We start from the raw sequence: 42,883 nt of genomic DNA, 5'->3' as shown, positions 1-42,883 counted from the left end.
AAGAGTGAACACGAACTGCTGGCGTTGACTCAATATTCCGTCTCGGGTGCACGCAAAGTCCTGCATCGGTATCACACCCTGGGGTTGGACGGTCTGGGGGATGGCCGCGCCGACAATCCAGGCGCACCCTCGGTCTTGACCGAGGCGGAGCAGCAACAGTTCGCCGCCCGTCTGCGCGAGGATTTTGACCAGGGCATCGTCTGGAGCGGCAAAATGGTTCAGGACTGGATTCAGGAGCACTTTGGCAAAACGGTGTACCTGGGCCGCACCTATGAGTTCATGCGACTGGCCGGGTTCTCGCCCCAGCGTTCACGCCCCCGACATGTCGGGGGCAACGAGGCCGACCAGGAAGCGTTCAAATCAAAATCCTAGTGGAACGGCTCCACCCTCACGTCTCGTTGTGCACCATGAGCGCTGTCCGCATCAGCCGAGAGGGGACCGTTGATTTTCCTGTGACTGGGAGCGTACTTCTGCCACTCCCTCATTCGAGCGATTGCAAGGCACCCAGGATGCCCGCTTGACGTCCAAGCTGGGCCACCCGAATTTCTGGCAGATGCCACTGTCCCAGGGTGCTGGCCAGGGCGCGGCGGAGCGTCTCCAGATACAGTTCCCCGTACCCCAGCACCACGCCGCCGCCCATCACGATGACCTGGGGATCAAACAGGACGCAGGCGTTGCCCAGATAAGGAGCCAGGTCTTCAGCCGCCTGCCGGACGATCTGGCCGATGCCCGCATGTCCCTGGGCCGCCATCTGAGACAGCGTATCGACCGGGACAGTTGGGTCTCCCAGTAAAGCGCGGGCGGCTTTCGTGATGGCCGTGCCCGACGCACTGACGTCAATGCAGCCGGTCCGGCCACAGGGGCAGGGCTGCTGACCTGGACCTCCGGCGTGACCCAGTTCGACGGCCTGCCCCCGGTATCCCTGGTATAAGCGTTGCTGGCTGACCAGCCCCGCCCCGATCCCCGTGCTGACGGTCACGTACAGACTGGTGTGGGTGCCGCGCGCCGCTCCGAACTGGTGCTCGGCCAGGGCAGCCGCGTCAGCATCGTTGAGCAGGGTGATTCGCCGTCCTGGCCGGCTGAGCTGCTTGACCAGTGGCACGCCGTGCAACTGTGGCAACTGGGCAGCGAAGGTAGAGCCGCTCTGCAGGTCCACGCGTCCAGCCACGCAAAGTCCGATCCCCCGGGCCTCTCCTGCGAGCGTGTCGATGGCCGCGATGATGTCGTCACTGGTGGCAGGGGTCGAGATGATCTGAACCGACTCGGCCGTGCCCACCGCCAGTTTCGTCCCGCCCAGATCCACGCCGACATTCATTTGATCCCTTCAGTCTGAAGAGATGACGGGACGCATGCCGCAGTGGTGACTGGCACGCGTGACCAGTCGTCAGGGCCTGTCTTCAGCGCACTACCCTTCATGTGTCGTCCCGGAGCCTGCGACCAACCAGGTTCGCTGGCCGCCAGCCCCAGCACGGAACAGCGCGTCCAGTACCTGGGCCTGAGCCAGCGAGTGCGCCAGACTGAGTTTGAGCGGGACCTCGCCCCGCGCAGCGGCGGCAAAATGAACCACCATCCGCTGGTACGGATTGACCGGCGCAAAGTGTTCGTGGTGTTCGCCTACCGTCACAGTTGCCGAGCTGTCGATGCTGGAGAACGGATGGGGCATGACCAGATGTGCCGCGCTTCCAGTCATGCTGAGCTGTTGAACCGTGGCGGCCTGCAAACTGCAAGCGAGGGTGGCGGCCCGGCCCCCCGGCAAGCCCAGCAGGCCGGTCGTCGTGACGTCCACCTCGCCCAGAAACTCCTGCTGCGCGTCGGCCCAGACCACAGGCTGCTCCAGCAGCAGCAGCAATGCGCTGACGCAATAACATCCCAGGTCAAAGAGGGCCCCCCCGCCGTGTTCACGGTTCCAGCGGAAATTGTCGGCGGCTTCAAATCGGGAGAGAAAGACCGCATTGGCGGCTCTCAACTCACCCAGCCTGCCAGACGCCACAACCTCACGGACAAAATCAAATTGAGGATGGAACGGGTGGATGAACGCCTCCATGACCTGGAGTCCAGTGCGTTGTTGGACGGCCATTAGCTGGCCCACCTCACCGGCATTCATGGCCAATGGTTTCTCGCACAGGACATGTTTGCCTGCTCCCAGTGCCCGGATGCTCCAGGGCACGTGGGCGTCGGTGGTCAGACCGATGTACACGGCGTCAATGTCGGGGGCGTCCAGCAGGGACTGATAATCGGGCTCAGTGCGTTCAAAACCCTCCACTGCGGCGTAGGCGGCAGCCCGCTGCCCAGAGCGGGCCGCCACCGCAGTCAGCGTTTGCCCGCTGGCCCGCATCGCCGGGGCCAGGGTCCGGCCAATCTGTGAGGCCCCAAGAAAGCCCCACCTCACGCGGCAAGTCTCAGGGTCACAGGCGGCCCCGGAAGCGTGGATCCAGGCGGTCCCGCAGGCCGTCGCCCAGCAGGTTGAGGCCCAGCACCGTGAAGGTGATGGCCAGCCCCGGAAACAGCGACAGATGCGTGGCGACGCCCAGATAGTTGCGGCCCTCGCTCATCATGGCCCCCCACTCGGCGGCGGGCGGCTGGACGCCCAGGCCCAGAAAGCTCAGGCCAGCGGCGGACAGAATCACCTCGCCTGCGGTCAGCGTGGCCTGGACCAGGATCGGGGCCAGGGCATTGCGAAGAATATGCACGAACATGATCCGGGGCACGCTGGCCCCCAGGGACAGGGCAGCCTCGGTGTACTGCAACTCTTTGAGGGCCAGCGTCAGGCTGCGGGTCAGCCGGATATAGCCGGGGATGGCGAACACCGAGATGGCGATCAGCATGTTGATCAGGTTGGTGCCGAGAATGCTGACGATCAAAATGGCCAGCACGATTCCTGGGAAGGCGTACAGGATATCGGCGCACCAGGTAATGATCTGGTCCACGACTCCGCCGAAATAGCCCGCCATGACCCCCAGCGGCAGCCCGACGGCCAGCGCCAGACTGACGCTCAGGGTGACTTCCAGCAGCGAGATCCGCGCGCCATACAGCACCCGGGTCAGCAGATCGCGGCCAAACTCGTCGGTGCCGAACAGGTGGGCGGCGGAGGGCAGTTGCAATGAACTGCCCAGATCTTGCAAATAGGGATCATAACTGGTCAGCAGCGGCGCGGCCAGGCCCAGCAGCACCACGGCCACGGTCATCACGGCCCCGATCACCAGATTGGGGTAGCGCAGCAGTCTCAGGCGGCGGGGCGGCGAAGCTGGCTTGGTCTCGGCGCGGGTCATAGGTGTGTTCCCCTCTGTTCACTGTCCAGAACAAATGCGTTATTCAAACCGGATCCTCGGATCAATCGCGCTCAGCAGCACGTCCACCAGCAAGTTGATGCTGACCACGATGATCACCGTCAGCAGCGTCACGCCCTGAATCACGGCGTAATCGCGGAAACGCACCGCGTCCACCAGCAGTCTTCCCAGACCAGGCCAGTTGAACACGGTTTCGGTGATGACGGCCCCGCCCAGCAAGCCGCCGAAGTTTAGCCCCACGATGGTCACGATGGGGATCAGCGCGTTGCGCAGGGTGTGGCGCAGGTACACCGCCCGGCTGCCCAGGCCCTTGGCGCGCGCCGTCCGCACGTAATCCTGGTGGATATTTTCCAGCATGCTGGCGCGGGTCATGCGGGCAATCAGCGCCGCAGGCAGCACGCCCAGCGTGACACTGGGCAGGATATAGCTCTTCCAGCTTTCAGCCCCCAGCAGCGGGAGCCAGCCCAGTTGGACCGAAAACAGGGTCAGGGCCATCAGGGCCAGCCAGAAGTTGGCGATCGAGGCACCAAGAATGGCGATGATCATGGCGAGGTGGTCAAACCAGGTGCCCCGGTAGATGGCCGCGAAGATGCCAGTGGACAGGCCTACTAGGATGGCGAAGAGGTAACTGGTCAGCGCCAGCGCCGCCGTGTAGGGCAACCTCTCGGCGATGTCCTGGGTCACGGGCAATTTTGAATGCAGCGATTCGCCCAGGTCACCGCGCAGCGCGCCGCTCAGAAACACCTGGTATTGCACCAGGAATGGGCGGCCCAGTCCCAGGCGTTCGTGCATATCATCGACGGCTTCCTGGGTGGCCTGCGGCCCAGCCATGACGCGGGCCGGATCGCCTGGAAGCAGCCGCACCGCGCTGAAGATCAGCAGCGAGACGGCCAGAAGCATGATGGGCAGCATCGCCACCTTGCGGAACAGATAGGTGAACATCGGCGCGGCACCTCGTGACTTGGGCTGAACTGGCTCAGGCGGGTTGGCTCAGCCCCGTCCTTCCGGGCTGAGCCGTGACTCTCGTTGCTCTTTACTTGCCCATGGTGGTGTCTTCCAGCCGGATGCCGCCGCCGGGGAAGATCCAGACGCCCTTGACCGTTGACCGCACGGCGGCGATGTCACTGGGGTAGTACAGCAGCACATGGGCCGCGTCCTGCGAGATGATGCGCTGGGCCTGCGCGTAAATGGTCTTGCGCTTGGCGGTGTCGGTTTCAGCGCTGCCCTGAGTCAGGAGCGCGTCCAGTTTGGGATTGCTGTAAAAGCCCAGGTTGGCCCCTGCGGGCGAGGCGCTGCTGGTGGCGTACAGCGGCGAGAGTTGCCCGTCGGCGTCCAGCGTGCCCGCAGACCAGGACGCGAACGAGCTGTTGATGCCCGCCTTTGCTTTCTGTTCGGGCGTGCCGAAGGCCGCCTCGCTCCAGACGCCGCTTTCCATCTGCATGATCTTGAGGGTGATGCCCGCCTTGGCCCACATGCCCTGCAAAGCCTGCACGATGCTGGAATCGGGTTCCTGGGAGGCCACCGAGACGGTCACGCCGTTGGGATAGCCCGCGTCACTCAGCAGCTTCTTGGCCTTGGCCACGTCATAGGGGTAGCCGGGCGCGGCGGGATCGTAACCGAAATCGGCGGGAGCCAGCGGCGAGTTGGCCGGTTCACCGTAACCGCGCAGCAACGTGGCAACCAACGCCTTCTGATCGGTGGCGTAGTTGAGCGCCTGGCGCACCCGCACGTCGTTCAGCGGCTTGAGCTTGACATTGAGCGACAGCCAGAACACCGAGGCCCCCTTGCCCTGAAGCAGCGTGACCTTGGGATTGTTCTTGAGTACCTGGGTGAAGATCGGCGGCAGCGGGTTGACCAGATCGGCCTGCCCAGACTGAATGGCCAGGTTCATGACGGATGGCTCGCTCGTCCAGGTCCATTTCAAGGATGGAATGCCCGGCTGCTTGCCCCAGTACTTGGGATTGGCCTTTTCCAGCACGTACTCGCCTGATTTCCATTCCACGAAACTGTACGGCCCGGTGCCCACCGGCTGACGGCCCAGCGTGCCTTTCTTGTCTGCCGCCGGGCTGACGATAAACGCGGCGTTGCCCGACATCAGGCTGGGAAAGGCCGGGTAGGGTTTCTTGAGCGTGAAACGCACGGTGGTGGGGTTGATGGCCGTCACCTTGTCGATCACGGTGCGGAAGCGTCCGCTGGCGGCCAGACCGCGCTTCTCATCCAGTTGGCGTCCAAACGAGGCCACCACTGCCGCCGCGTTGAATGGCGTGCCGTCCTGAAACTGAACGCCGGAGCGGAGGGTAAACGTCCACTCGGTGCCGGCCTTATTGACGCTCCACTTGGTGGCCAGCAGCGGTTCGATTTCCAGCGCTTTATTGAAGCGGGTCAGGCCCTCGTAGACCGGGGCCAGGACGTTGCCGGTAAAGGTCGCCGTCTGATCGGCGGGGTCCATACTGCGGGGCGGCTCCGACTGCATGATGCTGAGCTGACCCTCTTTGCCCTGGGCGTGGGCAACGGTCAGCAGGCTCAGGCTGAGCAGGGCGGTGAGGACAGCAGGCGAACGGCGAAGCTGGGTCATAATCTCTCCTTGGGCTGAGCAAATTGTGCAGAAAGGTGAACTATGTAAACCTAGCCTGGATACACCTGAACAGGCACACCGGGACGAACTTGACGTGCTGAGTTAACTTAGTGAATTATGTTAGGTATAAGGAGTCACAATGTCAACCCGTCTGAACGCTCCCCCTTCTGGCCCGGAGGTGTGGGCACCTGAAGCTTCATTCACTGGACTGCCCGTCAGACCACTCACCACCACGCAGGAACTGCTCAAGCTGCTGATCTCTCAGGGACCGCTGAGCCGCTCGGCCTTGGCCGGAGCGCTGCACGTCAGCCGCGCGCGCATCACTGACCTCAGCCGTGAACTCCTTGACGCGGGACTTGTGGTCGAAATTCAGGACGCGCCGCAGCGCCGTCAGGGCAAAGGGCGCCCGTTCGTTCATCTGGCGATCGACACCAGTTACGGCTCGTGTCTGGGGGCCAGCGTGACGGACAGCCGCATTCACCTGATGTTGACCGATCTGAGCGGCGTGGTCCAGGCTGAGCAGACCGTGCCCAGTTCGGTAGAACCGCAGGAACTGGTTGAACTCGTGCAGCGCACCCTGACCCTCCTGCTGGACAGAGGAGACATTTCTCGCAAACGCCTGCTGGGCATCGGCCTGGCGATCTCCGGTTTTGTTGACCGGGAGCGCGGAATCTGCCTGCACTCGGCCAACCTGGGCTGGCACGACGTGCCCATTGCCGATCTGATCATCCGCGCCACGGGCCTGCCCACCGTTCTGGAAAACGACGCCAATGCGGCGGCCACCAGCGAGAAACTCTTCGGGCTGGCCCGGGAGACGCAGAACTTCACCCTGATCACGCTGGGGTCCAGCATCGGCTGCGCCCATTACATTGGCGGCCAGCTCTACCGGGGCAGCCACGGTGGGGCCGGCGAGATCGCGCACAGCACTGTGGAACTGGGCGGGCAGCCCTGCCTGTGCGGCAAGCGCGGCTGCCTGGACACGGTGGCGTCCAGGGCCGCGCTGCTGGGCGCCGCAGGCCAGGCGGGACTGACGGCCACCTCTGTTGGAGCGCTGGAACGGGCGGCCAGCACTGGTGACGCGCAGGCTCAGGGCATCCTGCGGCGCGGCAGTCAGGCCCTTGGCCTGGTCATCGCCAACATCGTTCAGAGCAACGAGCCGGAACTGGTGTTGATCGCCGATCCGTCCGGCTTTGGACAGGGTCTTTTTCTGACCAGCCTGCGCCAGACCATTGAGAACAACATTTTACCGCGCTTCCTGCGGACCACCCGGATCGAGGTTCACGCGGTACAGGACGAGTTTTGGGCCAGGGGCGCGGCCAGTATTGCCACCCATCAGTTTCTCAGCACCTACATGCCTGAAAGCGGGTCACCTCTCAGGGAGGGCGAATAGACATGCGCATTGCCGTTGGCGGTATTCACACCGAGTGCAGCACCTACAATCCTGTGCTGGCCGGCGCAGATCAGTTCATCGTCTCCCGGGGAAGCGCGCTGCTCGAGCAGCCGAATTTCCAGTTTCTCCAGACTTATTCCGGTGAGGTGCTGCCCACCTTGCACGCCCGCGCCATTCCCGGAGGCCCGGTGGCTCAAGCCACCTATCAGGCCTTGAAGGCCGAATATCTCGGTCGGCTCCGCGCCGCCTTGCCGCTTGACGGCGTTTACCTTGCGATGCACGGGGCCATGTTCGTGGAGGGAATGCATGACGCCGAGGGAGACTGGATCGCGGCCACGCGGGCGGTGGTGGGCGAGGCGTGCCTGATCTCGGCGAGTTACGACCTGCACGGCAACGTCAGTCAACGGGTGGTCGATCACCTTGACCTGTTCACGGCCTACCGCACCGCGCCGCACATCGACGTCGTGCAGACGCAGCGCCGTGCATTTGATCTGCTGGCGCGCAGCCTGGAACAGGGAACGCGCCCCGGCCTGATGTGGGTGCCGGTGCCGGTGCTGCTGCCCGGCGAGCGTACCAGCACCGAGGATCAGCCCGCCGCCGGACTCTACGCCGATCTGGCCGAGCTGAGTGACCGGCCTGGCGTGCTGGACGTCTCGCTGCTGGTTGGCTACGTCTGGGCCGACGAGCCGCGCGCGACCGCCAGCGTCGTGGTGACCGGCGTGGACCGCCGCGAGATGGAGCGGCTGGCCAGTAGCCTGGCGCAGCGCTACTGGGAAGCGAGAACGGCGTTCGGCTTCGGATCCCAGACCGGCAGCATTTCAGAGTGTGTCCGCAGGGCTGCTCAGAGCCAGACTGGACCGGTGGTCCTCGCCGATTCTGGTGACAACCCGACCGGCGGCGGCGTGGGTGACCGGGCTGATGTTCTGCGCGAGGTGCTGGCCCAGCAACTCCAGGGGGTCATTCTCGCGGCCATCACGGACGAGGCGGCGGTGCGGCGCTGCTTTGCAGCGGGACTGGGCGCAACTGTCACCTTGGAGGTGGGGGGATCACTGGATGCCAGCAGCCTGCCGGTGGAAATTCAAGGCACGGTCACACACCTGTCTGTAGGGGAAAACGAGGCCGACCGGGAGGTTGTCGTGACCACTGAGGGTGCCCAAGTGGTCCTGGCGGCCCGCCGCCGCCCCTACCACCACCTGAGTGATTTTCAGCGGCTTCGGCTCCGCCCCCAGGACGCCCGGGTGATCGTGGTGAAGTCGGGCTACCTGTCGCCTGAGCTTGCGCCGCTGGCAAACCCCAGCCTGATGGCGCTTTCCCCCGGTGTGGTGGATCAGGACATTCCCCGCCTGGTCAGAACCCAGACCCGGCGGCCGATGTTTCCGTTTGACGCCGAGTTCGGCTGGACACCGGTGGTTCACGCGGCGGCGCGGCTGGAGCGGCAAGCATGAGCCTGGCAGCCGGATTGGTGACTGAAGTCTGCGTTGAGGGTATTGACGCGGTGCAGGCCGCTCAGGACGGTGGGGCGGACCGGGTGGAACTTTGCGCCGGGCTGGCTGAGGGGGGATTGACGCCCAGTCTGGGCACTGTCTGCGGCGCGCTCGCCGTGGCCCGCGTGCCCGTTCATGTCATCGTCAGACCCCGGGGGGGCGACTTCGTCTACAGCGACTCGGAATTCACCTCCATGCTCGACGATGTTCAGGTCCTGAAAGAAGCGGGTGTTCAGGGCGTGGTGTTCGGCTGCCTGACGCCGGAGGCTACCGTAGACGTGCCGCGTACCCAGGCGCTCGTTGCTCAGGCTGGCCCGATGAGCGTGACCTTTCACCGCGCCTTTGATGTGGCCGCCGATCCTGTGCAGGCGCTTGAACACCTGATCAGTTGTGGAATAGACCGGGTACTGACCAGTGGGCAGCAGGTCACGGCGCTGGACGGCGTGTCTCTCTTGCAGTCTCTGCTGGGGCAGGCGCGTGGCCGAATCGTCGTTCTCGGTTGTGGGCGCATCCGTCCAGACTCGGTGGCGGAGCTTTTGGCGCAGGTTCCACTGTCGGAAATTCATTTCTCGGCGCAGCGGCGGGTGGACGCCAGTGCGGCGGCCCAGCCCAGCCGGATTCGCTTCGGCAATGATGAAAACGGTGGCCAACTGAGGACCAGCGCCGAGCAGGTGGCCGCGACCATCACGGCGGCGCGGTCCGGCGGTTACGGCGCAAGCCTGAGTTGAGGTACGGGTTTTGCCGGGTGGGTCTGCCACGCTGTTGTAATGCTGTCGCCTGAGATGCTGTATTTCCCAGCGTGGGGCATAGGGCAAGTACATCTGGAGAAGCAGGGCATGGTCAGTGTCTTGGAGTGAACCCATAACTCAGGCTCACCGTCACCTTTGATGATTGTCCCAGGAACTAAGCCTCCAATGTGGTATGAAAAACGAAGCACTTTCTGCCCTCTTCCTGGCACAGATTCCTGGGTTTCGCCTCCCCGCATGACGCAGACCAGACGGTCCTATTCTCCCAGAAGCGCTGGGGGACGCTGCCGTTCTCGGCGGCAGCCATCGCGGCAGATCCCGCCCTGACCACCCTGAAGCTCTCGGAACAGGGCGTCACCGGCTTCGGAAAATCGTTCGTTTCCGCTGCCCAGCACGCCTGGAGCGTCTGTTAGCGTGGGGCATGTCCAGCACCACTCCTTTGTCTCGCCGTCGCCTGCGTGATCTGGGCCTCGTCCCCGGCATCCTGCCGCCTGGCCCACTCAACGCTCTTACCGACGTCTCCGGCGTGCTGGTGGGTCACGAAACCCTGCTCACCGAGCCGGGCATCCGAACTGGCGTGACGGCCATCCTGCCCCATGCCGGCAACCTGTTCGAGGACCGCGTTCCCGCCGGCGTGGCCATCGGCAACGGTTTCGGCAAGTTCGCCGGTCTGAGCCAGGTCCAGGAACTCGGCGAACTTGAAACACCGATTCTGCTGACCAATACCCTGAGCGTCGCGCCCGTGATGCAGGCGGCAGTGGAGTGGACGCTGACCCACAACCCACAAGCCCGCAGCGTAAACGCTGTGGTGGGCGAGACGAACGACGGTGTGGTCAACGACATCCGGGCGCGGGCCGTGACCCCCGCGCACGCACTGCGCGCGCTGGATGCGGCGCGTGGCGGCCCCGTGCAGGAAGGCTGCGTCGGCGCGGGGACGGGAACCGTGGCTTTCGGCTGGAAAGGCGGCATTGGAACAAGTTCGCGCGCGCTGCCCGCTTCCCTGGGCGGATTCACGGTGGGCGTACTGGCACAGGTGAATTTCGGCGGCGTGTTGCAGGTGGCTGGCCTACCCATTGGACAGCGGGCAGGCCAGCACTACCTGCACGGCGAGCTGGACCGGGGCGACGCAGACGGTTCGGTGGTGTTCATCGTGGCGACGGACGCGCCGCTTTCGGACCGTAACCTGCGCCGTCTGGCAAACCGGTGCTTTCTGGGGCTGGGCCGCACCGGCTCGTCCATGAGCAACGGCAGCGGAGACTACGCCCTGGCCTTCTCGACGGCGTCTTCGGCGCGGCGCACTCCTGAGCGGAGAGCGGCAGCCTGGACGCCGCTGGAGCTGCCGAACGAACTGGTCTCGCCGCTGTTTCAGGCCGTGATCGAGGGGGCAGAAGAGGCCGTCCTGAACGCGCTGTGCATGGCCGTGCCGATGACCACCTATGACGGGGGGCGCATCGAGGCGCTGCCGCTGGAACTCCTGGCGGATGTGGGGACAGAGAACGAAAGACAGCCCTGAGCCAGGCAAACATCTGAACCCACCGACCATGCCCCACAACTACATTTGGTCAGACGGCTGTACATCATTCCATCTGTGCAAAATTCCGTACTCCTAAGTTTTCAGCCAAGCGTCCAGCAATTCATTGATCAGTTCGCTGACCTCTTTGCGCTCGTCCAGCAGGCGTTTACGCGCTTCCAGGTAGGTCTGGCCATGGAGCAGGACCGTGACCTGCTGGTAATCAGGGTTCGAACGTTTGCCGGGCGGGCGGCCCACCGGGCGGCGCGGCTCTTCGGGCGCAGCTGGAGTTCCTGCCTGATCCGCCGTCTCCTCCACTTCCTGCGCGCGGCGTTCCCGCATGGCCTTGAGGCCCGCGAACTTGCTGCCGGTCACGTTCTCTCTCCTGCGGCGGCAACAATCTCCTTGGCGGCCTTCTCGTAGTCCATCCATGCCAGTTTCGCCGCGCGCTGCCCCTTGAGCGCGTAGACCGGCACGCCCTGTGCACTCGCGTGCCGGAACGCCACCGTCTGACGGATAGACGAGCGCATCACCGGCAGGGTCTCAGCCTCCAGCAGTGCCCGCGCCTCTTCCCCTTCCCGTGAGGGGGAAGGGGGCACGAGAGTCAGCAGGATGCGGTAGGTTCCGCCGATGGGGCGCAGGGCCTCGGTGGTCTGTAAAAGCGCGTCAAGGCTCATCGCCTCGGGGTTGGTGGGCAACACCAGCAGGTCGCAGCCGCCGACGAGATCACGCAGTTCGTCCGCGCTGGGCCGCGCCCCAGTGTCGATGACGATGTTCTCGAACTTCCGCGCGTGTTTCATCGCCTGTGCTTCGGGCACCACCGTGAAAGGCAGTCCCCCGTGTGAAGCCCACAGGGACGCGCTGCGGTTGGCGTCCCCGTCGACCAGCAGCGTCGGAGCAAGCGTTTGCAGGTAAGCCGCCAGATGAACAGCGGTGGTCGTCTTCGCGATTCCGCCTTTGTAGCCTGCCACAGTCACGATCATGGGACGACTGTACAACAATTCGCATGGACGTATGACCGAAAGTCCGAAATTTCATCTGTGCAAAATTTTAAATAATCATACTTGCGTCCGATCAGACAGGCGTCTTTGACGTAGACCGAACAGCTTCCGGGAATGACCTCATTCATACCAGGACGGTCTTCAACGAGTACAGCGACACTCGCACGCCGTGGTTACGCAGCAGGGGCGGGAAGGTCCAGACCACCGGCGCGGGCGTGATTGCGTTGCCGAACGAGACGTCAATCTAGAGCTCAGCACGCGACGATCCCAGCCGGGCCGTGAGCCATGCGCTGAAGCTCGGGGACTTGGAGGTCTGGTTGATAGGGGAGACCTTCACCGCCGCGTCGAAGAACAGCTCGCCGCCATTAGGCTCTGGCATCCAGCCGACCGGGCAGACCCTGCTGCGTGGACCGCAGCATGTTGCCCGCTGGCAGTCCCGGATACCGAGTGCGCCCCAGATGACGCAGGCCAGCACGTACATCTGCTCAGGGTCAGTGGTCCTGTGGCTGCCGCTCGGGGAACTGGCGGCTCTACAGGCCGAAGGTGCCTCGGGCGTCTCTGCGCCTGCTGTGTGGGCGGCGGCGGGTGAGGCCACGCTGCTGATCAGGAATCTCGCGAATCAGGCGCACGTTGATGGACAGGCCAGCCGACTGACCGCCTCCCAGAATTTCGCCTTGCTGCGCCAGACCGCCCCGGGAGTGCTGGAGCCCGGTGCTGGACAGGCTGATGGTCCAGGCCGACCCGCCGCTGCGCCGTCTATGCATTTTTAACTGCACTCGGGCCTCTCTCCCACATCCATCGAGACGTCTATCCGTGCAGGGAACACTTTCACGTCTACGGTCAGTCTGGCCTGCACCGATCCATCTCACCCGTCCGGCTCGCAGAGGGAAGCCCTGATGAGCCTGATCCCACAATGTCGCTGATTCGGTCTGAAGCTGGGCGAACGCGGCATGACTCACCTCCACCAACCACTCGAAGGACCGTGCCTGCGACTTCAGCCTGTTCAGTCGCGACATTCCTGAACCTACCCATCCCAGCCCTCACTGCAAGAAAAGGTTTTGTGGATTCCACGGTTTCAGCCGTGGGAGAGCTAGAGAAAAGCGGCGGGATTCACCTCAAAGTATGTCCCCACACGGCGGGCGTGTTCGGCACTGAACGCCCGCTTGCCCGATGCCAGTTTGCTGATCTGTGCCTGGTCAATCCCAGTGGCCGCCGCAAGGGCCTGCTGGGTCAGGCCCCTTTCCTTCATCAACAGCCGCAGTTCCATCTCGGGGGCCGCTGGAGGAATATGCTCCGCCGCATCCTGATAGGCCGTGACGCGCCCCACCAGCCCCTCCACCAGATCGCTTAGCGGATGTGCCGGGTCTTCTCCAACCTGCTCCAGAAGATCGCTCAGGACGACCAGGGCGCGGTCGTAACTGTCCTGATCAGTAATGGGGTTGATGGCGTCAGGGGCCAGGCGGTGCAGGCGCTGCCAGGTCTGGGTCAGTTCGGTGATGTTGAGGGTCATGGTCACGCCTCCTTAGGGAGTCCAACTGTCGTATTGACGGTGCGTCAGGACAGCCCGGATGAAAAAAGTGCGGTAGCGCGCGCCAAAATTGGGCGAGACGGTCTATCAGCACCTGAAGCCTGTCCTAGACGCATAAACGTCAGCACAGGCGATTTAAGCCGCTGTCACTGGCCTTCAATCCAGTCCACCTGGAGCGCGAACCGTTCGGCGCGGCTGTTGCCGATCATGAATCCGAAAAAAATGACATCGCTGGCTTCCAGCGTGGGTCCTGTCAGCCGTTGGCCGAAGCGGGTAGGACGCAGGGAACCCAGTGGAATGGTCACGGTGGTCCATTGCCCGGCCACCGTGTCGAATTCGGCGCGGTAGGTCACGCCGTTGCGCGCGCTGGTCCCGAGCTGGAACATGTACCGCTTACCGTCACCCTTGACCCGCAGTTTCAGGTCCGAGAATCCACTGAGGTCATAACGGCCCGGACTGGAGCGGACACCTGCGAATCCACCATTGTTTTCCAGGCGCACCTGACCTGTGAACTCCAGGACTCCGTCGTTGATCCGCACCTGGCTGCTGGAAACCCCGCCCATCACGGTGTCGTTCAGGACGGACCAGGACGGGGTGTTGGCGTTAAATTCCAGGATGGGAGCCGAGAGGGACATGCCCGAACATAGCGCGGCAGCCAGGGCAAGACCTTTCATGGGGCAAGCCTAGCGGAGCCTCCCCTGTTCAATCATAGGGAGACGGACATTCAGTTCCATTAGGGTCAATCAGCACTGCCCAGCCTCAAGTGACCTGTGGCGGCAGGCTTCATGTGTGCCTGAGCAGGTCCAGCACGTCCAGATCAGGCGGACTGTGGTCCAGGGAATGGGCGAGCAACATCAGATCAAAGCAGTTCAAGGACCTGGAGTCGGTCCTGTCCAGTGGGCAGGAGCAGGGGGTGAACGGTCATCGGTGTTCCCCTCGACACCCTCTACCGCATTCAAACGAAATAAACGAAAAGCACTTGGGAGAAGTGGAAAAGAGGAACGACGCCTCGCCTGACTGAGGTTTCTGGAAGTGTCCGGGGGCGTCGTCCCGTTCAGCGCGAAAAAAGGAATGGGCTTTTTGCCCTCCGCCAGGCGCGGCCCGAACAAATTCCACCGGTTCGCGCGCCGCCGTCACACCAACTATAGTTGGCACATGACTCCTGTGACCAGGCCACTGTCCAGACGCCAACTGCTCAAACGCGGCTCCGCAGCGGCGCTTGTCTTCACCGCCGGCCCGGTGTTCCGTCTGGCCCAGGCCCAGACCCCTGGCACCCCGGATCTGGTCCTCCTCAACCTCGCGGACCTGCACTCGGCCTACGACCGGCTGCCGCAGCTCCTGACCCGCATCCGCGAGGTCAAGGCGCGGCACCCCGGTGTGCCACACGTCCTGCTGTTCAACGGCGACTTATTTGAGCTGGGCAACGTCGTCGCGGTTCGGTCGGGGGGCACCCTGGACTGGGCCTTCATGCGCGCGGTTCAGCGGGAGATGCCGGTGATCTTCAATATCGGCAACCACGAGGCCGATCTGATGGACCAGCAGGACTTCGTGCGGCAGGCGCGCGCCCTGGGCCTGACCGTCATCACCAACCTGTATGACCGCCGCACGGGTCTCCCCTACGCCCGGACCTTTACCACCATCACGGTGGGCGAGCGCCAGATCCCAGTGCTGGGTCTGGGCGTCAATGCCCTGAGCACCTATCCCCAGGCAGTCCGCGACACCATCCTGCCACCGGATCCGGTGGAGTTCTTCCAGTCGGCGTACACGCCGCTGGTGACGGGATCCGATTTCAACGTCGTCCTGACCCACGCAGGCGTCGTGCCGGACAAGGCCATGCTGACAGGGCTGAAGGGCACCAACCTGGTGGTGGGCGGCCACGATCATCTGCACCTGCGCCACGACGTCGGTGGCAGCGTCTACCTGCACAACGGCTTCAAGGGCGAGCTGCTCAACGTCGTGAACGTCCAGTTCGGGGCGCAGGGGACCACCCTGACCAGCGAGGACCTGCCCATCAGCGAGAGTGCGGTGGGGGACCGTCTGCTGACGGTTCTGGTGAACCGCCAGCGGGAATTGCACCTGACCGCCGAGGACCGGGCCGTCATCGGGCAGATCGACAACACTTCCACAGTTCAGGAGGCTGCACGCTGGGCGGTGGAGCAGGTGAAAAAGGCTACCGGGGCGGACGTCGTGGCGATCAATCACACCTCGTTCGGGCGCGGCTTCAAGCAGGGGGACGTGACGCAGGTGCAGTTCGCCGAGTTCCTGCGCTTCGACAACAAGTTGATGCGGGCGACGGTGGACGCCGCCACCCTGACCGGGGTCATGAAACTCGCCAACCAGGACCGCGCGACGCGTTTCGAGGACCTGACGGGCGATTTCGTGTACACCAACGAGGTCAAGCCGGAAGTTGGGCGGACCTACACGCTGGTGACGGTGGACTTCCTGACGCTGGCGCAGAACCAGGCGCGGTTCTTTGGACGGGATGGCCTGAGCTTCGAGCAGGTGGGGACGCTGACGTCCAAGGGTGTGCTGGCAGCGGCCCTGCGCAAGTGAGAGGCCGGGGTGCCTGTCGCCATTCGAGTAGAAAGGAGAATCCTGTCGTGACGAAGTCGGAATGTGAACGGCTTGCTGCTCTCAGGAGAGCTGCGCCGACAGCATGGAATGCGGCGCACTGGAACGGGGATGGTGTCGATGGCCAGTCGGCCCTCACAGCCCAGAACGCTGAACCGTAACGAATTGTCTACGACACACCTGAGGGATTGGCAGCTCGCGGTCTATCTCAAGCCGGGACAGTGGAGACAAGATCTGCTGAAGAAAGCGAGAGGTCCCTGATGGACCTGGTCCCTCCGACGCTGAAGCAGCAAGCTCATCAAAAACACTCTCCCCACAGCACGTCCACGCTCAGGGGAGAGGCGGCGCACCCTTGGTGAGGCTGGCTTCTGCCGACATCGCCTTTGGCTCTTTTTCGCAGCGCAGCAGATCCTTGAGATCGTCGATGAATCCCTGGGCGTCCAGTGCGGTCAGCCGATGATGGGCATCTTCGATGACCTGGGCGGGATCAAGTTGCCCACGCAACACCAGCTCGCGCAAGGTGTCGAGTTCGGACAGGGCGAATTTGCGGGCGTACAGCAGCGCGACGCGTTTGGCCGTGAACGCCGCCGCCTCATCAGGAGACATGCGGCCGAGTTCCTCCGCCCAGCCAGGCAGCGCAGGTTCCTCACTCTGCGCGGCTTGAACACGCGGTGTTCCCGGGCGAAGCGTGACGACTTTTCCTGCCGCCGAATCGGGATACTGATCGGCATTCTTGATCAGGTGGACCAGCGCGTGGGCTGGCGTTTTACGAACCGTCAACTGACCAGATTTCACCAACCGCTCGAATAGTTCGATACGGCCCGTCAGAACCGAGGTGGTGTACTGACGGGCGAGTTGGCGCGACACGCCGTCGGTGACACCATGCATGCGCAGGCGGTGCAAGACCGCCGGATTGACAGGCGTGAAATCCGGGGAAAACTCGTAGTGGAGGCGTTGTTCACGGCCCCGGCCTTCGGCCACCACCTGACGCAGATAGCCCCGGCGCAGCAGCTCCTCATGCGGTCCTGCCAGGGCGCGGCGCACAGCATCAGGCCGAATATTGGGCAACTTGCATTGTTCAGCCAGCTCAATCAGCCCGATATCGTAGGCGTCGATGAGTTCGTCGGGCGTCTCCGGGTGGTAGCGCATGGCGTCCAGCAGACGAAAAATAATGCGGGTGCGTGGTCTGGACAGGGACTGCATGAATTCGATGTTGAGCGGCTTCGTGTAACCGCTCCTCAACGAGGCCACCAAAGGCTCAGCCAGACGCAGGCGCAACATGCTCCGTTCATCGAACTTGCCCGATTCACCCTGATGGGTATATTCGAGAAGTTTGATGAAGTGGAATTTGGCGGTGGTCCAGCGCCGGTTGGGATGGTCGCGCCAGCCGCCGGCGATTTCATACGATGTGGTATGCAAGCGGTCCAGACTGCTTGACAGCATTTCCCGGTATTTACCGTTGCGGTGGAAGCTAGCGACGCGCATACGGGGAGCCTTTGACGGCTGCCGATCTGCTGCTGCTGGGCCGCCTGCGGGCTGCCACCAGCGCGCCGTTGGTCCTTCCGACCCAGAAACGCGTGACCGCAGGTGACCTGCGCCTGCTCCAGCGCCTGGGAGTCGACGCGTTGATGTACGGCGTCGTCGTCACCAGTGACGATGCCGAGGGGTTCGAGCGGTTGGCCCGGGCCTTCCGGAGCGTGTTCACTGGGCCGTCCTGACGCCCTATGAAGGATCTGGAACGCGCCTCTTCCAAAGAGGTGGACACACCGAAGGGGCTTTGACAGCGCCGGAGGAAAACCGATTTCGTGCAGTGGCGGCCTTCCGGGAAGGCGCGCTCGTTCTGAAGTGAGGGTGGACAGATTAAACCCACCTGCTGCTGAACTGCGGAAATCACCTGTTCGGCACGCTCGCAACATTCCGTCTCCAACCTATTCGAACGTCGTCTGAAGCGTGACGTCCACCACCGGCACCAGGTACTGCTTGCCTTCGTCGTTTTCGAAGTGTATGGATTCGAGCAGGCGGACGCTCGCTCCCTGCCTCTGATCTGTCTTCGTCTGTAGCTGCGCCCATATATTTGCCCAGGCATCAAGAAAAGAGTCTCCACCGGGTGGACGAAAGAGACCTGCAGAACACGGAATCCCAGGTCCTGGAAGGTCCACTACTTTCAACCCCACGCAGCGAACTGGAAAATCATTCGCATCCTGCAGGCTGCCAGTCTCGGCGTCCTGCCCCCCTGCTGTCCGGTCCGCCCTTCGCGCTGCGGCCCTGTCAGCCGAACAGTTTCCCCGTTGCGTGGCTCGCTGGCAACTCTGGCTGATCGCCCCAGTACGCGTGCGGGGCAGCCCCCGCACGCTGGAGACCGTCCATTTTGGCTCCGGACCCCGGCAAGGTCGCAGTCCCATGCCTGTCTGGGTTCGCGTGCTGGAGTCGGCATCTTCAGGGCCATCTGCAACAGACGGATCGGAACACACCCGAAGTCGGTGAGAGCCGCGCCAGCCAGACGCCGAACAGCTTCCAACGGACGCACATGTTCAGATTTTTCATACAGCGGTGCCATGGTTTCTGTACGGGTGTTTTCAACACTCTCTAATCGGAGTCAGTATCAATTGGCCAACCCTCCCGCCCCCGCTGTTTGGTGGATTCCTGACGGCGCTCCACATTGCCGGGCCAGAGACGCGACAGGCGTTCACACGTCTGCGTTGTCTGCTACCGCCGAATCTGAAGCGCCGTTGCCCCAAAAAGCTGCTGCCGGAGCGATTGCCGGGCCGTGTGCAGCGAGGCATCCAGGCGTAGGCCCTGAGCGGCGGCGGCCCGCAACCACACCGCTCCACCCGCGCTTCTGCCACTGGCCAGTTGGCCGGGTTCGGCAGGCCAGTCTTGCACGGTTCCTGGCCCCACGAAGACCCCCGAAGCGGCGTAATCCAGGTCATGCCAGATGCCCGGCGTGCGGGTGTGCGGCCCGGGGGTCAGGCGCAGATGATCCAGATACACGTGCCGCGAACCTTGCCAGACCTCGGTTCGGCTGCGGTATTCGGCAAAGGCCAGCCGCTCTCCCGAATGAACCCGCCCGGAGGCCAGCGTTTCGGTCAGGCCCAGTTCTGCGCCGGGTTCCAGCGTGGCGTGCAGGGTTTGAACCAGTCGGCTGCCCGCGAAGGGAATGGTGCGTTCCGGGTAATACTCCAGCCTTCCCCCCTGCGCCACCGACAACTGCACTGTCTGGGTCGCGGCTGCGCCGGTGGGCGAGGGGTGAACGCGCGTCGCCGACTGCGTCAGGATCAGCGCCCGCGCTCCCGGTCCCACCCGAATCTGAATGTCGTTGTGGTCGCCGCCGAGCAGCCCGCCGGTGGGGTTGACCACGAACACGCTCAGGGTGCCGCACGGCAGCGCGAAGGGTCGAACGATCATCAGCGGCGCTTTCTGAAACTCGCGCATGAGGACCGTGCGTCCGTCCACCTGTTCAAAGGTCAGATGCAGCGTTCCCGTGCGGGTCTGCTGGCCCAGTGGGGAAACGGGTGTCTGACCTGCCTGCGTGGCGGTCATGCCAGACCGATACGCGGCGGCGTGACTGCCTTGAACAGGAGATCATGTTCAATCCACGCGATTACGTCCTGCACGCCAGTACCGCGCTTGAGGTCGGTGAAGATGTATGGCCTGACCTCACCTTGGACACTGCGCTGCGCCCTGGCATCGGCGTCCATCACGCGCAGGTCGGCCCCCACATGCGGCGCGAGGTCGGTCTTGTTAATAATCAGCAGGTCCGAATGTTTCACCCCTGGCCCGCCCTTGCGCGGCACCTTTTCGCCGCCCGATACATCCAGCACGAACAGCCACGCGTCTACCAGTTCCGGCGAGAAGGAGGACGCCAGATTGTCGCCCCCTGACTCAATAAAAATGATGTCCAGACTGGGAAAATCGGTTTGCAGCGCCTCCACCGCCTCCTGATTGAGGGAGCTGTCCTCGCGGATGGCGGTGTGGGGGCAGCCGCCGGTCTGCACACCACGGATGCGGTCGGGGCTGAGGGCGGCGGCGGCGGTCAGAATGCGCTGGTCTTCAAAGGTGTAAATGTCGTTGGTAATCACGGCCAGCTCATAGCGGCCCCGCAACTCGCGGCACAGCACCTCCAGCAGGGCCGTCTTGCCCGAGCCAACCGGCCCGCCGACACCGATCTTGAGCGCAACGGAGCCGGGTGTATCAAGAGACATGGCCCCAGTGTGGCGTATCTGGCCAGCCTGATCCGAAGTCACGTCTGAAACAGCCGACTTTCCAGCCCCGCCTGCTCCTGTGCCGCAATGTCCAGCAGCGGCGAGAAGCCGCCCAGATCATCCGAAGTCGCACTCAAAGCATCCTGAATACACCGCTGCGCCGCGTCCTCGGCCAGCCGCGCCGCCCGTTGCGCGTCCAGTCCGCCCAGCCGCATCAGCTTGGTGGCGGAGGCCACGCGCCCCAGCAGCCACGCGCTGACGTATGCGCTGACCGCATCGGCCTGGGTTGCGCCCAGCGCGGCGGCAATCGCGCCGAACGAAACGGCGTGGTGGCGGGTGGGCGGCAAAGTCGCTAATTCATCCGGCCACAAATGCAGGGCGGCGCGGCGCAGGTTGGCCCCGACGCGCAGGCTCGCCTCACGCGGCCCCTGAATTAATTTGAGATCGCTGAGCAGCGCGTCCAGCTCGCTCAATTCATCTCCTGCTGCCCGCCACGCCAGCGCACAGGCGGGCGCGTCCTGCTGGCCCCAGCCGTGCGCCAGTTGACCACACAGAAAAGCACTTAAATCGGCAGCCGTTTTCACCTCGCCGCGCACCGTCAGCGTTTCCAGGCCGTCGCTGAAGGCATACGCGCCACTGGGAAAGGCAGAATCGGCAAGTTGCAGCAGGCGCAAGTTCATCCCTCATGCTCCCAACTGCTGCGCCCGTAAAAGGGCCGCGTTTCTCTGGCAAATGGCACGCCTATACGCGTCAATAACAATTCCATCGGAGCGTCCCAGAGAACTAAAAAAACATCCTGATCTGCCACAAAATCACGGTGCAAGTTGCCCACCGCGTGCGCGACGGCGGCGGCCTCCGCCATTCTGCGCGGCGAGATGGCGGCGACGTCTTCGGGGGCAGCGTCTACCAGATATGTCACGCCGTCCAGCTCAGTCAGCACGCTTCCAGGCGTCAGCACCGTGCCGGTGGGGAGGGCCAGTTTAAGTTCCGTGCCGTCGGGGGCGGTCAAGCGGCGGCGCACCCGGCGGCGGTCCACGGCGGTCATGGGAACGTGGACGGTGGGGCCAGTTATAGCGGTGGTGGCTGTGCTGGTAGACAGGATGGGGCGGCGCAGGTGGGTGAGGCGGGTCATGTCACGCCTTCCACACTTCCCAATCTGACCTGAATCAATTTATGGGTGGGCAGCAAGCTTTGTATGTCCGGCCAAGCACCAGTAAGCAGTGCTAAAAGTGCTTGTTTTCGCAAATTGCCGCACAGCAACTGCACCACCCAAGGCGGCGGCGAACTGAGCAGTATCCGGTCATAGAAATCCGTGTCCTTGGTCAAGATGACTAACTTTTGGTCTTTGGCTATTTGCCACAGCAGCGTATCTGTACAAGCATGCCCCAATTCACGGGCATGAAGAACCCGCCCCGAAAGCACAAACCTGAGCGGCGCAGGCAGATTTTCGTCCAAAAGGTAGCCTTCTGGCTCCATATTAAGCTGACTTTACCAATGTAAAGCGGTGGGCAGCCAGTTTGGAGGCGTACTGCAAGCAAGCCAGCACATCTTCGCGGCTTAGCGTTGGATAGCCGTCCAGCACATCTTCCACGCTGTCACCTGCCGCCAAAAACTCTAGAACGGTTTGCGCTGTGATGCGTGTGCCGCGAATGGTGGGGCGGCCATTACAGACATCAGGCACCATCACAATTCGCTCGTTTGGTTGTTCGCCTTGCTCGGTCATGGCTTTAGTTTACCTGCCGCGTACAAAGTCGTACCACGCTTCCATCCCACTGCCCTTTTTGCTGCTCAATTCAATTACCTTGACATTGGGCCGCGCCCGGTCAATGTTCTCGCGGCACAAGGCAAGGTCAAATTCCACCGCCGCAGCAATATCCATTTTGGTGATGACCACCACGTCGGCAGTGTTGAACATCGTGGGGTATTTCAGCGGTTTGTCCTCGCCCTCGGTGGTGGAAATCAGCACGGCGCGGGCCGCCTCGCCCAGATCGTAGCTGCTGGGGCAGACCAGATTGCCCACATTTTCCAGAAACAGCACGTCCAGCGCCGAAAGCTCAAAGCGCGGCAGCACGTTCTGAACCATGCTGGCGTCCAGATGACAGATGGTGCCGGTGACAATCTGCTCGGCCTGTACACCCCACTGACGCAGGCGGGCGGCGTCGTTCTCGGTGGCCAGGTCACCTACCGCCACCGCCATGCCCAGTTGCCCCTGCAAATCCCGCAGGGTGCGCTCCAGCAGCGCCGTTTTGCCCGCGCCGGGACTGGACACCAGATTGATGGCCCGCACGCCCGCCGCCTCAAAGGCCCGGCGGTTCTCGGCGGCGGTGTGGTCATTGGCCTTGAGGATGTTCTGGCGGACGGTGACGATGCGGGCAGCGGGTTCTTTCAGGGTCATGGGTTCTCCTCTTCTAAATCGTCTTCAGAGCTATCAAAACGAAACTCTCTTTCCTGGGCTATTTCTCTGGATTCTGCCATCACCGCTTCCCGTGCCGCAAATTCCTCCTCGGTAAATTTGGGCATATGTCTGAACAGCTCGGAAGCAGGCACAAACGGCGCTAATTCCAGCTCATCCAATTCCAGCTCATCCCCCGCCAGCAGCGTCGGCGTGGGCGCGTCACAAAGTGGGCAACGCAGCCCCCGCGTCAGCTCCAAGGTGACTGGCCCGTGCTGCGGACACTGACCCACGCCTGCCACGCGCACGATGCTCAGGCGAGCGCCTTCCAGCGGCGTGCCTTGGGCGCTGGCGGGAAACGCGGCTTGCAGGGCTTCCGGCACCACGCTGGACCACTGGCCGATGCGGACGGTCAGGGCAGTGACGCGCCCACCACCGTTTTCGCGCACCACTTCGCGGGCAACTTCTATGAGGGACAGGGCAATGGAGGCTTCGTGCATCTGGTTCCTTGGGGATGCTAGGGCCATGAGCGAGCGCATCGTGCTGGACCCCGACATCTGTAATGGCCGTCCGGTGATCGCCGGAACCCGCGTGACGGTGCAGACGGTGCTGGAATTTCTGGCGGCGGGCGACAGTCCCGAGGATATTCTGGCCGAGTATCCCTACTTGACCCGTGAAGACATTCTGACCTGCCTGGGCTATTCACTGCGCCTCCTGCGGCACGAGCCGTTCTACCAGCGTATTGCGTGACATGGCCCGCCTTTCTGATAGACGAGAACCTGTCACCGCATCAGGACTTACGCGATACCACTCGGCAGACCGATAAACACGATCTTTTCTCCCTCCCTCTTTATGGGGGAGGGTTGGGGAGGGGGTCAGACGAAGCGGCGTCCCAGGGCCAATTTTCGGCCAACATAGCCCCAATCTTTTCCGCATTTCGCGTAAGTTCCACGCATATCAAACATGCCCTGACTCCATACGATGCGGTGCATACCCGTGATCTGGGCGAGAGCCTGAGCGATTCGCAACTCCTGAGCAATACGCCGCCGAACACCACCTGGTCATCCTGACCTAAGACGCCGATTTCGTGGATCGGATGCTGCTGCCGCGCCACTGGCCGTCATTCGCCTGCACTGCGGCAACTCACGGGCGGTACCGATGCGGCTCTTTCTGGAAAAACACCTTTCGGACGCGCTGAAATTGATCGGATCGTATCGCCTGATTCACCTCTACCCGGAACATATTGAGGCGTCCTGACCTCAAAACAGGAAATACTTCTGCCCCAACGGCACTTCATCCAACGGTTCACACGTCACCACCTGACCGTCCACCCGCACTTCATACGTTTCGGGATTCACGTCTATCTGCGGCGCGGCGTCATTCAGGATCATGTCTTTTTTACCGATCTCACGGGTGTTTTTGACGGCGGCGTAACGGCGGCCCACCTCTGGCAAATTCCCTTCTTGCAAGCTAATTCCAGACACGAAATGCAAGCAAGTTGCGTCCATACCGCCCCCGAATGCGGCGAACATCGGGCGCGGATAGACCGGCTGCGGCGTGGGAATACTGGCGTTAGCGTCGCCCATCTGCGCGGCCACCACCAGACCGCCCTTGAGAATCATGGCGGTTTTCGCGCCAAAAAAAGCCGGTTTCCACAGCACCAGATCGGCCAGCTTGCCCACTTCCACGCTGCCCACCTCGTGGCTGATGCCGTGGGCAACCGCCGGATTGATGGTGTATTTGGCGACATAACGGCGGGCGCGGAAGTTGTCTGCCCGCGTGTCCGGCGCGAGTGCGCCGCGTTGAACCTTCATCTTGTGGGCGGTTTGCCAGGTGCGCGTAATGACCTCGCCCACCCGCCCCATCGCCTGTGAATCGCTGCTCATCATGGAAAACACGCCCATGTCGTGCAGCACGTCCTCGGCGGCAATCGTTTCGGGCCGAATGCGGCTTTCGGCAAAACTGACGTCCTCAGGGATGCGCGGCGAGAGGTGATGACAGACCATCAGCATGTCCAGGTGTTCGTGGATGGTGTTGACGGTGAACGGCATGGTGGGATTGGTGCTGCTGGGCAACACATTGGGCAGCCCCGCCACGCGGATGATGTCCGGCGCGTGACCGCCGCCCGCGCCCTCGGTGTGGTAGGTGTGGATGGTGCGGCCCGCGAAGGCGCGAATGCTGTCTTCCACAAAGCCGGACTCGTTGAGGGTGTCGGTGTGAATCGCCACCTGCACATCAAAATCGTCGGCCACGCTGAGGGCGGCGTCAATGGCGGCGGGCGTGGTTCCCCAGTCCTCGTGCAGCTTGAGGCCCAGCGCTCCGGCGCGAATTTGCTCCGAGAGCGGCGCTTTGGTACTGGCGTTGCCCTTGCCCAGCAAGCCAAAGTTCAGCGGCAGTCCGGCCAGAGATTCCAGCATTCGGTGAATGTGCCACTCGCCGGGCGTGCAGGTGGTGGCCGACGTTCCAGCGGTGGGACCCGTGCCGCCGCCCAGCATGGTGGTGACGCCGGATTCCAGCGCCGTCCAGCACTGCTGCGGGGCGATGAAGTGAATGTGGCTGTCCACGCCGCCAGCCGTCAGGATGTGGCCCTCTCCGGCGACGATCTCGGTGCTGGCCCCGATGGTCAGGCCCGCCGTGACGCCGTCTTGCGTTCCCGGATTGCCCGCTTTACCAATAGCCGTGATACGCCCGTTTTTAACGCCCACATCGGCCTTGATGACGCCCCAGTGATCCAGAATGATGGCGTTGGTGATGACCAGATCGGCAACGTTGGCATCCTCGCGGGTGGCGGTGCTGCTCTGGCCCAGGCCGTCGCGGATGACCTTGCCGCCGCCGAATTTGACCTCCTCGCCGTAGGTGGTCAGGTCACGCTCAATTTCTATGAGCAGTTCGGTGTCGCCCAGGCGGATTCTGTCGCCGGTGGTGGGGCCGTAGAGATCGGCGTATTGCTTGCGGGTTATGTGCATGGGGCCTCCAATTTAAAGAGGCGGCTGCGCCGCAACCCCTCCCCCCCTGCGGGGGGGGACCTCCCCTCAAGGGGAGACAAGTTAACTCTCGGCTCCCCTTGAGGGGAGCTGGCGGCGAAGCCGACTGAGGGGTTTCCTTTCATTCCATCCCCCCAAACCCTGCTGCCCTCGCCCGTTCCAGCGCCGAATCCTTCTGACTCTCCAATTCGCCACTCACCAATGCGTTCATGCCATACACCGTCCGCATTCCGCCAAGTGGCACCACGTCCACCTCGCGCTCCTCTCCCGGTTCAAAACGCACGGCGGTTCCGGCGGGGATGTTCAGGCGCTGACCATACGCGCTATAGCGGTCAAATGACAGGGCGGCGTTGACTTCAAAAAAGTGGAAGTGGCTGCCCACCTGAATGGGCCGGTCAGCAGTGTTGGCGACGGTCAGGGCGGTCACGGGTTTTCCGGCGTTCAACTCAATGTCGCCGTCTTCCAGCATGTATTCGCCCGCCACCCGCGCAGAGGCTCCGCCGCGAATCGGGTCATGAATGGTGACCAACTTGGTGCCGTCGGGAAAGGTGCCTTCCACCTGAATGTCGTGGATCAGCTCTGGCACGCCGTCCATCACGTCACCCGCGCCCAGGATGGTTGCGCCCCAGCCCATCAACTCCTGCACGCTGCGCCCGTCGCGGATGCCTTCCAGCACCTCGGCGGTGATGAGGGCGACGGCTTCGGGATGGTTGAGTTTCAGGCCGCGTGCTTTGCGCCGCCTCGCCACCTCGGCAGCCGTGAAGATCAGCAATTTGTCGCGTTCGCGTTCGGTCAGTTGCACGGTGGGGCCTCCTACTGCGGATCTGAAAAGGGACGGGGCGCTGCTGCTTTTTCCTGGCCCCCAGCTTAGTGCGGAGCTGGCGCGGGGAGTGCGTTTTGAACGCACCTTTCTAAACAAGTGACTTGGCGAGCGGTCCATTGTCGCCTAGTCTTCGCCTGTCTCTGCGAGATGTTACAGAAATTTGATACAAAATGCTGATTTAGCAGTTCACCGCTCAAACCTATTCCGACTTTCCTGCGTTTTGTCTCGCGCGGGTCCCCAGGGGGAACACATGACGAACAACCTCAAAGCACGCAAGGCACATCTCACCGTTCTGCTGGCGCTCGGCGCTTTCGGCACTCCAGCGCTGGCGCAGGGCACCGTCAAGGTGGGTGTGTTGCACTCGCTGACCGGCACCATGTCCATCTCGGAGATCACCGTGGCAAACGCCGCGCAACTGGCCGTGGACGAGATCAACGCGGCGGGCGGCGTGATGGGCAAGAAGATTGAAGTGGTCAAGGAAGACGGCGCGTCCGACTGGCCCACCTTTGCCACCAAGGCCGAGAAATTGCTGACGCAGGACAAGGTGGCCACCGTGTTTGGCGGTTGGACCAGCGCCAGCCGCAAGGCCATGCTGCCGGTCTTTGAAAAGAACAAGGGTCTGCTGTTCTACCCGGTGCAGTTTGAGGGCAACGAATGCAGCCCCAACATCATCTACACCGGAGCGCAGCCTAACCAGCAGGCGCTCCCGGCGCTGGAATGGGCCATGGAGCAGGGCTATAAGAACATCTTCCTGCTGGGCAGCGATTACGTGTACCCGCGCACAGCCAACCTGATTCTGAAAAAGCACATCACCGACATGAAGGGCAAGCTGGCCGGAGAGGAATACGTTCCGCTGGGCGGCACCGAGTTTTCCAGCATCATCAACAAGATCAAGGCCGCCAGGCCGGACGTGATTATCAACACGCTGAACGGTGACAGCAACGTGTCGTTCTTCAAACAGTACCAGGCGGCGGGCTACAGCGCCAAAACGCTGCCCGTCATCAGCTTTTCCATCGCCGAGCAGGAAGCCCAGAGCATCGGCCCGGCGCTGCTGACCGGCCAGTACGCCACCTGGAACTACTTCCAGAGCCTGCCCAACGCCGCCAACAGGAAATTCGTGGCCGCGTACCAGAAGAAGTACGGCAAGAACGCCGCCATCACGGACCCGATGGCACACGCTTACATGGACGTGTACCTGTGGAAAGCCGCCGTGGAAAAAGCCAAGAGCTTTGACCCCACCGCCGTTCGCAAGGCCATCGTGGGCATCAGCATGGACAGCCCGCTGGGCAAGATCACGGTGGACCCCAACGGCAGCCTGACGCAGGCCGTGTACACCGGTATTTCCGGCGCGGGCGGCCAGTTCAAGGTGGTCAGCCAGAGCAAGGGCGTGGTGGCCCCGCAGCCCTACGACAAGCTGGCGTTTCCGGGGAAGAGCTGCCCTTAAACGTCTTATACGGATTCCGTTTGTTTCGTGTAGAAATCGGGACAGCGCCGATCCCTCCACTCCACGCCCGGAACCCGTTTTTCTCCTGCTCGCTATCGTCGCGAACAGACGCCCATGAGGACGCTGCTCCTCCCGCTCGGATTACAGGTGTTTTCAACACCCTCTAATCGGAGTCCGTATTAGAGCGTGTTTATAAAGGTTTTTAGGCTTTTCTTGTCGCCCAGAAACATGGGTTTTTTGCTCCTCCCCCCTGCGGGGGAGGCTGGGAGGGGGGAACGCAAACGCCTTCCAGACGCCATCAACCGAACATGAGCCATCTTTATAAACACGCTTTTAGACCCCTCCGAAGGAGGCCCCCTATGGACCCCGTTTTCTTTTCCGGCCAACTCTTCACCGGCTTATCTGTCGCCAGCCTGCTGCTGCTCACCGCGCTGGGGCTGGCGCTGAGCTTTGGGCTGATGCGCGTGATTAACATGGCGCACGGCGAGTTTTTGATGATCGGCGGGTATCTGACGTTTATCGCGGCGAAGATTGCCGGGCCAACATTTCTGTGGCTGGCGTTTCCGCTGGCCTTTATTGGCACGGCGTTGCTGGGGGCGCTGCTGGAATTCACGGTCATTCGGCGGCTGTACGGACGCCCGCTGGATACGCTGCTGGCCACCTGGGGCATCAGCCTGATCTTGCAGCAGGGAGCGCGGCAGATTTTCGGGTCCACCGGGGTTCCCGTGACGGCCCCCGCGTGGCTCAACGGCGCAGTGGTCATTCATGGTGGCGTGCTGGACGGCCTGACTTTTCCGTATGTGCGCCTGTTCGTGATCGTCCTGGCCGCGCTGGTGCTAGGCGGGATGTGGTGGCTCCTCAACCGCTCTCCGTTTGGGATGCACGTCCGCGCCGTCAACCAGAACCGCGAGGTGGCCTCGTCGCTGGGCGTCAACACGCGGCGGCTGGACATGCTCGTTTTTGCGCTGGGCGCGGGCATTGCCGGAATCGCGGGTGTGGGGCTGGCCCTGCTCTCTCCCGTCAATCCCACCGTGGGCGCGGCGTACATCGTCAATGCCTTCCTCGTGGTGGTTGTGGGTGGCGTGGGCAGCGTGCTGGGGGCAGGGGCCGCCGCGTTGCTGCTGGGCTTTACCACCGCACTGGCCGAGGGCCTGACCAGTTCCAGCCTGGCGCAGTCCATCATGCTGATTCTGGTGGTTGTTTTCCTTCAGTGGAAGCCGAAAGGGCTGTTCCCAACGCAGTCCAGGGCTTTGGAGGAATCGTGAACCGCGCCACCCGGACGGCCCTCATCGTCGTCGCTGCCGTGGCCCTGATCTTCGCCCCGATGTACCTGGGCGCGTACTCGCTGACGTTGCTGGGGCGCGTGCTGGCGCTGAGCATTGCCGCCATCGGCATCTGCGTGGTGTGGGGCCGCACCGGGATTCTCAGTCTGGGGCAGGGGCTGTTCTTCGGGCTGGGCGGTTACGCGCTCGCCATGCACCTCAAATTGATGTCCACCCCCAAAGGCGACTTGCCCGATTTCATGATGTACAACGGCGTGGAGAGCCTGCCGTGGTTCTGGAAACCCTTTGCCAGCGCCCCCTTTGCCCTGGCGATGGTGCTGATTCTTCCGGCAGCGGCGGCGGGCCTGATCGCGTGGCTGATGTTCCGGCGGCGGATTACCGGCGTGTATGTGTCCATCATCACGCAGGCGCTGGTTCTCGCGTTTGTGACGTGGCTCAACGGTTCGCAGGGCCTGACCTCCGGCACCAACGGCATCACCGATTTTCAGACCTTTTTAGGCATCAACCTGCGCGGCGAGAACATTGGGCGCGGCCTGTACTGGGTCACGCTGCTGATTCTGGGGCTGTGCATGGCAGGAACGGCACTGATTCTCAACACCCATTTCGGCTCGCTGCTCACCGCCATCAAGGACAACGAGAACCGCGTGCGCTTTCTGGGGTACAACCCCGCCGCGTACAAGATCGCCGCCTTTGCGCTGGGCGGGCTGCTGTCGGGGGTGAGCGGGGCGCTGTATACCCTGCACCTCGGCACCATCTCCCCGGCGATGATCGGCGTGACCTTCAGCATTGAACTGGTGGTGTGGGTGGCGCTGGGCGGGCGGGCCAGCCTGGTCGGCGCGGTGGGCGGTCTGGTGCTGGGCAATCTGGCGAAGGACAAGATTTCCAGCGCCGCGCCCGACGCGTGGCTGTACGTCATGGGCGCACTGTTCGTTCTGGTGGTCCTGGTGCTGCCGCAGGGGGTGGCCGGATTGCTCGGTCGCCGCCAAACGAAGAACGTGACAACGCCTGTGCGCCGCACTGCCGGGGAGGTGGCCGTAGATGCAGCCGACTGATTTGCTGTTAGAGGTTCAGGACATCACCGTCTCGTTTGACGGCTTCAAGGCCATCCAGAACCTGAGCCTGAAGGTGGAAAAGGGCAGCCTGCGGGTATTGATCGGCCCCAACGGCGCGGGCAAATCCACCTTGCTGGACACCATTATCGGCAAGGTGCGGCCCGCCAGCGGCGACGTGCGGTATCTGGGGCAGTCCATCACCCGGCTGCCCGAGTACCGGGTAGCGAACCTGGGCATCTGCCGCAAGTTTCAGGCTCCCGGCGTGCTGGACGGCCTGAGTGTGCGCGAGAACCTGCTGGTGGCGTGCAAGCGCAGCAAGGGCGTCTTTGCCAGCTTCAAACGCGGCGCGTCCGCCTCGGAGGCGGGGCGGGTGGAAGAACTGCTTTCCCTGACGGGCCTGCACGAGAAAGCGGAAATGCTGGCCTCGCTGCTGGCGCACGGCGAGAAACAGTGGCTGGAAATCGGGATGGTGGTGGCCTCTGATCCACATTTGCTGCTGCTGGACGAACCCACCGCAGGAATGACCGCGCAGGAAACCGCCAAGACCGCCGAGCTGATTCGCTCTCTGGTGGGCCGCCACACCGTGCTGGTCATTGACCACGACATGGCCTTCGTGGAGCTGCTGGACGCCCCGATTACCGTGCTGCACCAGGGGCAGGTCTTCCGCGAGGGCGACTTGCAAACGCTGCGCTCGGACGCCGATGTGATGGAAATTTATCTGGGACGGCCCAGGGAGGAGGGAGGCAAGCCACATGCTCAAGCTTGAAAACGTCAGCGCCGCTTACGGCCAAAGTCAGGTGTTGTGGGACGTGAATCTGGAGATCAAAGACGCCGAGGCCGTGACGTTGATCGGGCGCAACGGCGTGGGCAAAACCACGTTGCTGCGGACCATCACGGGTCTGCATCCGGTCAGCAGCGGCGGCGTGCGCCTGAACGGCGAGCAGGTGGAGAAAGAACCGGCCTTTACCCGCGCCCGCGCCGGACTGGCGTATGTGCCGCAGGGACGCGGGCTGTTCTCGCACCTGACCGTTCACGAAAACCTGCTGATGGGCCTGCCCGCGCTGTCGGGCCGCGAAACCGCCACGCGCGAGATTCCGGCGCTGATCTATGACCTGTTTCCCATCCTGCACGACATGGCTGGGCGCAAGGCCGGGAACCTGTCCGGCGGGCAGCAACAGCAGGTGGCGATTGGCCGCGCCCTGGTCACTCAGCCGCGTTACCTGCTGCTGGACGAACCCACCGAGGGCATCCAGCCCAGCATCGTGCAGGACATTGAGCGGGCGCTGATCCGCGTGCGGCAGGAGCTGCGGGTGGCCGTGCTGCTGGTGGAGCAGTATCTGGATTTTGCCTGGGCCTTCGCGGACCGCTATTACGTGATGCAAAAGGGGCGCGTGGTGGAAACGGGCCTGACGGCGGAGACGCCGACGAGCGAGGTTCAGCGGTATCTGGGGGTTTAGCGGCGATTCAGAGAAAGCAGATTCCAAAAAACACCAGGTTCTACAAACACCATGTTCAAAGACAATCGGGCCAGCCTCCATCCTGCCCGTCCCAATAAATTTGCCCCACATCGGCCCATCGGCCCCACGCTCTGAGTTGCCTCTCGCAGGAGACCACCCATGACCACCATTCCCCAGATGGCCCCGCCCCACGCCCCCACGCTGCCCACCGACTACAGTGACCGCCTGTACAACGAGGATCTCGCCCCGCTGCGGCCCCAGACCTGGACCTAGTACAACATCTTCGCGTTCTGGATGAGCGACGTGCATTCGGTGGGCGGCTACGTTTTTGCGGGCAGTTTGTTTGCCCTAGGCCTCAACAGTTGGCAGGTGTTCGTGTCGCTGCTGGCGGGCGTGTTCATCCTGTATTTCATGTGCAACCTGATCGCCAAGCCCAGCCAGCAGGCCGGGGTGCCGTACCCGGTGGCCTGCCGGATGGTCTTCGGGGTGTTTGGGGCCAATGTTCCGGCCATCATTCGCGGGCTGATCGCGGTGGCGTGGTACGGCGTGCAAACGTATCTGGCATCGTCGGCGCTGGTGCTGCTGATCCTGCGCTTCTTTCCCGGCGCTCAGCCGCTGGCTGAAACGTCGTTCCTGGGCCTGTCCACGCTGGGCTGGATCGGCTTTCTGATCATGTGGACGCTTCAGGCATTCGTGTTCTGGTTTGGGATGGAAGCCATCAAGAAGTTCATTGATTTCGCTGGCCCCGCCGTCTACGTGGTGATGTTCCTGCTGATGATCTACATCGTCGTGCGGGCGGGCGGCAAGATCAGCTTTAACCTCAGCGAGGTCAAGTACACCGGGGCCGCCGCCCTGTTCCCCATGTTCACGGCCATCGCGCTGGTGGTGTCTTATTTCAGCGGCCCGATGCTCAACTTTGGCGACTTCTCGCGCTACGGCAAGTCGTACAGCGAGGTTCGCAAGGGCAATTTCTGGGGCCTGCCAGTCAACATTCTGGCCTTCAGCGTCGTCACGGTGATTACCACCTCTGGCACGCTGCCGGTGTTCGGCAAGCTGATTACCGATCCGATTGAAACAGTCTCCCTGATTGACAACAGCTTCGCCGCCGTACTGGGCGCGTTTACCTTTATCACGGCCACCATCGGCATCAACATCGTCGCCAATTTCGTCTCCCCGGCCTTTGATTTTTCCAACATCAATCCCAAGCGCATTAGCTGGCGCACCGGGGGCTTTATCGCCGCCATTGCCGCCATTTTCATCACGCCCTGGAACCTGTTCAACAACCCGCAAGTGATTCACTACACGCTGGACGTGCTGGCCACCTTTATTGGGCCACTCTTCGGCATTCTGCTGGTGGACTTTTACCTGGTCAAGAAGCAGCAGATCGACGTGGACAGCCTGTACGTGGCCGACTCGCGCAGCCGCTACTGGTTTACCAACGGCTGGAATTATCCGGCGATGGTGGCGCTGGTTCCCGCCGTGGTGGTGGGCCTGTTCATCGCCTTCATTCCCGGTCTGCACGCGCTGGCCAACTTCGCGTGGTTCACGGGCGCGGGCCTGGGCGCGGTGGCCTACTGGTTCACCTCCGCGCCGGAGCGGGCCGAGTACGCCGCCGGGCGCATCAAGGCCCCGCTGAACCTGACCCCCGACTCGCTGATAGACGCGGGTGGCCGGGTTCAGAGCTGAGAAATCCCTGACCCCACCCCAGCGGCGCTGACGGCCTTCAAGCCCAGCGCCGCTGTTCTTGCGCCCTATACGGGAGAGATACTTTTAACCATGAATGACCTGTGTTTAACCCACGCCCGCATCGTCACGCCGCAGGGCATCGTCAGCGGCTGCCTGAGCGTGCTGGACGGCAAGATTTCCCATATTGGCGGGAAGCAACCGGCCCGGCAGGAAGTGGATGCGGGCGGCAAACTCCTGCTGCCTGGTCTGGTGGATTTGCACGTTCACTTCAATGAGCCGGGCCGCACCGACTGGGAAGGCTGGGCGCACGGCTCGGCGGCAGCGGCGGCGGGCGGCGTGACCACCGTGGTGGAAATGCCCCTGAATGCCGTCCCCGCCACCATCAACGCCCAGGCTCTGGCCCTGAAGGTGGCGGCGGCTGGGGCGTCCTCGTGCGTGGATTTTGGGCTATGGGGCGGACTGGTGTGCGACAACCGCGCCGAACTGCCGGAATTGCTGGATGGCGGTGTGCTGGGCCTCAAAGCCTTCATGTACGAAACCGGCGATCCCTCCTTTCCTGCTGCCCACGACGGGATTCTCTACAGCGGAATGGCGCAACTGGCCGTCCGCGATCTGCCCCTGCTGGTTCACGCCGAGAACAGCCAGATCATCCACACGTTGATGGCCGACTTTCAGGCCGCCGGGCGCAGTGACCGCCAGGCGTGGCTGGACGCCCACCCGCCGATCAGCGAGGTGGAGGCCGTGGCGCGGGTGCTGCTGCTGGCCCGCGCGACGGGCTGCCGCCTGCACATCGTTCATGTCAGCTTGCCGCAGGCCGCCCAACTGATTGTTGATGCTCAAAATGCTGGACAGAACGTGACCTTTGAGGTCTGCGCCCACCACCTGACGCTGACCGAAACCGACTTTCTGGAACTGGGCGCGGTGGCCAAGTGCGGCCCGCCCCTGCGGAGTGCGGCGGACGTGGACGGGCTGTGGGAACTGCTGCTAACGGGCAGGATCAACAGCCTGGCCAGTGACCATTCCCCCTGTCCCAGCGCCATGAAACCGGATGGCAGTATCTGGGACGCTTGGGGCGGCATCAACGGCGTGCAACTGACCCTACCCCTGCTGATGACGGAGGCGCAGCAGCGCGGCCTGAGCGCCGAGGCAGCGGCCCAGCTCGTCGCCAGATACGCCAGCCACAACCCCGCCCACATTGCTGGACTGCCTGGTAAGGGGGCCATCGGGGTGGGTCTGGACGCCGATCTGGTGCTGTTTGACCCGGAAGCGGTCTGGACGCTGCGAGCCGCCGATCTCAAATCCCTTCACCCGTGGTCACCATTTTTAGGCCGCGAGTTCACCGGGAAAGTGGAGCGGGTCTGGTTGCGCGGGCAGACCCTGTATGGGGGTGGGGCTGTGGCAGGCGGGATGCGGGGGGCGTGGGTGCGCCCGGCGGGAGTTTGACGGTCAATCCACGGCGTTGTTCAGGAGCACTACCAACCCAGCCCGTCTGGGCCTGCATGAAGCGGGCGCGGCGCAACAGTCGCCTCAGCCGCTGGTGGGTCTTTCTCCAGCCCAGGCTGCCAGCAAAGCGTTCCTGATACCTCTCTGCGACGTGCGCACTCACGGTGATGTCCTGCATCCTGTGACCTCCTTCTTTACGGGTCGGTTCCAGATGTGGCCGGATGGTTTCCATCCGGCCACATCTGTGTTTCCACGAACGTTCAGCGTTTGCTGCGGCTGACGTTGTAGCTCTGGCTGGCCGCCCGTTTGCGGGCGATGTTACGGTCCAGTTCCACACCCTGTTCCAGCTCAGCAAGTTGGTCCAGTTCCTGCGTGTAGCGGGGCGACGGAGCATCCATGGCCACCGCTTCAAAATGCCTCTGGCGGTTTTGCAGCAGCATCCGTGCGCCCTGGACATCGCCCGCGTCCAGACGACCCACCGCGTCACGCTTGACCCGGGCGTTGCGCTGGAGTTCCAGCGCCTCGCGCACCTCGGCATGCTCGGGCAGTTGGGCGTACTCCTGTTCACCCATCACTGGTAGGTTCAACTGTGCCCGCATCGTGCGGCGCACGCCGTCCCGGCCCGTCCAGGCCAGCCGCACGCGGGTCACGCCCAGGTCTGTCTGCAAGGACTGCGCGGGGACCTGTAGGGTCAGCACCACCTCGGTGGGACGCTCCGCGATCAGGTTGGGCAACTGGAGGCGGCCCAGCGGGTTGCGCTGCAGATCGTTCAGAACTTCCTGACGCAGGCTGCCCAGCGCTGGATTCGGCTCGATGCCCAGGGAGACGGTGTGCCCGGTGGTGCGCGCCAACCCACCAAATTCAGCATCAAAGAAGCGCGGCAGGTCATCGGCATCCTCGATGTGTTCGAAGTTGCCGTCTCCGGCCACGGCCATGCCGCGCAGCAGGTCCTCGTCATAGCCCCCGCCCAGTCCCATCGTGCTGGTGCTGACTCCCCGACTGGTCAGGCCCTTGACGTCTGGTACGATCTGGTGAACGTGGATCTTGCCCGAGTTGGCGTGTCCATCGCTGAGCAACAGCACCCGGTTCAGGGCCTGCGGATCCAGGTGCTGCGCCACCTGACCTGCCCCGTCGAGCCAGCCGGCATGGAGGGCGGTGCTACCGCCCTCGGTAATTCCCTCGATCAGTCGGCACAGCGCGTCCTTGTCGTGGACCGGCTGCGAGGGAATCAGCACCTCCACCTCGTCGTCGAAGGTGACCACGCTGATGCGGTCCTGGGCCTCGAGCTTGTGGATGCCGATCTGCGCGGCCTTGCGGGCCATCGCCAGCGGGCGGCCACTCATGCTGCCGCTGCGGTCGATGACCAGGGCCAGGTTCAGGGGCGGGCGCGGGCCAGTCTGCTGCGGGATCAGTGCGGGCGTGATGCGGGCCAGAACGGTCAGTTCGATGGCCTGGCCTGCAGGCAGGCCAGCTTTGAGAGGGAGGAGTTCGATCTGGGGAAGTTGGGGGGTCAGGTCAGTCATGGGGGTCTCCAGGGCATGAGAGGGGCGTCCACCACTTCACGTAAGTGGTGGTGATTCAGGGTGTGCCAGACAGGCTTTCGTCCGTGAGATAATGATACACCGTCAGTTCGAGTTGTCAACAATCTAGATAGGTGATATCTCCACCCGAGGCAGTCTCCCTCTTGCCGGCGTCAATGGCTGTCGTTCATTTCTGGGATCGACTCACGTCACGCAGTGTCTCGCCGATCTCCTGAAGCAACTCCTGCTGTGCATGTTCAGATCTGGGCCACTGGAACTCACGGCCGATCAGCAGTTCCAGTCCGGGGCGGACCACCGCGCGGGTGATCTGGCTGACGGTCTGCTGGGCAGGCGCTGGCAGGCTTTTCCGTTCCCGCAGCATCGACAGGTTGCGCTCAACCGGCATTGCAAAGTGCGGGACCAGTACAGAAAGACTCATGCCACCAACAGGCCGGGCCAACTGCTGAATAAATCTCATGGCCTCGTTCTCTGCCGGAACCAGCGCCGCTTCCCCACCCTCCAGGGCGCCCTCTGCTGCCAGACGCTCCAATGCCGCCTCGTCTTTGCCGCCCAGAGCGGCGTCTAGGGCCTTGCCCCCCAGACCGTCGGCCATCAGTCGCCGCAAGGCCAGCAGCGCCATCAGATGCACACGGGCGTACCGGGCGTCACGTCCCTCGCGGCGGGGCGCGGGCAGCAGGCCCTGGGTGGTGTAGTGACGCACCAGCCGGGGGTTGACCTCGTCCTTGGGCCGGGCGGCCCGGTCGGCGGGGAGCAGGCGGGCCAGCCAGCGGTTGGCCTCGCGCACCAGGTCCTCAATTCCGCCTGACCAGTCTGCTGGCACGTCGATCATTCCGGCAGCCTAGCAGAGTCACTGACAACCTGGAGTGTCACTCCAGAGGAGGTGCTGTGGTTGTTCTGTGCCCGTTGATCCGCTGTGCCCCGAGACACACGGCCCTTTCAGCGCAGCACTTTCAAGATGCTCTTCCGCAGCATGGACCGCGTTGGCAGCAACTGCGTTGACACGCGTCAGATGACGCTTGCTCTACTGCTCAGCACCAGTTCTGAAAGTGGCCGTGAAATTGTCAAATAACCGTGAGCCGAGAGATGAAATCGAGCGGGAGAACCGCGCAACCAGAGTAGGCCCAGGAGTTCAGGTGTCGTCGTATGCAGCGCGCAGGGCTTCAGCGAACTCGGGGAGCCTCAGCTCACTCGCCGCACGCGTCACGCCGTTGTGAAGTTCGAGGGCGTCCAGCTCGCCAGCCTGTAGGGCGCGTAGCAGGCCGCGCACATGGCCTTCCCGCAGTTCCTTCCCCACGAACCGCTTGACGTTCGCAACGGCCCGGGCAGCCTGTTCGGAAGGTGGCAGCGCGCGGAAGGCCGCGTCCATCTGCTGGCTGAGGGTTCGGCTGTCTTCCTCACTGGGTTCCGGCCTGGGCTTGACCCGGGGCCGCGCCACTTCCAGCGCCGGACTCAGAGCGGGCGCGGCGTACTTGCCTTCCTGGTCCTTGATGATGTCCACGAGCAGGGCCGTCGGGTTGCGGGCCTTGTAGCCCCCGGCGATCATGGCTGCAAAGATCTCCAGGCGCACAGTCACGTGGTTCTCGCCGTACTCCGCAACGAGCTTGCGGGCCACCGGGTGAACCACACCGCGCCGGCGCAATTCTTCGGTCACGGGAGAATCCGGCACCACTTCAATCATGGGTTCCGGGGCAGGGGTGGTGGTAGGCAGGTCACCAAATTCATACACGATCATGGTGGTCGCGCGGCTTCCCTCATAGGTCACACTTCTGAGATACCCGCGCTCCAGGAGTTCGGTATGGGCCCCCTCCAGGTTGCGTTTGACCCGGGCAGGGACTGTTTCCAACAGTTTGCACTCCCTCGCCCATTGCAACAGCGGCAGGCGGAGCATGTCGGCCGGCTCCTGCGGGGTTGCGGGATCGTAACGGTGTGCGTCGAGCATGCGGTAGAGCGAGCGGGTCAGGGAGCGTTTGAGACTCATGACGAACGTCATGTCCAGCGGTTTGAGATAGCGCTCGCGGATGCTCTGGACCACCGGGCGGGCCAGACGTATTTTGAGCGTGGTGCCCACGCCGAAGCCAGTACTGCCCTCTGTATCAGAATCAATCTGTTCGATGATGTTGAATTTGACGGTGGTCCAGCGTTTCCGTTTGTTGTCGCGCCAGGACTCGCTGGCGGTGTAGGTCGCACCTTTGAGGCGGTCGAGCGCTTCTTGCAAGGACTGGTAGTACTGACCCGAATCCGGAAAGCCAGCCTTTTGCAGGAGCTGGTACGCGGTGGTGTGAACCTCGCCGCTCTCCGGCGCACCCTGTTCGAGGTACAAGACGTTGAGCAGGGTGGCAAAGTCACCGTCGAGGCCGTGGGGAACACCGCCGTATTCACTGGGCGAGATGCAGGTGAGCTTCGCGTCACGTCCGTCAATGTTGTACTCGATGTCCCAGCGGGTGTAGTCCTCTGGAATCCGTTCCTGCACGCAGATCAGGCCCAGACGAGCGGAATTGGCCTCGTCGAAGCGATCAATCTCACTGAAAAGCTGCGGTGCGACGGTAGATTTGCGGCGCACTTTGGTCACAGGGTGGCCTCCACGCGCCACTATAGCGGGTGGGGCACGCTTGTTTGTTGATCTTTTTGTTTTTAAAGAAGTAAAAAGAATGATGATCAACAACAACAAGCGGCTTGGAGTGTTTGCGCGCCAGACGACGTTTTCGAACTGGACATGCCGAGTAAATCGGGCAAAAGCTGTGGATAAGTCTGCCGAACATGCCGAGTAAATCGGGTAACATGCCGTGTAAATCGGGTCACCCACCCCAGGATTCTGCCGAGTAAATCGGGTTATGCCTGTGGATAAGTTTACCAAACATGCCGAGTAAATCGGGCAGCATGCCAAGTAAATCGGTAGATACCTGCTGATGAAGATGCCGAGTAAATCGGTGTCACGAGGAGAAACATGCCGAGTAAATCGGGCTTTGTACAGCGTACAGGCCCGATTTACTCGGCATCTCTTCGAAAGGTGATAAACGCTCTGCTGGTGGCGAAAAAGCAGAATCGGAGAATAAACTCCTCAGACAACATGCCGAGTAAATCGGTAGCGCAAGATCAATCCATACTGGGCTCAGTGCGGAGCGATTTGATAGGCACAGAGAAGCGGTTAGGGCGACTGCTGACGTTTGATGCCTGACCCAGGACGATGTCGCATTGGCTGAACGGCAGTTTGATCAACAAGAGGCGCGCAGTCCGGTACAACACCGTCACGTACGGCCCGGCGGATGATGGATGGGCCGCTGTGCTGATTGTGGCCTGCTCAAATCTCGGCCTATGCTGGCTCTGCACAAGGATATCGGCGCACAGGGTTGTTCTCACAGGTGGCTGAGCCACGGGGGTGTCACCCTCAGGACTCAATTTAGCTGCTGCCCGGCGACACACGGTCTGGAAGACCGTCGCCTCCCACGTCTTGGCCACCAACCCCTTGCCACCGTTGCAACAGAGTGGTTGACCTCGGACGCCAATTTATTGGTTGTAATTGAAGGTGGAGGTGCAGCCGCCGTCCACCGTCACGATAGACCCGGTCATGAAGGAACTTGCCCCGGAGGCCAGGAACACCACCACACGGGCCACCTCGTCCACATGGGCCTGGCGGCCCAACGGTTGACGGGCGGCATTGCTCTCCCTCCGTTCCAGCGCCGCTGCCGCTTGTCCGGGTGCCAGCCGGCCCCGCTGGCCACCCATGTCGGTATCCACGTAGCCCGGACACACGGCGTTCACGCGGACGCCGCTGGGGCCGTAGTCCACCGCGAGTTGCCGGGTGAGATTGACCACGCCGCCCTTGGAGGCGCAGTACGCGGGTGCCTGAGGCGCGCCGATCAGGCCGTAGGTGGAGGCGACGTTGACCATGGTGCCCCGGCGGTTCATCAGATGGGGCAGGGCGTATTTGGCACACAGAAAGGGACCACGGAGATTGACCGCCATCACGCGGTCCCAGTCCTCGACGTCCAGTTCATGCAGGCGCTGTGCACCTCCTGAAATGCCGGCATTGTTGATCAGCACGTCCAACTGCCCGAAGGTGCCGATGGTCTGCTCCAGCAGGGTGCGGACCTGCTCAGGGTCTGAGACGTCACAGGCGATGAAGTGGGCGGTTCCCCCTCCATCACGGATGGTGCGGGCCGTGTCTTCGCCCGCTCCTGGATCCACGTCGGCAACGATCACCTGAGCGCCCGCTGCTGCCAGCGCGCGGGCCGTGGCCCTGCCAATGCCACCAGAGGCTCCGGTGACCAGGGCCACACGGCCATCAAAATGTTCCAGTGCTGTGGTGTGGCCGCTTTCAGGATTAAGGGTCATGGAGTATGACTGTAGCGCTCCACTTTGCTGGAGGGCGCGGAGGGGACTGGGGTGAGCTGAGACCTGGGACCAGACCCTGCGCTGAGGAATCCGATTCGAGTTGCCTTCCAGCAGGGACCGGTGAAGCCGAGGTCTGGGACGGCTATGCCCCCTCCACTCTCAGCACCGAATGGCCACTCCCGCCCAGTTCAACCCGTCCGCATCCCCACCAGGGTATTGCTCCCCGGATGCCGCTCCCCATACCCGTCACCCGGATTGAACAGCGCGCAACGCTCCAGCGAGAGGCAACCGCAACGGATGCAGCCCCCAGATCGTTGCGCAGCCGGGTCAGCGTCGCCATCCGGTCATCGAGTTCGCCGCGCCAGTTCTCCGAGAGGCGTTCCCAGTCCGCCGCTGTCGGCGTGCGTCCAGCCGGCAGGTCAGCCAGCGCGGCGCGAATCTCGGCCAGGGGAACGCCCACCTGTGCGGAGGCGCGGACAAAGGCCAGCCGCCGCACCGTGTCGCGTGGGTGGCAGCGCTGGTTGCCTGTGGTGGGGGTACTGACAATCAGGCCCTCGCGCTCGTAAAAATGCAGTGTGGAAATGTTCAGACCGCTGCGTTCGGCCAGTTGGGCCGGCGTCCAGTCGGGCGCGGGTGGGGACAGGGGGCACCTCCAGGGGCTTGACCTCAACTTTACTTGAGGTTTTAAGCTGAATGCTGACGAAATCGAAAAGTATCTCCACCGTCACCTTTGGGCCGGTTGATCCCCCTGCCCCAGCAGATGACCGCCGCACGCTCGCCCCCAGAGGACACCATGAATATTGACCGTGTAACCCTGTTCGCCCCTGATCTGAGTGTCCAGCACGCCTTTTACGCGGGAACGCTCGGTCTGAATGTCATGGCGAGAACACCCGGCAGTGTGACGTTCCAGGCGGGACGAACGCTCCTGACCTTTCGCCAGCACGATGATGCTGGGAACGTCTCTCATTTTGCCTTCGACATTCCGCGCAATCAGGTGGACGGGGCCGAGGCGTGGCTGCGCCGGCGTGTGGCGCTGCTGGAGGATGCGGCGGGTCCCCGCCGCTTTCCGCTCAGCGCGGGCTGGAACAGCGAGAGCCTGTATTTCGAGGACGCGGCCGGAAACATCCTTGAATTCATCGCGCGCCATGACCTGCCCACCGACGTCGAAGGCCCCTTTGGCCCGGCCAGCGTGTTGCACATCAGCGAACTGGGTGTCGTGGTCCCAGATGTGCCGGCGACGGTCCTGAAGTTGCAGCGGCGCTTCGGACTTTCACCGTTCAATAGGCAGAGTCAGACCTTTTCACCTGTGGGCAACCAGGAGGGCCTGTTGATCGTCGTACAGAAGGGGCGAGGCTGGTTTCCAGTCGAGTGGCCTGCGGTCGCCGCGCCCTTCGAGCTGACCTTCACCCAGGGTGAGCAACTTCAGTGCTTGCGGGACCATGATCTTCTGGAACTGGCATAAGTGGGCTGCCCCGCCCGCTTGTATGCCGCAGACTTGACCTTCCAGGACGCGTTGCTGTCGGTGGCCTGCACCTTGGCCCAGACCCCGGCGCGTTCCACCAGTTGTGAAACTTGACCTGCGTGCCGGGGTGATCGGCCATCCATTCGGCGGCAAAACCCTGCGCCGGGGTATTGCCGCCGTGCCCGTTTATGATCAGGATGCGCCGGAAGCCCTGCTCGTGCAGGCCGTCCACCACATCGCGCACCATCACGAGGTAAGTCTGCACTCGCAAACCCCGATTGCCCGGATCGACCTAGAAGTACGGCGTGATGCCGTAGGGCCGGACGGGAAAGACGGGCACGCCGGAATCGCCCAGCGCTCAGTACCCGACAGTTTTAGAGGGGGCTTGAAATCCTTCGTCCAGTACGCGAGAACAGAGCGCGTCTCCCAATGCCCTGAAATCGCTGAGTCTCTGCTTCGTTTCCCACTTCCCCCAATACCGCAAAAATCAGGTGGAACTGCTCGCTCTGCTCGTCCTGGCGCTGATTGGGGCCAAAGACGTTCGCCACGCGGCACTGGCCGAACGTTGCCCCGGCAACGCTCAAACGGCTTCCGTCATCCGCCAGATTGAGCGGTTCTTTCACCAGCATCCGCTGTGTCCTCTGGATGTCGCCCGTCTGGTGCTGGCCCTGCTGCCTGATGGAAAACAGC

45 protein-coding genes are annotated in these 42,883 nt (G+C 63.0%); 16 read left to right on the top strand and 29 right to left on the bottom strand.

The genetic code is table 11. The annotated features are described in order from the left end of the window. Positions 1-372 (top strand): winged helix-turn-helix domain-containing protein (locus tag BOO71_RS03565; protein ID WP_075830604.1); only part of this gene is annotated, 372 nt, incomplete at its 5' end. A 109-nt stretch (positions 373-481) separates the two neighbouring features. Here BOO71_RS03565 and BOO71_RS03560 read toward each other — a convergent pair. The 5 genes from BOO71_RS03560 to BOO71_RS03540 form a co-directional block, all read right to left on the bottom strand. Then, a complete protein-coding gene (locus tag BOO71_RS03560) occupies positions 482-1,315 on the bottom strand; it encodes an ROK family protein (RefSeq protein WP_075830603.1) in 834 nt (277 codons plus the stop codon). Between the two features lie 90 nt (positions 1,316-1,405). Next, the gene (locus BOO71_RS03555; protein WP_075830602.1) at positions 1,406-2,389 is read right to left on the bottom strand and encodes a Gfo/Idh/MocA family protein; all 984 of its coding nucleotides are present in this window, start codon (positions 2,387-2,389) and stop codon (positions 1,406-1,408) included. 16 nt (positions 2,390-2,405) lie between these two features. After that, positions 2,406-3,269: an ABC transporter permease gene (locus tag BOO71_RS03550; protein ID WP_075830601.1), complete on the bottom strand. Its 864-nt coding sequence runs from the start codon at positions 3,267-3,269 to the stop codon at positions 2,406-2,408. A gap of 39 nt (positions 3,270-3,308) precedes the next feature. Then, positions 3,309-4,229, bottom strand: a complete 921-nt coding sequence (locus tag BOO71_RS03545; RefSeq protein ID WP_075830600.1) for an ABC transporter permease — start codon at positions 4,227-4,229, stop codon at positions 3,309-3,311. Between the two features lie 91 nt (positions 4,230-4,320). After that, positions 4,321-5,862, bottom strand: a complete 1,542-nt coding sequence (locus BOO71_RS03540; RefSeq protein WP_075830599.1) for an ABC transporter substrate-binding protein — start codon at positions 5,860-5,862, stop codon at positions 4,321-4,323. 139 nt (positions 5,863-6,001) lie between these two features. Between BOO71_RS03540 and BOO71_RS03535 the strand changes: the two genes are divergently transcribed. The 4 genes from BOO71_RS03535 to BOO71_RS03520 all read left to right on the top strand — a co-directional run bounded on the left by BOO71_RS03535 (position 6,002) and on the right by BOO71_RS03520 (position 10,995). Further along, entirely contained in the window at positions 6,002-7,252 is a 1,251-nt protein-coding gene (locus tag BOO71_RS03535) for an ROK family transcriptional regulator (RefSeq protein ID WP_083652933.1), read from the top strand. 2 nt (positions 7,253-7,254) lie between these two features. Next, positions 7,255-8,697, top strand: coding sequence for a M81 family metallopeptidase (locus tag BOO71_RS03530; protein WP_075830598.1), 1,443 nt, complete (start codon positions 7,255-7,257; stop codon positions 8,695-8,697). Next, positions 8,694-9,464, top strand: a complete 771-nt coding sequence (locus tag BOO71_RS03525) for a copper homeostasis protein CutC (RefSeq protein ID WP_075830597.1) — start codon at positions 8,694-8,696, stop codon at positions 9,462-9,464. Before BOO71_RS03530 ends, BOO71_RS03525 begins: the two co-directional genes overlap by 4 nt. 439 nt (positions 9,465-9,903) lie before the next feature. Continuing rightward, positions 9,904-10,995, top strand: coding sequence for a DmpA family aminopeptidase (locus tag BOO71_RS03520; RefSeq protein WP_075830596.1), 1,092 nt, complete (start codon positions 9,904-9,906; stop codon positions 10,993-10,995). 93 nt (positions 10,996-11,088) lie between these two features. On the opposite strand, the gene BOO71_RS03515 is transcribed toward BOO71_RS03520, so the two are convergent. The 6 genes from BOO71_RS03515 to BOO71_RS03495 form a co-directional block, all read right to left on the bottom strand. Beyond that, complete coding sequence (locus BOO71_RS03515; RefSeq protein WP_075830595.1) at positions 11,089-11,367, bottom strand: hypothetical protein; 279 nt, start codon at positions 11,365-11,367, stop codon at positions 11,089-11,091. After that, positions 11,364-11,975, bottom strand: a complete 612-nt coding sequence (locus tag BOO71_RS03510) for a ParA family protein (protein ID WP_075830594.1) — start codon at positions 11,973-11,975, stop codon at positions 11,364-11,366. Before BOO71_RS03510 ends, BOO71_RS03515 begins: the two co-directional genes overlap by 4 nt. 262 nt (positions 11,976-12,237) lie before the next feature. Continuing rightward, positions 12,238-12,372 (bottom strand): hypothetical protein, encoded by a 135-nt coding sequence (locus BOO71_RS29015; protein ID WP_303046708.1) that lies wholly within the window; start codon positions 12,370-12,372, stop codon positions 12,238-12,240. Between the two features lie 151 nt (positions 12,373-12,523). Further along, positions 12,524-12,757, bottom strand: a complete 234-nt coding sequence (locus BOO71_RS26700) for a hypothetical protein (RefSeq protein ID WP_139322717.1) — start codon at positions 12,755-12,757, stop codon at positions 12,524-12,526. Between the two features lie 326 nt (positions 12,758-13,083). Continuing rightward, positions 13,084-13,503: a helix-turn-helix domain-containing protein gene (locus tag BOO71_RS03500; RefSeq protein WP_075830592.1), complete on the bottom strand. Its 420-nt coding sequence runs from the start codon at positions 13,501-13,503 to the stop codon at positions 13,084-13,086. A 164-nt stretch (positions 13,504-13,667) separates the two neighbouring features. After that, positions 13,668-14,195: a CIA30 family protein gene (locus BOO71_RS03495; RefSeq protein ID WP_083652931.1), complete on the bottom strand. Its 528-nt coding sequence runs from the start codon at positions 14,193-14,195 to the stop codon at positions 13,668-13,670. A 481-nt stretch (positions 14,196-14,676) separates the two neighbouring features. Here BOO71_RS03495 and BOO71_RS03490 point away from each other — a divergent pair, with 481 nt between their 5' ends. Beyond that, complete coding sequence (locus BOO71_RS03490; protein ID WP_075830590.1) at positions 14,677-16,074, top strand: metallophosphoesterase; 1,398 nt, start codon at positions 14,677-14,679, stop codon at positions 16,072-16,074. Between the two features lie 348 nt (positions 16,075-16,422). On the opposite strand, the gene BOO71_RS03485 is transcribed toward BOO71_RS03490, so the two are convergent. After that, entirely contained in the window at positions 16,423-17,577 is a 1,155-nt protein-coding gene (locus tag BOO71_RS03485; protein WP_075830589.1) for a replication initiator protein A, read from the bottom strand. An 11-nt stretch (positions 17,578-17,588) separates the two neighbouring features. Here BOO71_RS03485 and BOO71_RS03480 point away from each other — a divergent pair, with 11 nt between their 5' ends. Beyond that, positions 17,589-17,810 carry a hypothetical protein gene (locus BOO71_RS03480; RefSeq protein ID WP_075830588.1) on the top strand — a complete coding sequence of 74 codons (222 nt, stop codon included), beginning with the start codon at positions 17,589-17,591 and terminating at the stop codon, positions 17,808-17,810. A 988-nt stretch (positions 17,811-18,798) separates the two neighbouring features. On the opposite strand, the gene BOO71_RS03475 is transcribed toward BOO71_RS03480, so the two are convergent. From BOO71_RS03475 to BOO71_RS03440, 8 genes are read right to left on the bottom strand one after another with little or no spacing between them, the layout of a single operon-like run. After that, on the bottom strand, positions 18,799-19,632 hold the full coding sequence (locus BOO71_RS03475; RefSeq protein ID WP_075830587.1) for an urease accessory protein UreD: 834 nt from the start codon (positions 19,630-19,632) through the stop codon (positions 18,799-18,801). Next, positions 19,629-20,294 (bottom strand): urease accessory protein UreG, encoded by a 666-nt coding sequence (gene ureG / locus BOO71_RS03470; protein ID WP_075830586.1) that lies wholly within the window; start codon positions 20,292-20,294, stop codon positions 19,629-19,631. Before ureG ends, BOO71_RS03475 begins: the two co-directional genes overlap by 4 nt. 38 nt (positions 20,295-20,332) lie before the next feature. Beyond that, positions 20,333-20,974, bottom strand: a complete 642-nt coding sequence (locus BOO71_RS03465; protein ID WP_075830585.1) for an urease accessory protein UreF — start codon at positions 20,972-20,974, stop codon at positions 20,333-20,335. Then, complete coding sequence (gene ureE / locus BOO71_RS03460) at positions 20,971-21,426, bottom strand: urease accessory protein UreE (protein ID WP_075830584.1); 456 nt, start codon at positions 21,424-21,426, stop codon at positions 20,971-20,973. The genes BOO71_RS03465 and ureE overlap by 4 nt, the downstream gene beginning before the upstream one ends. Further along, on the bottom strand, positions 21,423-21,749 hold the full coding sequence (locus BOO71_RS03455) for a DUF5615 family PIN-like protein (RefSeq protein ID WP_139322715.1): 327 nt from the start codon (positions 21,747-21,749) through the stop codon (positions 21,423-21,425). Before BOO71_RS03455 ends, ureE begins: the two co-directional genes overlap by 4 nt. A gap of 22 nt (positions 21,750-21,771) precedes the next feature. Then, positions 21,772-22,017: a DUF433 domain-containing protein gene (locus tag BOO71_RS03450; RefSeq protein ID WP_075830583.1), complete on the bottom strand. Its 246-nt coding sequence runs from the start codon at positions 22,015-22,017 to the stop codon at positions 21,772-21,774. Between the two features lie 9 nt (positions 22,018-22,026). Then, complete coding sequence (gene hypB, locus BOO71_RS03445; RefSeq protein WP_075830582.1) at positions 22,027-22,689, bottom strand: hydrogenase nickel incorporation protein HypB; 663 nt, start codon at positions 22,687-22,689, stop codon at positions 22,027-22,029. Next, complete coding sequence (locus tag BOO71_RS03440) at positions 22,686-23,186, bottom strand: hydrogenase maturation nickel metallochaperone HypA/HybF (RefSeq protein ID WP_083652923.1); 501 nt, start codon at positions 23,184-23,186, stop codon at positions 22,686-22,688. Before BOO71_RS03440 ends, hypB begins: the two co-directional genes overlap by 4 nt. Before the next feature lie 25 nt (positions 23,187-23,211). Here BOO71_RS03440 and BOO71_RS03435 point away from each other — a divergent pair, with 25 nt between their 5' ends. Further along, complete coding sequence (locus BOO71_RS03435; RefSeq protein WP_075830581.1) at positions 23,212-23,436, top strand: DUF433 domain-containing protein; 225 nt, start codon at positions 23,212-23,214, stop codon at positions 23,434-23,436. A gap of 509 nt (positions 23,437-23,945) precedes the next feature. Here the strand turns inward: BOO71_RS03435 and ureC are convergent. Together ureC and BOO71_RS03425 are read right to left on the bottom strand one after the other, a co-directional pair. Next, positions 23,946-25,652, bottom strand: coding sequence for an urease subunit alpha (gene ureC / locus BOO71_RS03430; RefSeq protein ID WP_075830580.1), 1,707 nt, complete (start codon positions 25,650-25,652; stop codon positions 23,946-23,948). A 139-nt stretch (positions 25,653-25,791) separates the two neighbouring features. After that, positions 25,792-26,472, bottom strand: coding sequence for an urease subunit gamma (locus BOO71_RS03425; RefSeq protein ID WP_075830579.1), 681 nt, complete (start codon positions 26,470-26,472; stop codon positions 25,792-25,794). A gap of 271 nt (positions 26,473-26,743) precedes the next feature. Between BOO71_RS03425 and urtA the strand changes: the two genes are divergently transcribed. The 7 genes from urtA to allB all read left to right on the top strand — a co-directional run bounded on the left by urtA (position 26,744) and on the right by allB (position 34,858). After that, positions 26,744-27,937, top strand: a complete 1,194-nt coding sequence (gene urtA / locus BOO71_RS03420) for an urea ABC transporter substrate-binding protein (RefSeq protein WP_075830578.1) — start codon at positions 26,744-26,746, stop codon at positions 27,935-27,937. A 359-nt stretch (positions 27,938-28,296) separates the two neighbouring features. Then, positions 28,297-29,202, top strand: coding sequence for an urea ABC transporter permease subunit UrtB (urtB, locus tag BOO71_RS03415; protein WP_075830577.1), 906 nt, complete (start codon positions 28,297-28,299; stop codon positions 29,200-29,202). After that, positions 29,199-30,272 carry an urea ABC transporter permease subunit UrtC gene (urtC, locus tag BOO71_RS03410; protein ID WP_075830576.1) on the top strand — a complete coding sequence of 358 codons (1,074 nt, stop codon included), beginning with the start codon at positions 29,199-29,201 and terminating at the stop codon, positions 30,270-30,272. Before urtB ends, urtC begins: the two co-directional genes overlap by 4 nt. Next, positions 30,259-31,038, top strand: coding sequence for an urea ABC transporter ATP-binding protein UrtD (gene urtD / locus BOO71_RS03405; protein ID WP_075830575.1), 780 nt, complete (start codon positions 30,259-30,261; stop codon positions 31,036-31,038). Before urtC ends, urtD begins: the two co-directional genes overlap by 14 nt. Then, a complete protein-coding gene (urtE, locus tag BOO71_RS03400; protein WP_075830574.1) occupies positions 31,025-31,729 on the top strand; it encodes an urea ABC transporter ATP-binding subunit UrtE in 705 nt (234 codons plus the stop codon). The genes urtD and urtE overlap by 14 nt, the downstream gene beginning before the upstream one ends. A gap of 279 nt (positions 31,730-32,008) precedes the next feature. Continuing rightward, the gene (locus BOO71_RS03395) at positions 32,009-33,415 is read left to right on the top strand and encodes an NCS1 family nucleobase:cation symporter-1 (protein WP_303046709.1); all 1,407 of its coding nucleotides are present in this window, start codon (positions 32,009-32,011) and stop codon (positions 33,413-33,415) included. Between the two features lie 90 nt (positions 33,416-33,505). After that, positions 33,506-34,858 (top strand): allantoinase AllB, encoded by a 1,353-nt coding sequence (gene allB, locus BOO71_RS03390; RefSeq protein WP_075830573.1) that lies wholly within the window; start codon positions 33,506-33,508, stop codon positions 34,856-34,858. A gap of 260 nt (positions 34,859-35,118) precedes the next feature. Here the strand turns inward: allB and BOO71_RS03385 are convergent, their stop codons facing one another. The 5 genes from BOO71_RS03385 to soxR all read right to left on the bottom strand — a co-directional run bounded on the left by BOO71_RS03385 (position 35,119) and on the right by soxR (position 41,401). Beyond that, on the bottom strand, positions 35,119-36,381 hold the full coding sequence (locus BOO71_RS03385) for a vWA domain-containing protein (protein WP_075830572.1): 1,263 nt from the start codon (positions 36,379-36,381) through the stop codon (positions 35,119-35,121). Between the two features lie 184 nt (positions 36,382-36,565). After that, positions 36,566-37,228, bottom strand: coding sequence for a MerR family transcriptional regulator (locus tag BOO71_RS03380; protein WP_075830571.1), 663 nt, complete (start codon positions 37,226-37,228; stop codon positions 36,566-36,568). A 300-nt stretch (positions 37,229-37,528) separates the two neighbouring features. After that, the gene (locus BOO71_RS03375) at positions 37,529-38,968 is read right to left on the bottom strand and encodes a replication initiator protein A (protein ID WP_254843003.1); all 1,440 of its coding nucleotides are present in this window, start codon (positions 38,966-38,968) and stop codon (positions 37,529-37,531) included. Between the two features lie 935 nt (positions 38,969-39,903). Continuing rightward, entirely contained in the window at positions 39,904-40,731 is an 828-nt protein-coding gene (locus BOO71_RS03370) for an SDR family NAD(P)-dependent oxidoreductase (RefSeq protein ID WP_075830570.1), read from the bottom strand. A gap of 142 nt (positions 40,732-40,873) precedes the next feature. Further along, the gene (gene soxR, locus BOO71_RS03365) at positions 40,874-41,401 is read right to left on the bottom strand and encodes a redox-sensitive transcriptional activator SoxR (protein ID WP_254843002.1); all 528 of its coding nucleotides are present in this window, start codon (positions 41,399-41,401) and stop codon (positions 40,874-40,876) included. A 123-nt stretch (positions 41,402-41,524) separates the two neighbouring features. On the opposite strand from soxR, the gene BOO71_RS03360 reads away from it, so the two are divergent. Beyond that, positions 41,525-42,193 (top strand): VOC family protein, encoded by a 669-nt coding sequence (locus BOO71_RS03360; protein WP_217694838.1) that lies wholly within the window; start codon positions 41,525-41,527, stop codon positions 42,191-42,193. Here the strand turns inward: BOO71_RS03360 and BOO71_RS03355 are convergent. Further along, a complete protein-coding gene (locus tag BOO71_RS03355; protein ID WP_254843004.1) occupies positions 42,135-42,440 on the bottom strand; it encodes a creatininase family protein in 306 nt (101 codons plus the stop codon). The genes BOO71_RS03360 and BOO71_RS03355 overlap by 59 nt on opposite strands. A gap of 127 nt (positions 42,441-42,567) precedes the next feature. Further along, on the bottom strand, positions 42,568-42,883 hold a 316-nt coding region (locus BOO71_RS28215), incomplete at its 5' end, for a hypothetical protein (protein ID WP_217694837.1).

It is taken from the genome of Deinococcus marmoris (genome assembly GCF_001949125.1).
In the GTDB taxonomy this organism is placed as follows: Bacteria; Deinococcota; Deinococci; order Deinococcales; family Deinococcaceae; genus Deinococcus; species Deinococcus marmoris_A.
The sequence above is the reverse complement of the archived record's forward strand: the minus strand, read 5'-3'. Positions and strand labels throughout refer to the sequence as shown.

Bases quoted from the DNA above. Each gene is read 5' to 3' on its own strand.
- BOO71_RS03560 (WP_075830603.1), bottom strand. From the start codon at position 1,315: ATGAATGTCGGCGTGGATCTGGGCGGGACGAAACTGGCGGTGGGCACG.
- BOO71_RS03550 (WP_075830601.1), bottom strand. From the start codon at position 3,269: ATGACCCGCGCCGAGACCAAGCCAGCTTCGCCGCCCCGCCGCCTGAGA.
- BOO71_RS03545 (WP_075830600.1), bottom strand. From the start codon at position 4,229: ATGTTCACCTATCTGTTCCGCAAGGTGGCGATGCTGCCCATCATGCTT.
- BOO71_RS03540 (WP_075830599.1), bottom strand. From the start codon at position 5,862: ATGACCCAGCTTCGCCGTTCGCCTGCTGTCCTCACCGCCCTGCTCAGC.
- BOO71_RS03535 (WP_083652933.1), top strand. From the start codon at position 6,002: ATGTCAACCCGTCTGAACGCTCCCCCTTCTGGCCCGGAGGTGTGGGCA.
- BOO71_RS03530 (WP_075830598.1), top strand. From the start codon at position 7,255: ATGCGCATTGCCGTTGGCGGTATTCACACCGAGTGCAGCACCTACAAT.
- BOO71_RS03525 (WP_075830597.1), top strand. From the start codon at position 8,694: ATGAGCCTGGCAGCCGGATTGGTGACTGAAGTCTGCGTTGAGGGTATT.
- BOO71_RS03520 (WP_075830596.1), top strand. From the start codon at position 9,904: ATGTCCAGCACCACTCCTTTGTCTCGCCGTCGCCTGCGTGATCTGGGC.
- BOO71_RS03510 (WP_075830594.1), bottom strand. From the start codon at position 11,975: ATGATCGTGACTGTGGCAGGCTACAAAGGCGGAATCGCGAAGACGACC.
- BOO71_RS29015 (WP_303046708.1), bottom strand. From the start codon at position 12,372: ATGCCAGAGCCTAATGGCGGCGAGCTGTTCTTCGACGCGGCGGTGAAG.
- BOO71_RS26700 (WP_139322717.1), bottom strand. From the start codon at position 12,757: ATGCATAGACGGCGCAGCGGCGGGTCGGCCTGGACCATCAGCCTGTCC.
- BOO71_RS03500 (WP_075830592.1), bottom strand. From the start codon at position 13,503: ATGACCCTCAACATCACCGAACTGACCCAGACCTGGCAGCGCCTGCAC.
- BOO71_RS03495 (WP_083652931.1), bottom strand. From the start codon at position 14,195: ATGAAAGGTCTTGCCCTGGCTGCCGCGCTATGTTCGGGCATGTCCCTC.
- BOO71_RS03490 (WP_075830590.1), top strand. From the start codon at position 14,677: ATGACTCCTGTGACCAGGCCACTGTCCAGACGCCAACTGCTCAAACGC.
- BOO71_RS03485 (WP_075830589.1), bottom strand. From the start codon at position 17,577: ATGCGCGTCGCTAGCTTCCACCGCAACGGTAAATACCGGGAAATGCTG.
- BOO71_RS03475 (WP_075830587.1), bottom strand. From the start codon at position 19,632: ATGACCGCCACGCAGGCAGGTCAGACACCCGTTTCCCCACTGGGCCAG.
- ureG (WP_075830586.1), bottom strand. From the start codon at position 20,294: ATGTCTCTTGATACACCCGGCTCCGTTGCGCTCAAGATCGGTGTCGGC.
- BOO71_RS03465 (WP_075830585.1), bottom strand. From the start codon at position 20,974: ATGAACTTGCGCCTGCTGCAACTTGCCGATTCTGCCTTTCCCAGTGGC.
- ureE (WP_075830584.1), bottom strand. From the start codon at position 21,426: ATGACCCGCCTCACCCACCTGCGCCGCCCCATCCTGTCTACCAGCACA.
- BOO71_RS03450 (WP_075830583.1), bottom strand. From the start codon at position 22,017: ATGACCGAGCAAGGCGAACAACCAAACGAGCGAATTGTGATGGTGCCT.
- hypB (WP_075830582.1), bottom strand. From the start codon at position 22,689: ATGACCCTGAAAGAACCCGCTGCCCGCATCGTCACCGTCCGCCAGAAC.
- BOO71_RS03440 (WP_083652923.1), bottom strand. From the start codon at position 23,186: ATGCACGAAGCCTCCATTGCCCTGTCCCTCATAGAAGTTGCCCGCGAA.
- BOO71_RS03435 (WP_075830581.1), top strand. From the start codon at position 23,212: ATGAGCGAGCGCATCGTGCTGGACCCCGACATCTGTAATGGCCGTCCG.
- ureC (WP_075830580.1), bottom strand. From the start codon at position 25,652: ATGCACATAACCCGCAAGCAATACGCCGATCTCTACGGCCCCACCACC.
- urtA (WP_075830578.1), top strand. From the start codon at position 26,744: ATGACGAACAACCTCAAAGCACGCAAGGCACATCTCACCGTTCTGCTG.
- urtB (WP_075830577.1), top strand. From the start codon at position 28,297: ATGGACCCCGTTTTCTTTTCCGGCCAACTCTTCACCGGCTTATCTGTC.
- urtD (WP_075830575.1), top strand. From the start codon at position 30,259: ATGCAGCCGACTGATTTGCTGTTAGAGGTTCAGGACATCACCGTCTCG.
- urtE (WP_075830574.1), top strand. From the start codon at position 31,025: ATGCTCAAGCTTGAAAACGTCAGCGCCGCTTACGGCCAAAGTCAGGTG.
- allB (WP_075830573.1), top strand. From the start codon at position 33,506: ATGAATGACCTGTGTTTAACCCACGCCCGCATCGTCACGCCGCAGGGC.
- BOO71_RS03385 (WP_075830572.1), bottom strand. From the start codon at position 36,381: ATGACTGACCTGACCCCCCAACTTCCCCAGATCGAACTCCTCCCTCTC.
- BOO71_RS03380 (WP_075830571.1), bottom strand. From the start codon at position 37,228: ATGATCGACGTGCCAGCAGACTGGTCAGGCGGAATTGAGGACCTGGTG.
- BOO71_RS03370 (WP_075830570.1), bottom strand. From the start codon at position 40,731: ATGACCCTTAATCCTGAAAGCGGCCACACCACAGCACTGGAACATTTT.
- BOO71_RS03360 (WP_217694838.1), top strand. From the start codon at position 41,525: ATGAATATTGACCGTGTAACCCTGTTCGCCCCTGATCTGAGTGTCCAG.
- BOO71_RS03355 (WP_254843004.1), bottom strand. From the start codon at position 42,440: ATGGTGCGCGATGTGGTGGACGGCCTGCACGAGCAGGGCTTCCGGCGC.